Annotated in this window: 48 protein-coding genes, 3 tRNA genes and 1 pseudogene; 27 read left to right on the plus strand and 25 right to left on the minus strand. The window is 65.5% G+C overall.

The genetic code is table 11. The features are described 5' to 3' along the window. Positions 1–36 precede the first annotated feature (36 nt). Positions 37–113 (minus strand) — tRNA-Asp (locus tag RIN79_RS09710). Positions 114–314: 201 nt separating this feature from the next. Between RIN79_RS09710 and RIN79_RS09715 the strand changes: the two genes are divergently transcribed. Both RIN79_RS09715 and RIN79_RS09720 read left to right on the plus strand, forming a co-directional pair. Continuing rightward, positions 315–390, plus strand: a tRNA-Val gene (locus tag RIN79_RS09715). Between the two features lie 111 nt (positions 391–501). After that, entirely contained in the window at positions 502–960 is a 459-nt protein-coding gene (locus RIN79_RS09720; RefSeq protein WP_309084458.1) for a GNAT family N-acetyltransferase, read from the plus strand. A 19-nt stretch (positions 961–979) separates the two neighbouring features. On the opposite strand, the gene RIN79_RS09725 is transcribed toward RIN79_RS09720, so the two are convergent. From RIN79_RS09725 to RIN79_RS09735, 3 genes are all read right to left on the minus strand, one after another. After that, the gene (locus tag RIN79_RS09725; protein ID WP_309084459.1) at positions 980–1180 is read right to left on the minus strand and encodes a hypothetical protein; all 201 of its coding nucleotides are present in this window, start codon (positions 1178–1180) and stop codon (positions 980–982) included. Between the two features lie 10 nt (positions 1181–1190). Continuing rightward, positions 1191–1376, minus strand: a complete 186-nt coding sequence (locus RIN79_RS09730; RefSeq protein WP_309084460.1) for a hypothetical protein — start codon at positions 1374–1376, stop codon at positions 1191–1193. Positions 1377–1538: 162 nt separating this feature from the next. Further along, positions 1539–2282 carry an SDR family oxidoreductase gene (locus RIN79_RS09735; protein WP_309084461.1) on the minus strand — a complete coding sequence of 248 codons (744 nt, stop codon included), beginning with the start codon at positions 2280–2282 and terminating at the stop codon, positions 1539–1541. Positions 2283–2445: 163 nt separating this feature from the next. Between RIN79_RS09735 and RIN79_RS09740 the strand changes: the two genes are divergently transcribed. Both RIN79_RS09740 and RIN79_RS09745 read left to right on the plus strand, forming a co-directional pair. Further along, positions 2446–3663 (plus strand): histidine kinase dimerization/phosphoacceptor domain -containing protein, encoded by a 1218-nt coding sequence (locus tag RIN79_RS09740; RefSeq protein ID WP_309084462.1) that lies wholly within the window; start codon positions 2446–2448, stop codon positions 3661–3663. Positions 3664–3856: 193 nt separating this feature from the next. Continuing rightward, positions 3857–8374, plus strand: a complete 4518-nt coding sequence (locus RIN79_RS09745; protein ID WP_309084463.1) for an ATP-binding protein — start codon at positions 3857–3859, stop codon at positions 8372–8374. Positions 8375–8403: 29 nt separating this feature from the next. Here RIN79_RS09745 and RIN79_RS09750 read toward each other — a convergent pair whose 3' ends face one another. Both RIN79_RS09750 and RIN79_RS09755 read right to left on the minus strand, forming a co-directional pair. After that, positions 8404–9105: a hypothetical protein gene (locus RIN79_RS09750; protein WP_309084464.1), complete on the minus strand. Its 702-nt coding sequence runs from the start codon at positions 9103–9105 to the stop codon at positions 8404–8406. 150 nt (positions 9106–9255) lie between these two features. Continuing rightward, positions 9256–9570: a DUF1236 domain-containing protein gene (locus RIN79_RS09755; RefSeq protein WP_309084465.1), complete on the minus strand. Its 315-nt coding sequence runs from the start codon at positions 9568–9570 to the stop codon at positions 9256–9258. Between the two features lie 351 nt (positions 9571–9921). On the opposite strand from RIN79_RS09755, the gene dnaE reads away from it, so the two are divergent. Beyond that, the gene (gene dnaE, locus RIN79_RS09760) at positions 9922–13389 is read left to right on the plus strand and encodes a DNA polymerase III subunit alpha (RefSeq protein ID WP_309084573.1); all 3468 of its coding nucleotides are present in this window, start codon (positions 9922–9924) and stop codon (positions 13387–13389) included. On the opposite strand, the gene RIN79_RS09765 is transcribed toward dnaE, so the two are convergent. Further along, a complete protein-coding gene (locus RIN79_RS09765) occupies positions 13386–13841 on the minus strand; it encodes a helix-turn-helix domain-containing protein (RefSeq protein WP_309084466.1) in 456 nt (151 codons plus the stop codon). The genes dnaE and RIN79_RS09765 overlap by 4 nt on opposite strands. Before the next feature lie 66 nt (positions 13842–13907). On the opposite strand from RIN79_RS09765, the gene RIN79_RS09770 reads away from it, so the two are divergent. The 4 genes from RIN79_RS09770 to RIN79_RS09785 all read left to right on the plus strand — a co-directional run bounded on the left by RIN79_RS09770 (position 13908) and on the right by RIN79_RS09785 (position 18575). Continuing rightward, complete coding sequence (locus RIN79_RS09770; protein ID WP_309084467.1) at positions 13908–15134, plus strand: MFS transporter; 1227 nt, start codon at positions 13908–13910, stop codon at positions 15132–15134. 198 nt (positions 15135–15332) lie between these two features. Continuing rightward, positions 15333–15992 carry a dihydrofolate reductase family protein gene (locus tag RIN79_RS09775; protein WP_309084468.1) on the plus strand — a complete coding sequence of 220 codons (660 nt, stop codon included), beginning with the start codon at positions 15333–15335 and terminating at the stop codon, positions 15990–15992. 284 nt (positions 15993–16276) lie between these two features. Next, on the plus strand, positions 16277–18136 hold the full coding sequence (locus RIN79_RS09780; RefSeq protein WP_309084469.1) for an ABC transporter ATP-binding protein: 1860 nt from the start codon (positions 16277–16279) through the stop codon (positions 18134–18136). A 7-nt stretch (positions 18137–18143) separates the two neighbouring features. Next, positions 18144–18575, plus strand: coding sequence for a class I SAM-dependent methyltransferase (locus tag RIN79_RS09785; protein ID WP_309084470.1), 432 nt, complete (start codon positions 18144–18146; stop codon positions 18573–18575). A gap of 37 nt (positions 18576–18612) precedes the next feature. Here the strand turns inward: RIN79_RS09785 and RIN79_RS09790 are convergent, their stop codons facing one another. Then, positions 18613–19122, minus strand: coding sequence for an N-acetyltransferase (locus RIN79_RS09790; RefSeq protein WP_309084471.1), 510 nt, complete (start codon positions 19120–19122; stop codon positions 18613–18615). A gap of 126 nt (positions 19123–19248) precedes the next feature. On the opposite strand from RIN79_RS09790, the gene RIN79_RS09795 reads away from it, so the two are divergent. From RIN79_RS09795 to RIN79_RS09805, 3 genes are all read left to right on the plus strand, one after another. Next, complete coding sequence (locus RIN79_RS09795; protein ID WP_309084472.1) at positions 19249–20481, plus strand: putative DNA modification/repair radical SAM protein; 1233 nt, start codon at positions 19249–19251, stop codon at positions 20479–20481. A 1-nt stretch (position 20482) separates the two neighbouring features. Next, on the plus strand, positions 20483–21910 hold the full coding sequence (locus tag RIN79_RS09800; protein ID WP_309084473.1) for a UdgX family uracil-DNA binding protein: 1428 nt from the start codon (positions 20483–20485) through the stop codon (positions 21908–21910). Positions 21911–22016: 106 nt separating this feature from the next. Beyond that, complete coding sequence (locus tag RIN79_RS09805; RefSeq protein WP_309084474.1) at positions 22017–22403, plus strand: MerR family DNA-binding transcriptional regulator; 387 nt, start codon at positions 22017–22019, stop codon at positions 22401–22403. A gap of 9 nt (positions 22404–22412) precedes the next feature. On the opposite strand, the gene RIN79_RS09810 is transcribed toward RIN79_RS09805, so the two are convergent. Further along, positions 22413–22892 (minus strand): isoprenylcysteine carboxylmethyltransferase family protein, encoded by a 480-nt coding sequence (locus RIN79_RS09810; protein ID WP_309084475.1) that lies wholly within the window; start codon positions 22890–22892, stop codon positions 22413–22415. A gap of 48 nt (positions 22893–22940) precedes the next feature. Beyond that, positions 22941–23945 (minus strand): heparan-alpha-glucosaminide N-acetyltransferase, encoded by a 1005-nt coding sequence (locus tag RIN79_RS09815; RefSeq protein ID WP_309084476.1) that lies wholly within the window; start codon positions 23943–23945, stop codon positions 22941–22943. A 49-nt stretch (positions 23946–23994) separates the two neighbouring features. Here RIN79_RS09815 and RIN79_RS09820 point away from each other — a divergent pair, with 49 nt between their 5' ends. Beyond that, positions 23995–24825 (plus strand): aldo/keto reductase, encoded by an 831-nt coding sequence (locus RIN79_RS09820; protein WP_309084477.1) that lies wholly within the window; start codon positions 23995–23997, stop codon positions 24823–24825. A 169-nt stretch (positions 24826–24994) separates the two neighbouring features. Next, positions 24995–25657, plus strand: coding sequence for an OmpA family protein (locus tag RIN79_RS09825; protein WP_309084478.1), 663 nt, complete (start codon positions 24995–24997; stop codon positions 25655–25657). Positions 25658–25660: 3 nt separating this feature from the next. Here RIN79_RS09825 and RIN79_RS09830 read toward each other — a convergent pair whose 3' ends face one another. Together RIN79_RS09830 and RIN79_RS09835 are read right to left on the minus strand one after the other, a co-directional pair. Continuing rightward, positions 25661–26587 (minus strand): pseudouridine-5'-phosphate glycosidase, encoded by a 927-nt coding sequence (locus RIN79_RS09830; RefSeq protein ID WP_309084479.1) that lies wholly within the window; start codon positions 26585–26587, stop codon positions 25661–25663. 12 nt (positions 26588–26599) lie between these two features. Next, positions 26600–27538 (minus strand): carbohydrate kinase family protein, encoded by a 939-nt coding sequence (locus RIN79_RS09835; RefSeq protein WP_309084480.1) that lies wholly within the window; start codon positions 27536–27538, stop codon positions 26600–26602. 226 nt (positions 27539–27764) lie between these two features. Between RIN79_RS09835 and recA the strand changes: the two genes are divergently transcribed. Then, positions 27765–28850 carry a recombinase RecA gene (recA, locus tag RIN79_RS09840; RefSeq protein ID WP_309084481.1) on the plus strand — a complete coding sequence of 362 codons (1086 nt, stop codon included), beginning with the start codon at positions 27765–27767 and terminating at the stop codon, positions 28848–28850. A 1037-nt stretch (positions 28851–29887) separates the two neighbouring features. On the opposite strand, the gene RIN79_RS09845 is transcribed toward recA, so the two are convergent. From RIN79_RS09845 to RIN79_RS09855, 3 genes are read right to left on the minus strand one after another with little or no spacing between them, the layout of a single operon-like run. Further along, positions 29888–30514: an ATP-dependent Clp protease proteolytic subunit gene (locus RIN79_RS09845; RefSeq protein ID WP_309084482.1), complete on the minus strand. Its 627-nt coding sequence runs from the start codon at positions 30512–30514 to the stop codon at positions 29888–29890. A gap of 39 nt (positions 30515–30553) precedes the next feature. Further along, positions 30554–30925: an SRPBCC domain-containing protein gene (locus tag RIN79_RS09850; RefSeq protein ID WP_309084483.1), complete on the minus strand. Its 372-nt coding sequence runs from the start codon at positions 30923–30925 to the stop codon at positions 30554–30556. After that, positions 30922–31236, minus strand: coding sequence for a metalloregulator ArsR/SmtB family transcription factor (locus RIN79_RS09855; protein WP_309084484.1), 315 nt, complete (start codon positions 31234–31236; stop codon positions 30922–30924). The genes RIN79_RS09850 and RIN79_RS09855 overlap by 4 nt, the downstream gene beginning before the upstream one ends. A gap of 186 nt (positions 31237–31422) precedes the next feature. On the opposite strand from RIN79_RS09855, the gene RIN79_RS09860 reads away from it, so the two are divergent. Together RIN79_RS09860 and gltX are read left to right on the plus strand one after the other, a co-directional pair. Next, positions 31423–32667: an MFS transporter gene (locus RIN79_RS09860; protein ID WP_309084485.1), complete on the plus strand. Its 1245-nt coding sequence runs from the start codon at positions 31423–31425 to the stop codon at positions 32665–32667. Further along, on the plus strand, positions 32664–34034 hold the full coding sequence (gene gltX / locus RIN79_RS09865) for a glutamate--tRNA ligase (protein ID WP_309084486.1): 1371 nt from the start codon (positions 32664–32666) through the stop codon (positions 34032–34034). The genes RIN79_RS09860 and gltX overlap by 4 nt, the downstream gene beginning before the upstream one ends. A 29-nt stretch (positions 34035–34063) precedes the next feature. On the opposite strand, the gene RIN79_RS09870 is transcribed toward gltX, so the two are convergent. The 3 genes from RIN79_RS09870 to RIN79_RS09880 are packed head-to-tail and all read right to left on the minus strand — an operon-like array spanning position 34064 to position 38063. Then, positions 34064–36355 carry an NADP-dependent malic enzyme gene (locus RIN79_RS09870; protein WP_309084487.1) on the minus strand — a complete coding sequence of 764 codons (2292 nt, stop codon included), beginning with the start codon at positions 36353–36355 and terminating at the stop codon, positions 34064–34066. 37 nt (positions 36356–36392) lie between these two features. After that, on the minus strand, positions 36393–37238 hold the full coding sequence (locus tag RIN79_RS09875; protein ID WP_309084488.1) for a fumarylacetoacetate hydrolase family protein: 846 nt from the start codon (positions 37236–37238) through the stop codon (positions 36393–36395). Between the two features lie 45 nt (positions 37239–37283). Next, positions 37284–38063 carry an SDR family oxidoreductase gene (locus RIN79_RS09880; RefSeq protein WP_309084489.1) on the minus strand — a complete coding sequence of 260 codons (780 nt, stop codon included), beginning with the start codon at positions 38061–38063 and terminating at the stop codon, positions 37284–37286. A gap of 133 nt (positions 38064–38196) precedes the next feature. Between RIN79_RS09880 and RIN79_RS09885 the strand changes: the two genes are divergently transcribed. Then, a complete protein-coding gene (locus RIN79_RS09885; RefSeq protein ID WP_309084490.1) occupies positions 38197–39015 on the plus strand; it encodes a UDP-2,3-diacylglucosamine diphosphatase in 819 nt (272 codons plus the stop codon). Positions 39016–39018: 3 nt separating this feature from the next. Here RIN79_RS09885 and dgcA read toward each other — a convergent pair whose 3' ends face one another. Then, positions 39019–40002: an N-acetyl-D-Glu racemase DgcA gene (gene dgcA / locus RIN79_RS09890; RefSeq protein ID WP_309084491.1), complete on the minus strand. Its 984-nt coding sequence runs from the start codon at positions 40000–40002 to the stop codon at positions 39019–39021. 100 nt (positions 40003–40102) lie between these two features. On the opposite strand from dgcA, the gene RIN79_RS09895 reads away from it, so the two are divergent. The 4 genes from RIN79_RS09895 to RIN79_RS09910 are packed head-to-tail and all read left to right on the plus strand — an operon-like array spanning position 40103 to position 44162. Further along, positions 40103–41287, plus strand: a complete 1185-nt coding sequence (locus RIN79_RS09895) for an ABC transporter permease (protein WP_309084492.1) — start codon at positions 40103–40105, stop codon at positions 41285–41287. 29 nt (positions 41288–41316) lie between these two features. Then, positions 41317–42108 carry an ABC transporter ATP-binding protein gene (locus tag RIN79_RS09900; RefSeq protein WP_309084493.1) on the plus strand — a complete coding sequence of 264 codons (792 nt, stop codon included), beginning with the start codon at positions 41317–41319 and terminating at the stop codon, positions 42106–42108. 17 nt (positions 42109–42125) lie between these two features. After that, positions 42126–43502: an MlaD family protein gene (locus RIN79_RS09905; protein WP_309084494.1), complete on the plus strand. Its 1377-nt coding sequence runs from the start codon at positions 42126–42128 to the stop codon at positions 43500–43502. Positions 43503–43562: 60 nt separating this feature from the next. Beyond that, complete coding sequence (locus RIN79_RS09910; protein ID WP_309084495.1) at positions 43563–44162, plus strand: ABC-type transport auxiliary lipoprotein family protein; 600 nt, start codon at positions 43563–43565, stop codon at positions 44160–44162. 84 nt (positions 44163–44246) lie between these two features. Here RIN79_RS09910 and glnA read toward each other — a convergent pair whose 3' ends face one another. Both glnA and RIN79_RS09920 read right to left on the minus strand, forming a co-directional pair. After that, positions 44247–45656, minus strand: a complete 1410-nt coding sequence (gene glnA, locus RIN79_RS09915; RefSeq protein WP_309084496.1) for a type I glutamate--ammonia ligase — start codon at positions 45654–45656, stop codon at positions 44247–44249. 57 nt (positions 45657–45713) lie between these two features. After that, complete coding sequence (locus RIN79_RS09920) at positions 45714–46052, minus strand: P-II family nitrogen regulator (RefSeq protein WP_173931815.1); 339 nt, start codon at positions 46050–46052, stop codon at positions 45714–45716. 284 nt (positions 46053–46336) lie between these two features. Here RIN79_RS09920 and RIN79_RS09925 point away from each other — a divergent pair, with 284 nt between their 5' ends. Next, positions 46337–47839: an NAD(P)H-hydrate dehydratase gene (locus RIN79_RS09925; RefSeq protein WP_309084497.1), complete on the plus strand. Its 1503-nt coding sequence runs from the start codon at positions 46337–46339 to the stop codon at positions 47837–47839. On the opposite strand, the gene RIN79_RS09930 is transcribed toward RIN79_RS09925, so the two are convergent. Next, positions 47834–47909: transfer RNA gene (locus RIN79_RS09930), tRNA-Lys, on the minus strand. The genes RIN79_RS09925 and RIN79_RS09930 overlap by 6 nt on opposite strands. 177 nt (positions 47910–48086) lie before the next feature. Between RIN79_RS09930 and RIN79_RS09935 the strand changes: the two genes are divergently transcribed. Both RIN79_RS09935 and glmU read left to right on the plus strand, forming a co-directional pair. Further along, positions 48087–48824: a cytochrome c biogenesis CcdA family protein gene (locus RIN79_RS09935; protein ID WP_309084498.1), complete on the plus strand. Its 738-nt coding sequence runs from the start codon at positions 48087–48089 to the stop codon at positions 48822–48824. Between the two features lie 71 nt (positions 48825–48895). Further along, the gene (gene glmU, locus RIN79_RS09940; protein WP_309084499.1) at positions 48896–50254 is read left to right on the plus strand and encodes a bifunctional UDP-N-acetylglucosamine diphosphorylase/glucosamine-1-phosphate N-acetyltransferase GlmU; all 1359 of its coding nucleotides are present in this window, start codon (positions 48896–48898) and stop codon (positions 50252–50254) included. Positions 50255–50262: 8 nt separating this feature from the next. Here the strand turns inward: glmU and RIN79_RS09945 are convergent, their stop codons facing one another. Further along, positions 50263–51129 carry a flagellar biosynthetic protein FliO gene (locus RIN79_RS09945; protein WP_309084500.1) on the minus strand — a complete coding sequence of 289 codons (867 nt, stop codon included), beginning with the start codon at positions 51127–51129 and terminating at the stop codon, positions 50263–50265. Positions 51130–51310: 181 nt separating this feature from the next. Between RIN79_RS09945 and cckA the strand changes: the two genes are divergently transcribed. Further along, a complete protein-coding gene (gene cckA / locus RIN79_RS09950) occupies positions 51311–53911 on the plus strand; it encodes a cell cycle histidine kinase CckA (RefSeq protein WP_309084501.1) in 2601 nt (866 codons plus the stop codon). A gap of 44 nt (positions 53912–53955) precedes the next feature. Here the strand turns inward: cckA and pncB are convergent, their stop codons facing one another. Continuing rightward, positions 53956–55260, minus strand: coding sequence for a nicotinate phosphoribosyltransferase (gene pncB, locus RIN79_RS09955; protein WP_309084502.1), 1305 nt, complete (start codon positions 55258–55260; stop codon positions 53956–53958). 226 nt (positions 55261–55486) lie between these two features. Here pncB and RIN79_RS09960 point away from each other — a divergent pair, with 226 nt between their 5' ends. Then, entirely contained in the window at positions 55487–55822 is a 336-nt protein-coding gene (locus tag RIN79_RS09960) for a hypothetical protein (RefSeq protein ID WP_309084503.1), read from the plus strand. 138 nt (positions 55823–55960) lie between these two features. On the opposite strand, the pseudogene RIN79_RS09965 reads toward RIN79_RS09960, so the two are convergent. After that, positions 55961–56173 (minus strand): annotated as a pseudogene (locus RIN79_RS09965) (hypothetical protein); the annotation flags it as partial. Between the last annotated feature and the right edge of the window lie 259 nt (positions 56174–56432).

The following is a 56432-nucleotide window of genomic DNA, read 5'->3' on the forward strand; positions in this document are numbered from 1 at the left end:
GGCGCACCTGGACTGCTAAATCTGTCAAGGAGAAAATGGCGCGAGTGACGGGGCTCGAACCCGCGACCTCCGGCGTGACAGGCCGGCACTCTAACCAACTGAGCTACACCCGCGCATTACGACACGGCGGTAGCGCGTGTCGTGGCGGTCACTTAGGCGGTTCCGGCTAGCCTGTCAAGCGTAGGGGAGGCGCTTTGCCCGGATGAATACCCATATGCGCGGCAGTGCGGCGGCAACGGGTGATTTTCCCTTGCGATTGCTGGCCGAAGCGCCTAAACGGACGGGCTTGAAAGCGGCCTGACCGGCCCCTGGCCGGGCGATTAGCTCAGTTGGTAGAGCGCTTCGTTTACACCGAAGATGTCGGGAGTTCGAGTCTCTCATCGCCCACCACTCCGGCCCGTAGAGCGCGCATGCCTTGGCATCAAACTCTCTTCGGTCTTGCACCAATCCCATTGGCCTTCGCTCTCTTGGCGCACCGGACGCCGGCCCTAGATCGGGACCATGCTCATACGTACCGCGACCCAAGATGACGACGAGTATCTGGTCCGTCACCACCTGGCTCTATGGGAGAGCTACGGGATCGGGCCGGAAAAGCTCAAGCCCGAAGCGGCGCAGACCATTCGGGAGTTCATCCGCGAGGGCAGGGCACATTTTTCCCTGGCCGCCTTCCTTGCCATTGAGGAGGGGGCGGCGCTGGGCTCGGCGGCTTGCCAGATCCATCGGCTCCCCTATCCCGAGGTGACGCTCCCGAGCTTCCGCAAGTTCGGCTATATCTGGCACGTCTATGTCACTCCGGAGGCGCGGCGGCGAGGAATAGCGCGAGCGCTGGTGAAGCATGCGCTGGAGCATCTGAAGGCGATCGGGTGCACGCAGGCGGTGCTGCATTCGTCCGATGCCGGCGAGCGGCTCTATGAAAGCCTGGGCTTCCGTATTTCCAAGGAAATGCGGCTCGACCTCTAGGGCCCAGGGCGCGCCCGGCTCAGCCGGACCCGCCCTTCCTCGCCGGGTGATGGTCGTGATGGCTGTCCTTTTCGCCGCCGCCTCCAGAAACCTTGCTGCGGCTGCGGCGGTCGTCGTCGGGCGCCGGCTTCTTCGGATCACGGGGATCCTTGGCATTCTCGTGCGAGGCGCCGGGGCCGCCCTGGCGGATGGTGTTCGGCGTCTTCTTCGAGGTCGACATGCTCTCTCCCTCAGCGATCCTGCTGATATCCCTGGTGCGTCGTGTTCACCTTGGAATTGCCCTGATGGGCCTGGCGGTCCGGGTCGGGCGCTCCCTCGACTCCGTGCGATCTCGTGTCGGGATCGGGCCGCTTGGCGTCGCCGGTGCCTTTGTTGCTGCGGTTTGCGGGCGGGACGGGTGGCAGTTTGCTTGACATGTTCTTGGCTCCCTATCTTGCCTGCTCAACCGCAAGCGGGGCCACATTGTTCCGCGGCATTTTGGCCAGCTCTTAGGGCTGGATGCCCGCCCGGCGGCGGTTCCAGTCCTCCGCGGCATAGCCGGTCCACCCGTGCTGAGCCCGCAAGGTCGTCTTGCCGGCCTACCGTCCGCCCGACACGTCGAGCAACGCGCCGGTGACATAGGAAGACGCATCGCTGAGGAACCAGACGATGGCTTCGGCGACCTCCTCCGGCTGTCCGGGCCGTCCGAGGGGCGAAGTGGCCCCCAGGCGTTTTGCCCGGTCCGGCTGCCCGCCGCTGGCATGGATGTCCGTCTCGACGAGCCCTGGCCGCACTGCATTTACGCGCACGCCCTCGCCGCCCAGTTCCTTGGCAAGGCCGACGGTGAGCGTATCGACGGCAGCCTTGGCGCCGGCATAGTCGACATATTCGAAGGGCGCGCCGAGCCTGGCAGCCATGGACGAGACGAGGACGATGGAGCCACCCTGGCCGCCGCGGCTTTTGGCAAGCATGCGCGCCGCTTCGCGGGCGCAAAGATAGGCACCGATAGCATTTACCTCGAAGATGCGGCGCATGCGGTCGGCACCGATCTCGGTGAGCGGCAGCGACGGCGCCACGATGCCGGCATTCACCACCACCCCGCCCAGCGGTCCAAGCTCCCGCTGCGCAGCGGCATACATGCTGACAACGTCCTCTTCGACGGCGACGTCGCCCCTAAGTGCGAGGGCGCGTCCGCCTTTGCCCTCGATCTCGGCGACCACCTCCTCGGCCGCCGCGGCATTGCCGAGATAGTTGACGGCCACCGCCCAGCCCTTTGCCGCGCACAGAAGCGCCGTGGCGCGGCCAATGCCCCGACTGCCGCCCGTAATCAGGATCGAACGCATGAAACCTCCCCTTGCTGCTCGGTCGGCCAAAGATGCAGGCAAAGCGGCGGTGCAACAACGCGCAAACTTGCATCCTTGTCATGCGCGCAGCGCTGCCCTGCTCCTCACCAGGGGAACACCCCGCCGCCCTTGCGACTTTATCGAAATTCAGGAGGAGACGGCCTTGACGTTCGAGCAGGCACCGAGGGGAAGCATCGCGCCGGAGAAGGGGAGCGCTGCGGAGGAGCTCGAATACCGCCTCCGCCAGCAGCAGCTCGCGGCTGAATATGCGCTGTTCGCGCTCAGGACGCATGACGTGCAGAGCCTGCTACAGGAGGCCTCGCGCGTCTGCGCGCAAGCTTTGCAGAGCAGGATGTCCAAGGTCATGGAATACCTGCCCGAGGAGGACCGGTTCCTCGTGCGCGCGGGCGTCGGTTGGCAGTCAGGCATCGTCGGAGAGGCGAGGACCGGCGCCGACGAGAAAAGCCCCACAGGCTACGCTTTCAGAACCGGCTCCAGCGTCGTCTCCGACCATCTCACCGGGGAAAGTCGGTTCCGGACCCCAAGAATCCTGGCCGAGCACGGGGTAAAGCGCGCCATCAACGCCGTGATCCAATGCGGCGGCGAGCGTTTCGGCGTGCTCGAGGTCGACAGCCCCGTGGAGGGCAGGTTCACCGAGGCGGATCTGTTGTTCGTTACGGGCCTGGCAAATCTGCTTGGCGTCGCGCTGGAGCGTCAGCGCTTCGAGGAGGCGCTGAGGCGCAAGGAGGAACTGCTCGAGAAGGCGCTTGAACATCAGAAAGTGCTTGCCGACGAGATAGGCCACCGCGTCAAGAACAGCCTTGCGATCGTGGCGGGCCTCCTGAGCATGCAGGCCCGCGCCTCGCCTGACACCACTCTCAGGCAGGCGCTCGACGACGCCCAGGCCCGCGTCCAGGCAATCGCGCGGATTCACGACCGGCTGAGGCGAAAAGAGGATGTCGGCTCTGTCAACCTTGCCGAGTTCCTGGGCGATCTTTGCCGCGATTGTCATGCTTCCGCCCCTCGCCACGAGCTTGTGCAGGAAATAGCGCCCGTCACGCTCGCGACGGATCAGGCGATCTCCCTCGGCCTGATTTCAAACGAGCTGATCACCAATGCGTTGAAATATGCCTATCCCGAAGGCTCCGGCCGCGTCGTAATCAAGGTCGCGGAAGCGGGGGACGGCCTGCTGCGGTTCGAGGTCTGCGACGAAGGAGTTGGCATAGAGGCCACGGCCGGTTCCGCGGCGCCGAGGGACGGGCTCGGCCGGCGCGTGATCGCGACGCTGAGCCGGCACCTCGGCGGTACCCCCGAATGGCAGGATGCCGACCCTGGCACGCGGTTCGTCCTGACGTTCCGGCCGGAAGCGCCGGCCTACTGAACGCCGACCGGCCCACCGGGGCCGCGATTATGTCTTCCTCGAGATGAAACCGGAAGAAACGCTCGACCAAAGAATTTGTTCCAGTCATTCTTTGCCGGAAACGATATTTATTACGTAGCCGCTAGAAGCGCTTTACCAACTTTCATCGCCCTTGTAATCAGCACCGGTTTGGGCAACGGCGCAGGAGCTTTGGGTGGATTCAGAGGGGCTGGGGCGAGGCGACGATCTGTTCTACGGCGGCGGGCGAATGGGCGAGCTGATGCGCGCTCGCGACTGGGCCGCCACCCCTCTCGGCCCGCCGGAGACCTGGCCGCTTACGCTGCGCTCGATGGTGAGGATCCTGCTCACCTCGCGCTACCAGATGTGGATGGGCTGGGGGCCCGAACTCCTTTTCTTCTACAACGACGCCTATACGCCGACACTCGGCGTGAAGCATCCCTCCGCCCTTGCCCGTCCTGCCTCCGATGTGTGGCGCGAAATCTGGCCGGACATCGGACCGCTGGCCGATCACGTGATGCAGAAGGGGGAGGCGACCTATAGTGAGGCGATGCTCCTTCTTTTGGAGCGTAGCGGCTTTCCCGAGGAAACCTATCACACCTTCTCCTACAGCCCTCTCTTCGACGATGCCGGATCGGTCGCAGGCCTCTTTTGCGTTGTCGTGGAGGAGACCGAGCGGGTCATCAACGAGCGGCGGCTCGCGACCTTGCGGGCGCTTGCTTCCGCCGCCGCTTCGACCAAGGCCGAAGCGGAGCTGTTCGGCGCTGTCAATGCCGAGCTGCGGGCAAATCTGAGCGATCTTCCCTTCGCGCTCGCTTATATTTTCGACGGCGACGGTAACGCCCGCCTCGCGGCCTCCTCGGGCGTCGAAGCGGGCCACCCCCTGGCGGCGGAGTTCTTGGCCGCAGCCGACGGGACGTGGCCAATCGAAAAGCTGCTCGGCTTCGGCCCCGCTGTGGAGGTGGAGAACCTTTCCGAGCGCTTCGGCTCTTTGCCCACTGGAGACTGGGACCGGCCGCCGCGCGATGCGCTGCTCGTCCCCATTGCGCAGCAGGGCAATGAGCGCCCGGCGGGGTTCTTCATTGCCGGCATTAATCCGTACCGTCCGCTTGACCAGTCCTATCGCGGGTTCATCGATCTCGTCGCCGGGCAGATCGGCGCGGCACTCGCCAATGTCCGCGCCTATGAGGAAGAGCGCAGGCGCGCCGAGGCGCTGGCCGAGATCGACCGCGCCAAGACGATCTTCTTCACCAATATCAGCCATGAGTTCCGCACGCCGCTCACGCTGATGCTGAGCCCGCTCGAGGAGCTTTTGGCCACGCCGCCGCAGTCCTGGGGGGATCCGCGCCCGCAGGTTGAGGTCGCCCATCGCAATGCGATGCGACTGCTCCGCCTCGTCAACAGCCTCCTCGACTTCTCCCGCATCGAGGCGGGGCGCGTGCAGGCTTCCTATGAGCCGACCGACCTTGCCGCCTTTAGCGCGGAGATTGCCTCCAGCTTCCGCTCAGCAGTCGAGCGCGCGGGCCTGCAGCTCAATGTCTCCTCTCAGCCGCTGGGGCAACCGGTCTTTGTCGACCGGGATATGTGGGAGAAGATCCTGCTCAACCTCCTGTCCAACGCCTTCAAATTCACCTTCGAGGGCGGGATTTCCGTGTCCGTCCGACGATCGCCTGACTGCTCGGCGGCCGAGGTGCGGGTGGCCGACACCGGGATTGGCATCCCGGAGGACGAGCTGCCGCGGCTCTTCGAGCGTTTTCATCGCGTTGAGGGCGCGCAGGGCCGCAGTTTCGAGGGCAGCGGCATCGGCCTGGCGCTCGTGCAGGAGCTCGTAAAATTGCATGGCGGGCGCATAGACGCGGAAAGCGCTCCCGGGCGTGGAACGACCTTCCTCATCACTCTTCCCTTCGGCTCCTCCCATCTGCCGAAGGAGCGTGTGCGCGAGACGAGCTCCGGCCCCGCTTCGATCAAGGCGCAGCCTTTCGTAGAGGAGGCGCTCCGCTGGTTGCCCGACGCGGAGAGGATCGTTCTTCCGGCGGAGGGGCTCGCCTCCATCTCGACCGAGGCCATGGGCTCGGCCTTGGCGCCGCTTCCAGGCGCCGGTAAGCGTATTCTGCTTGCCGACGACAATGCGGATATGCGCGACTATGTCCGCAGGCTGCTGGCCGAGCAGGGATTCCTGGTGCAGGCGGTCGAGGATGGCGAGAAGGCGGTTGCGGCCGCGCGTGCTGCCGCGCCCGACCTGATCATCACCGACGTGATGATGCCGAAGCTTGACGGCTTCGGCGTGTTGCGCGCCGTTCGGGGCGAGCCTCGCCTTGCGGGGATACCCGTGGTCATGCTGTCCGCACGGGCGGGCGAAGAGGCCAAGGTGGAAGGGCTCAACGCCGGCGCCGATGACTACCTGGTAAAGCCCTTCGGCGCTCGCGAACTCCTGGCGCGGGTGGCGGCCAATATCCAACTCGCCGAAGTGCGTCGGGAGGCCGCCCGCGCGGTCATGCACAGCGAGCAGCGCTATCTGATGACCCAGGAGCGCCTGTCACGGGCGCTCTCGACCGGGCGGGTCGCGGTCTACGATTGGAACGTGAACAGCGACCGGCTGAGCATCCAGGGACCGCTCGCCGAGGTGTTCGGCGTCAGGCTGGAGGATGCCATCCAGGGCTTGCCCCTGCAGGCCTTCCTCGACGGCATCCATCCCGATGACAGGGACAAGGCGGCAGCCCTTGTTCAGCGGACGGTCGATACCGGTGAGCCCTTCGAGGCCGAGTACAGGACGCATGGCGGCGGCGAGATTCGCACCGTCCTGTCGCGCGGCCTGATCGAGACCACGCCGGAGGGGGAGCGCATGTTCTCCGGCGTCCTTATCGATCTTACGCACGAGAAAGAGACGGAAACCGCCCTGCGCGAGCAGGGCCGCACCCTGGCGATCCTGAACCGCGCGATGTCCGCCATCGCGGGCGACCTCGACCTGGAGCGCATCGTCCAGACCATCACCGATGCGGGCGTGGAGCTTTCCGGCGCGGAGTTCGGGGCTTTCTTCTACAATGTCGACGACGATGCCGGCGAGCGCTACATGCTCTATACGCTTTCCGGTGCCCCGCGTGAGGCCTTTTCCAAATTCCCCCTGCCGCGCAAGACGCAAGTCTTCGGCCCGACCTTCGATGGGACGGCGATCGTGCGCTCCGATGACATCACCATCGACCCGCGTTACGGCAAGAACCATCCGCGCAAGGGCATGCCCGAAGGGCACCTGCCGGTCAGGAGCTACCTGGCGGTCCCGGTCAGATCGCGGACGGGCGAGGTGCTGGGGGGCCTTTTCTTTGGCCACCCGAAGCCGGGCCGTTTCACCCATAGGGCGGAGGAGCTGATCGTCGCCCTTGCGGGGCCTGCGGCGGTGGCGATCGACAATGCCCGGCTGTTTCAGCAGGCCCGGCGGGAACTCGAGCAGCGCCGCCGCGCCGAGCGGGAGCTGGAAGCGCTGAACGCCACCCTCGAACAGCGTATCGCCGAGGAGGTCGCCGAGCGCGTGAAAGCGGAGGAGGCGCTCCGCCAGGCGCAGAAGATGGAGGCGGTGGGCCAGCTCACCGGCGGCGTGGCGCACGATTTCAACAATCTGCTGACCGTCATCATCGGCGGACTCGATACGATCCGCCGTTCGGGACTCGACGACGGGCGCGTGCAGCGCGCAACCGATATGGCGCTTCAAGGCGCGCAACGCGCCGCCAGCCTGACGAAGCGTCTGCTTGCCTTTTCGCGCCGGCAGCCGCTCGACCCCAAGCCGCTCGACCTCAACCTGATGGTGCGCGACATGACCGAGCTGCTGCACCGCACGCTCGGCGAGACGATCGAACTCGAGGGCGTTCTCGCGCCGCGTCTGTGGACCGTTGAGGTGGATCAGAACCAGCTCGAAAGCGCGATCATCAACCTGGCTGTCAATGCGCGCGATGCCATGCCCGAGGGCGGGAAGCTGACCATTGAGACCGCAAACACCGCCCTGGACGAAAGCTATTCGGCGACCGACGCGGAGGTGATCCCCGGCCAATATGTCATGGTCGCCGTGAGCGACACCGGTATCGGGATGTCGAAGGCGACGCTGGCGCGTGCCTTCGAGCCGTTCTTCACCAGCAAGGACGCGGGACGCGGGACGGGACTGGGCCTAAGCCAGGTCTACGGCTTCGTGAAGCAGTCCGGCGGGCACGTGACCATCTATAGCGAGGAAGGCCAGGGCACCACGGTAAAGATGTATTTCCCGCGCTACAGCGGCAACAGCCAAACCGTGCGCGCCAACATCGAAGTGGCTGCGCCGCGTGGCAGCCGCGATGAGGTCGTTCTTGTGGTCGAGGACAATGATGATGTCCGCAGCTACAGCGTGATGATCCTCTCCGAACTGGGCTACCGCGTGCTCGAGGCCGCGGATGCCGAGGAGGCGCTTAGGATCCTGGAAAACACCCCGCGCGTGGATCTGCTCTTCACCGATGTGGTGCTGCCCGGGATGACCGGACGCGTGCTCGCCGACCGGGCGCTGGCGCGCTGGCCGCATCTTCGCGTCCTCTACACGACCGGCTATTCGCGCAACGCGATCGTGCATCACGGAAGGCTGGACGCTGGCGTGAACCTCATCAGCAAGCCCTTCACCTTCGACGAACTGGCCGTACGGGTGCGCGACATTCTCGATCGGCTCGGGAAATCAGGTCCGGGGGAGGACGGCGGGACCTGACTGCTCGCGGCCCGGCGTAACGCCAGAGGCTAGGTTAGCGACGGCTCGCCTACGAGCTTGAGGCTGCGGCCGACCGATTGCCCCACATAGATGAGAAAGGCGCAGCCGATGGGGAAGACGACCTCGTTCAGCAGCGTTGCCGCGATCTGCGGCGGCCCGGGACTGACGCCGTTCGCCACCGCTGCCTGGTAGGTGAGCCAGCTGATCGCGAGGCCGAAGGTAGCGCCGATAGCCGTTCCCGCGCCAAGATATGGCATGGGCTTCGTCACGTCCTTCTGCGTAAGCTTGGCCAGGAGCCAGCCCAATATGCCGTACTCGATCGCCCGCAGGACGCTGATCGTCGCAAGGGGGAGGAGGGCCGGCTGGTCGGCCGCCCCCAGCACGGTCGCCATCACCTTCTGACTCGATTTGGCGATGGCCAGCGAAATGGGTGCGAAGAGCGCCGCAATGATCCCCGCGAGCAGGGCACGAGCCTTGAGTATGGAGGTGCCGATCCCCACGCCGAGGCAGACCAGGAAGGCCCAGGTGACGCCTTGTGCCAGATCGACCAGGAGCAGAACGCCGGGAAAAGCAGCGCCGCCGAGGAGCTTGGCGGTGAGGATGAGAGCCTGCATCAGGAAGCCGAAGGCGATGGCCAGCATGGCGATGAGGGCTACACGGCGGATCGCAAGATGTGCTTCCGTGGCCGCCTGCGACGGCGGAGTCCGCTGCGCCGGGAATGTCGATGCCATGCTGCAGGCCCCCGAGGAGGCCCGTATTCTAGGCTAAAGGTGCAGGATCAGCAATGCCCGCGCGGTCGGCCCCTGCGGCAGCGAAACTTCGCGCGGAGGGGGGAAGCCGCGACGGGACTGATCCCGCCGCGGCAGTGATCATATTACCGACTACTGAATGATATGGACGATCTTCCGGGTTTCCGGCTCGACCAGCACGGTTCGGCCCTCGACGACCACGTAACGATACTGGACGTCGACATCCGGCGCCTCGATGGCCTGGAGTTCCACCGTATCCGGCAGCGTCGCGCCGACCTCGATGGTCACATCGGCCGGCGGCGTGATCGGCTGTACCTGCCGCTCCACCACATATTCACGGATTACCGTTTCCTGCTCCGGCGAGATGACCACGGTCTGCGCGGCGGCAACGCCGGTCGCGGCGACCAGCAGGAAGGCGCTCAATGTCGTAGCAATTCTGGTTTTCATATGTGTCTCCAAAAGATTTTCTACGCCAGGGAAACCCCTGACGGGAAAACTCGTTCCACCGCTCGCTCGCTTAAGTAATGTGGCTAAAAATGGCAGAAGCGCTGTCCGGGAAGATGGATATACTACTGGAGCGGAGAATATATTCTTATTGGCGACGCTCTTTTTGCTGACGGAAGGTCGGACGCGGCACGAGGGGGCGGACCTGTGCATAGGCACGGCGCATTCCTTGCCCGAGAGCCTCCGCCGGAGCTACATGGGGTCGGTTCAGGAACTTCCCCGAGTCTGCGAGGAAAGCGAAACATGGCCAGCGACCGGCGATCGCGTGACCCGCTGCTTGCGGAAATTGCCCGCATGCAGGGGCGGCCGGAGCGCAATTTCATTCATTTGCGCGTGCACTCCGCCTATTCGCTGCTGGAGGGGGCGCTGCCGCTCGGCAAGATTATCGGCCACGCGATCAAGGACGAGGCGCCGGCAATCGCCATCGCCGATACGAACAACCTGTTCGGGGCGCTGGAATTCGCGCAAAAGGCGGTAAAGGAGGGGGTGCAGCCCATCATCGGCTGCCAGCTGGGCGTCGCCTTCGAGGACGCGTTTGCCGAGGCACGGCGGGGGAACGGGCGCAAGGGGCTCGGCGACTATGAACCCCTCGTGCTGATCGCCGCGACCGACGCGGGCTACAGGAACCTGGTGCGGCTGGTGAGCCGTGCCTATCTGGAGAACGAGGCGGGGGCGGCGACCCACGTGGCGACCCGGTGGCTCGAAGAACATGCCGAAGGCATCATCTGCCTCACCGGCGGGCCGCGCGGCCCCATCGGAACTGCGCTGAGGGGCGATCGGGCCGAGATCGCCGAGGCGCGGCTCCTCTTCCTGAAGAGGACCTTCGGCGACAGGCTTTATGTCGAGCTTGAGCGGCCGCAGGATTTCGACCGGCTCCTTGAGGCGGCGACCGTCAATCTCGCCTATGTTCACGACGTGCCGCTCGTCGCCACGAACGAGGCCTTTTTCCTCACCCGCGACGATTTCGAGGCGCATGACGCGCTGCTCGCCATAGCCGAGGGTTCCGTCGTCGCTTCGGACGACCGGCGCCGGCTTACCCCCGACCACTGCCTGAAGAGCCAGGCGGAGATGGCGGCGCTCTTCTCCGATTTACCCGAGGCGATAGACAACACGGTCGAGATCGCGCTGCGCTGCTCCTATTTCCCGCAGACCCGCGCGCCGATCCTGCCGCGCTTCACCGGCGGCGAGGCCGAAAATGAGGAGGCAGCGCTGAAGGCCGAGGCCGACGAGCTGCGCCGCCAGGCGCGCGCCGGCCTTGAGGAGCGGCTTGCAAGACAGGGGCTCGCCGGAGGCCACAGCCGCGAGGAATATGTCGAGCGGCTGGAATACGAACTCGAGATCATCGAGCGCATGAAGTTCCCCGGCTACTTCCTCATCGTGTCGGACTTCATCAAATGGGCCAAGGCGAAAGGCATCCCCGTCGGCCCCGGCCGCGGCTCGGGCGCGGGCTCGCTCGTCGCCTACGCGCTCACCATCACAGACATCGATCCGCTGCGCTTCTCGCTTCTGTTCGAGCGCTTCCTGAACCCCGACCGCGTGTCCATGCCCGACTTCGACATCGACTTCTGCCAGGACCGGCGCGACGAGGTCATCCGGTACGTGCAGGAGAAGTACGGCCGCGACCAGGTGGCGCAGATCATCACCTTCGGAACGCTGCAGGCCCGCGCCGTGCTGCGCGATGTTGGCCGCGTCCTGCAGATGCCCTACGGGCAGGTGGACCGGCTCTGCAAGATGGTGCCCTCCAACCCGGCCAACCCCACACCTCTCAAAAAGGCGATCGAGGACGAGCCGCGTTTTGCCGAGGAGGTGGAGAAGGAGCCCATCGTCGGCACGCTTCTGGAGATCGCGCAGAAGCTCGAAGGCCTCTACCGCCACGCCTCCACCCATGCCGCGGGCATCGTCATCGGCGACCGGGCGCTGTCCGAGCTCGTGCCGATGTATCGCGATCCGCGCTCCGATATGCCCGTCACCCAGTTCAACATGAAATGGGTGGAGCAGGCGGGGCTCGTGAAGTTCGACTTCCTCGGCCTGAAGACGCTCACAGTGCTCGAAAAGGCGGTGGACCTCATCCGCCGCCGCGGCATCGAGATCGACCTAGCAAAAATCCCCCTGGATGACCCGGAAACCTACGCCATGCTCTCGCGCGGCGAGACGGTCGGCATCTTCCAGGTGGAAAGCGCCGGGATGCGCAAGGCGCTGATCGGCATGAAGCCGGACCGCATCGAGGACATCATCGCGCTGGTCGCCCTCTACCGTCCCGGCCCGATGGAGAACATCCCCACCTACAACGCCCGAAAGCACGGCGAGGAGGAGATCGCCTCGATCCACCCCAAGATCGACCACCTGGTGAAGGAGACGCAGGGCGTCATCGTCTACCAGGAGCAGGTGATGCAGATTGCCCAGGAGCTTTCCGGCTACACGCTCGGCGAAGCCGACCTTCTGCGCCGCGCCATGGGCAAGAAGATCCGCGCGGAGATGGACAAGCAGCGCGAGCGCTTCGTCAAGGGCGCGGTGGAGCGGGGCCTTTCCAAGCCCCAGGCCGACTTCATTTTCGACCTGCTCGCAAAATTCGCCGACTACGGCTTCAACAAGTCGCACGCGGCCGCCTATGCCGTGGTGTCCTACCAGACCGCCTATCTGAAGGCGCACTACCCGGTGGAATTCCTGGCCGCGTCCATGACCTACGACATGGCCAACACCGAAAAGCTGAACGATTTCCGGCGCGATGCCATCCGGCTCGGCATCGAGGTCGTCTCGCCGTCCGTGATGACCAGCTATCGCGATTTCGAAGTGGGCGAGAACCGCATCTATTATTCCCTCGCCGCCATCAAGGGGGTCGGCGACGCGGCGGTCGAGCACATTGTCGCCAAGCGCCGCGAAAAGCCCTTTGCTAGCCTTGAGGATTTCTGCGCCCGCGTCGACCCCAAGATCGTCGGCAAGCGGGTGCTGGAGAGCCTCATCTGCGCGGGTGCCTTCGATTGCTTCGGGCACGACCGGGCGGCGCTTTTCGCCGGTGTCGATCGGCTGATGGGCATGGCGGCGCGCGCGTCGGAAGATGCGGCGATGGGGCAGGGCGACATCTTTGGCGCCGCCGCGCTCGAGCCGCAGAAGCTCTATCTCCCCGCCGTCGATCCGTGGCTCCCGGCGGAAAAGCTGCATCGCGAGTTCCAGGCCGTCGGGTGCTATCTGTCCGCCCATCCGCTCGACGACTACAAGGCGACGCTGGAGAAGATGCGTGTCCAGAGTTGGGCCGACTTCCAGGCGGCGGTGAAGCGCGGCGCCACGGCGGGAAGGCTCGCCGGCACCGTCACGGCGAGGCAGGAGCGCCGCACGCGCACCGGCAACAAGATGGGGATCGTCCAGTTCTCCGATTCCAGCGGCCAGTATGAGGCCGTGCTCTTTGCCGAGACGCTGCAGCAGTATCGCGATCTCCTGGAGCCGGGCAGTTCCGTCGTCATCATGGTCTCGGCCGAGGAGCGCCCGGAGGGCATCGGGCTGCGCATCCAGACGGTGCAGTCGCTCGAGGATCAGGCGAGCCGCGTGCAGAAGGCGCTGCGCGTCTATCTGCGCGACCCGGCGCCGCTCCCCGCCATTTCCGCCCAGCTCACCGCGCGCGGCGAGGGGCAGGTGAGTTTCATCGTCATCAAGGAAGGGGGGCTGGGCGAGATCGAGATCGGCCTGCCCGAGCGCTACCGCATCTCGCCCCAGGTGGCCGCCGCCATGCGCTCCGTGTCCGGCGTGGTGGACGTGGAACTGGTCTAGGCCCGCCTCGGGCTTGGGGCTCCGCTACGGCAAGGAACCCGTTCTATTTTCGCGCTTTCGCCGGTGCGCGACGCCGCCTTCAGGAGCTTTCGGAAAGACGGGCACTCCAGATGGCTCGGCGCGGGACAGTCGGCGACATGGCGAAGCGCGTCACGCAAGACGCGCAGGTCCACCATCTGCCGCTGCAGTTCATCCGCTTTGGCGCGCAGCTCCGCGCGCGGCAGGTCGAGCTGGCCATCCCGCCGGAACATTGCTGCGATCTCAACGAGCGAAAAGCCGGCTGTCTTTCCGAGCGCGATGAGAGAGAGCCTCAACAGCACATCCGGGTCGAACTGTCGCCGAAGCCCGTGCCGGCCAAAGGAGCGGATCAGGCCAATTTCCTCATAATACCGCAGCGTTGAAGGCGGTACGCCCGTGCGCTCGGCGACTTCGCCAATATCCAACATTTTCATGCTTGACCTCAAGTTGGCTTGAAGTCGTAGCATCGCCAAGTGTCGATTTCAACAAGAGGATTGGCGATGGTGAGCGTGGCGAATGTGGGTGCTATGCCGGTCTGGCGAGACAGCCGCGCAATTGCGCTGTTGCTGGCGGCGACACTGACGGTCATGGCGAATGCAGCAATCAGCCCGGCTTTGCCCGGCCTGCAGCGCTCGTTCGCCGGCGATCCCAACGCAGCGATGCTGACGCGCATGCTGGTGACGGCCCCGTCATTGAGCATTGCCCTGCTGGCTCCGCTGGCGGGCCTCGCAGTCGACCGGTTCGGGCGTCGCCGCCTGCTGCTCGCGGGCGTGATGCTTTTCGTGCTCGCTGGAAGTGCCGGGCTGTTCCTGCCTGATCTCCCGACGATTTTCGTGAGCCGCATTGTTCTTGGAGTCGCCGTTGCATTGATCATGACGGCGCAGACCGCCTTGATCGGCGACTATTTCACCGGAGAGGCCAGAAGCGCTCTGACCGGATTGCAAATCTCGGCGCGAAACCTTGGCGGCTTGCTGTTCATCCTGCTGGCCGGCTGGGTCGCGGCAATCTCCCCTCGTTTCGCTTTCGCCGTCTATGCGCTGCCGCTTCTGCTGCTGCCGCTGATGTGGAAGGTGATCGTCGAACCGGGCCGGGCTTTGGCCCGTCAGGAAGGCGCCCCGGCAAGAGGGGCCGGAGAGCTGCCGGCTTGGCATCTGCTGCTTGCAGGCCTGGTATTCCTCCAGGCGTTGACGAACATGTTCTTCTTCATCATGCCGACGCAGCTGCCGTTCTACCTCGACACCCAGGGCTATGACAGCGCTATAATGACGGGCGTGACCCTCAGCGTGCTGATGCTCACCGGCGGGTGCCTCGCGCTGCTCTACTCCCGGATTCAGCGCGCCATCGGCTATGCCGGTGTCTTTGCCTTGGGCTATGCCGCCATGGCTGCCGGCTTCCTGCTGCTGATCCTGCAACAGGATTCCGTTCTGGTCCTTGCCGGCGCCGCGTTCATCGGGGCTGGTTACGCGGTAGTCTCGCCCACTTTCGTCGGCCTAACGCTCAGCCTTGCGCCGCCGCAGCGCCGCGGCCTGGCAGGCGGCGTTCTGACGGCCTCGGTGTTCATCGGGCAGTTCTGCTCGCCCTTGCTCAGCACGCCAATGATCCTGGGCTTTGGATATGACGGGTTGTTCCTCGGCGTGGCCGTCCTTCTGGCCTCGATGGTCGCCGTCGCAATGATCGGCGGTGCCATGCGCCGGCGCCTCGCATCGCCCCTTCGGACTGGCGGTTGAATAGGTCATGCGCGGCGAAAGCGCGAAAAGCCGCGCCAGATGCCCGCCGGAGGTCGCAGCGGCCGTTCGCGTAACCACCGGCGGCCATCGGTCGGAGCTCTCCAGCGGTCGATAGTTTTTCTCCTCCGCTGTCGGTTCCGGCTGCCCTCGGGCGTCTTTCATGCGTCACACGAAGCCGCAACGCCGAAGGAGAGCGGAATGAGAAAGATCATTGTTGGTGCGTTCGTAAGTTTGGATGGCGTCATGCAGGCGCCGGGAGGCCCGGATGAGGATCCCACCGGCGGCTTCGGATTTGGCGGCTGGGTCGCCCCCCATTTCGATGAGACCCTGGGGGAGGCGGTGGGCGAGATGTTCGCCGCGCCTTTCGACCTCCTGCTCGGGCGCAAGACCTACGACATCTTTGCCGCGCATTGGCCCTATGTCGGCCCGGACGATCCGATCGGCCCGCTGTTCGACCGCATCAACAAATATGTGGCGAGCCGCAATCCGAACCTGAAGCTCACTTGGCAGAACAGCCATGCGCTGGGCCCCGACGCCGTCGCGGCGGTGAAGGAGCTGAAGCAGGGAGAGGGGCCAGACCTGCTCACCCAGGGGTCGACCGACTTCCTGAAGAGCCTGTTCGCGGCCGGACTCGTCGACGAGATCAACCTGTCGGTCTTCCCGGTCGTGCTCGGCAAGGGCAAGAGGCTGTTCGGAGATGGCTCCTTCCCGACCGCGCTGAGGCTGGTCAGCTCCAAAACCTCTAAGTCGGGAGTCACGATCAACAAGTATGTGCGCGCGGGCGAGATCGTCACCGGCTCCTTCGAGTTCGAGCAGCCGACGGAAGCCGAGCTGGAGCGGCGCCGAAACCTGACCTGATCGTCCGCCACATCTCCCAGAATAGGCGGGGGGCCTCCAGCCCCTCGCCGGGCGAGCCATCTGCGACCTCGCATTTGCCCCGCCGCCGGGGCCTCGCTTCCTTTGAGCGCAGCGTCGGGCGGCGGCGCCGGACGACGCGTCCCTGGGGGGCCCGCTTCGTCGGCAGGCGGCGTCCTGCGCCGACTCTGCGATTAGGTTTCCAGTTTCCCGGTCGGACCCGATCCGTGTTCTAATCGTCGCGATTCCACGCGCCACCCTCGTTCCGCTTTACCGGTCCAGCCGCCATGTCGTTTTCGGATTTCGTCTACCGCCCGTTCGAGACGCTCATTCGTCCGCTGGACATCCCGGTGACGCCGCTCCCGTCGAGTGGGCCTTTCGCGCTGCTCATGCATTTCGCCTGGATGTTCCGCGGCGTGCTGGCGGCCGTCACCGTTCTGATGATCGGCGTCGAGTGCATCAATCTTGCCACGATCTGGGGCATCTCCTTCATCGTCGACGGCGTCACCACGAAGGGCGCGGCCGCCTTTCTGCACGATCACTGGGTGACACTTGCCGTTCTCGCCCTGCTGGTCTTCCCCATGCAGCCGCTTTTGATCTTCCTCGGCAACACGCTGAACGCTCAGTCGGTGGCTGTCTGCATGCCGGCGGCGATGCAATGGCAGGGCCACAAGGCGGTCGAACGGCAGGACCTCGCCTTTTTCCATGATCTGTTCGCCGGCCAAGTGGCGGCGCGCATATCCCAGGTCGCTTCCGCCGTGCAGCAGCAGATCGTCGTCGCCTTTTACCAGATACCGCTTTTCCTGGTGCAGTTTGTCGGGTCGCTGGTCCTGCTCGGGGCGCTTTCCTGGCCGCTGGCGCTTCCGGTTTTCCTCTGGATTGTCGGCAACGTCGTCATCGCAGTGGCAGCCGTGCCGCATTTCTCCCAGCGTTCGCGCAAGACCGCCCGGGCGCGCAGCCTCATCGCCGGCGCGATGACCGACCTCTACAGCAACATCCAGATGGTCAAGCTGTTTGCGGCTGAGGACAGCGAGGCAGGGGCGATGCGCAGATTCATGGCCGAAGCCATCGAGGCCCAGCAACGCGAAAGGCGCATACACCTGACCACGGACACGGGCGTGGTTCTTCTCAACGTGCTCCTTGTGCTCACCAACATTGCCATGGGGCTGTGGGGGCTCGTCGCCGGCTTTGTCACGGTCGGCGAGTTCGTCGCCTCGATCGCGATCGTGCAGCGGCTTTCAGCCAACGCCCGGGTCTTCCTGGGGATGGGCCAGCAAATATTCCAGGCGGTGGGCACGATCCGTGATGCGATGCCGGTGGTCACCACGCCTCCCACCATAACCGATGCCCCGGATGCCAGACCGCTGACCGTCACTGCCGGCGAAGTCGTGTTCGATAGGGTGCGGTTCGAATACCGGGAGGGACAACGCGTCATCGAGGATCTGTCGCTCACCGTGCGCGCCGGAGAAAAGGTCGGGCTCGTGGGTCTGTCCGGTGCCGGCAAGTCGACCTTGGTGAACCTGCTCCTGCGCTTCTTCGAGCTGCAGAGCGGCGCGATCTATATCGATGGCCAGGATATCCGCACCGTAACTCAGGCGAGCCTTCGGGAGAGCATCGGCGTGGTGACCCAGGATGTTTCGCTGCTGCATCGGTCCGTCGGAGACAATATCCGCTATGGCCGGCCGGGCGCGACGCAGGAGGAGATGGAGCGCGCCGCGGTTCTTGCCGAGGCTGACGGCTTTATTGCCGATCTCAAGGACGGCGAGGGGCGCACCGGCTACGATGCCTTCGTGGGCGATCGCGGAGTGAAGCTCTCCGGTGGTCAGCGTCAGCGCGTGGCGATCGCGAGGGTGTTGCTCAAGGACGCGCCTATCCTCATTCTCGACGAGGCGACCTCGGCTCTCGACAGCGAAGCCGAGGCGGCCGTCCAGGAAAAACTGGCGCTGCTGATGGAGGGCAAGACGGTGATTGCCATCGCCCACCGCCTGTCGACCATTGCGAAGATGGACCGGATCGTCGTGCTCGACAAAGGTCGCATCGTCGAGGAGGGGACGCCATCAGAGCTGCTCGAGCGCGACGGGCTTTATGCGCGGCTGTGGAAGCGGCAGACCGGCGGCTACATTGCCGACGCCATCGAGGGAGCATAGCACCGAAATGGCGGCAGATCTGTCCCCGCGGCTTCTCGCCATTGTGAACGCCCTACCGCTGAGGGAGGGAATGCGTGTTCTGGAGATCGGGTGCGGACCGGGCGCCGCGGCCCGCGAGGTCGCGCGCCGGATCGGCAACGGCCACGTTCTGGCCATCGACCGCTCGGCGAAGGCGATCGCCCAGGCGCGAACCTTGTCTCAGGCCGAGATTACCTCCGGAAAGTTGAGCTTTCGCCAGGTTGCCGCCGAGGAGCTGGAACTGGCGCCGGGGGAGCCGCCCTACGATCTTGCATTTGCCGTGCGGGTCGGAGCCCTGGACGGCCGTCACCCGGAGGCTGAGCGTCAGGCAAAGCGCCGGATCGCGGCAGCGCTGACATCGTCGGGACGGCTGTTCATCGACGGCGGCGATCCGCTTCGCCAGATCGCCCTGGAGGATTGACCTTCGGTCCGAGCTCTCTGGGAAGCGTTCCCACAAGCTATCGGCGGTTGTCCTCCGTTTCGAATGCCGGAGCAAATCTCAGCTCGCCATGTGGCGCGGGACCGAAAGAGACGATCCTTTGCACGTAGCGCCTCTCCAGGTTTCGGTACGATAGCCGACCGTCGCTCTCGAAACCCAGGCGGCCATAGATATCAGGGTTGCCGATCAGCGCACAGCCATGGGCGCCGCGCTCCTTGAGCATCTCCAATCCCTCTTGGATCAGGGCCTTTCCTACGCCCTGCCGTTGTCGCTCTGGCTGGACCGAGACCGGCCCTAGGCCGAACCAGCCATTGTGGCGGCCATCGATCGTGACGGGTGAGAACGCGACATGCCCTATGATCGATCGATCCTCGTCGGCCACTAGCGATAACGTCAGGTCGCCCGATTCGCGCAGTGAGCGAATGATTTGCGCCTCCGATCCGTCGCTGAACGCCATGGGCGCGAACGCCGTTTGGGTCAGCCTATGGATCGCATCCTCATCGCCGGGGCATTCTTTCCGGATCAGCAACACCCTTCCTCCTTTGCACTTGGCCCGCTGTCGATCTGGTCAGCTACTCCCAAGGTTCTATGCGGCCTTGCCGGCCCTGCAGACAAGCCCTATAACAGAACAAAAGAAGAACAATGGAGCCGATCCATGCCGCTCAACCTGCTGCAGAAGCTGGAAATCCTCGCTGACGCCGCCAAATACGATGCCTCCTGCGTCTCGTCCGGCGGCGAAAAGCGCCGCGCAGGCGAGGGCATCGGCTCCGTTACGGAGCAGGGGATCTGCCACGCCTTCACCCCCGACGGGCGCTGTGTTTCGCTCCTGAAGATACTGCTCACCAATTTCTGCATGTATGACTGCGTCTACTGCGTGAGCCGGCGGTCGAGCAACGTGCCGCGCGCCCGCTTCAGCGTCGACGAGGTGGTGAAGCTCACGCTCGATCTCTACCGCCGCAACTGCATCGAGGGACTGTTCCTTTCCTCCGGCATCGCCCGTTCGGCGGACGAGACCATGGCCGATCTGGTGCGCGTCGCAAAGACGCTGCGGGAAGAGCATGCTTTCCGTGGCTACATTCACCTGAAGACCATCCCGGGCGCGAGCCCCGAACTCCTGAACGAGGCCGGACTTTATGCCGACCGGCTGTCGATGAATGTCGAATTGCCGGCAGAAGCTGCGCTCGAGCAACTCGCCCCGGAAAAGTCGGCCACGGAGATCAAGCGCGGCCTTGCCCGCACCCGGGCCCAGATCGAAGCGTCGGCGGAGCCCTCGCGCGCCGGAAGAGCCCGGCCGCCACGCTTTGCTCCGGCCGGGCAGAGCACGCAGATGGTGGTCGGCGCGGACTCGTCCTGCGACCGCGACATATTGCGCGCGAGCGCGGATCTTTATGCCTCGTATGCCCTGCAGCGGGTTTATTATTCCGCCTTCAGCCCCACCGGCCACCCTTCACCCAGCCTGCCGGACAAGGCGACGCCCCTGTTGCGCGAGCATCGGCTGTATCAGTGCGACTGGCTCCTTCGTTTCTACGGGTTCTCACTGCCGGAGGTGGAGGAAGCGATGCCGGGTGGCATGCTGGACCTCTCGGTGGATCCGAAGCTCGCCTGGGCGCTGACGCACCGCGAGGCCTTTCCAGTCGACGTCAACCGCGCCAGCCGCGAGATGCTGCTGCGGGTGCCCGGCCTTGGCACGCGAGCGGTGGACCGCATCATCGCGGCGCGCCCCCATGCGCCGCTACGCCTTCCGGAGCTTGCCCGCCTCACCGGCTCGCTGAAGCGCATACGGCCTTTCATCGTCACACCGGATTGGCGGCCGACGGCGCTGCTGGACGGCCAGCGGCTCAAGCAAAGGCTGGTGCCCAAGCCGCAACAGCTTTCCCTCGGGCTGTAAGATGCTGAGCGTTCCTCTTCCGGAGGATTGCAGCGCGGAAGATTTTCGCGAAGCGGCACGGCGCTGCCTTGCGGCGAATCTTTCGCCGCAACAGGTGATGTTCGCCTGCGGGGACCGCCCTTCGCTGTTCGAGGAGACAGGGCTGGAGGTCGAGCCGGCCAGGCTGAATGTGCCCCGCAGCTTCGTCACGCTCGTCTCGAAAGTCGTGTGCCACAGCGCTGAGGACCGGTTCGCGCTGCTCTACCGGCTGCTTTGGCGGCTGCGCGGCGGCGAGCGCGGGCTGCTCGAAAGTCCCGCCGATCCTGATGCCATGCGGGCCGCACTATATGCCAAGGCGGTCGACAAGGATGTCTACCGCATGCACGCCTATGTGCGTTTCGCCGAACGCGAGGTCGATGGGAAGAAACTGTTCGTCGCCTGGCACGAGCCGCAGCACCGCGTGCTCAGGCTCGCGGCGCCCTTCTTCGTCGATCGCTTCAGCAACATGGACTGGCTGATCGCCACGCCGGTCGGAACGGCGGCCTGGCGCGAGGGCGTCCTCAGCTTCGGGCCACCGGCGGCACGCCCCTTGCGGCAGGGGGACGAGGTGCTGGACGAGCTTTGGAAAGCCTACTACCGCACCACGTTCAACCCGGCGCGCCTGCGCGTGAAGGCGATGGTGGCGCAGATGCCGAAGCGGCATTGGGCTACCATGCCGGAAACCTCGCTCATTCCGGAAATGGTGCATGCGGCCGGTGGCCGCGTGGACGCTATGCAGGAGCGCCCGCCCGACACGCCGCCGCGCTTTGCCGCCGCCGTCGCCGCCCGCATCGCCGAACCGCCGCGGCAGCCGGAAGAGGCCGCACCGCTCGACGCCATCGCGCGGGAGGTGCAGGCCTGTCGGCTCTGCCCGCTCCATGGTCCCGCGACGCAGCCAGTGCTCGGCGAGGGGCCGCCCCATGCTTCCATCATGTTCGTCGGCGAGCAGCCGGGCGACCAGGAGGATTTGGCGGGGAAGCCCTTTGTCGGCCCGGCCGGCCAGGTCTTCGACCGGGCGCTGGCCGAGGCCGGCATTGCTCGGCAGAAGGCCTATGTCACCAACGCGGTCAAGCACTTCAAGTTCGAGCCGCGCGGCAAGCGCCGCGTGCACATGAAGCCGTCCGCAGGCGAAGTGACAAAATGCCGGTTCTGGCTCGAGCGCGAGATCGCCGCCGTCAGGCCGAAGCTGATCGTTGCGCTTGGCGCGACGGCCATGCTGGGGCTCACCGGTCGCACCGTGGCGGTGACGAAGGAGAGGGGGCGCGTTTTGCCCTTTCAGGGCTGCTCCATCCTTGTCACCGTGCACCCGTCCTATCTGCTGCGGCTGCCCGACGCCGATCTCGCCGCGCTGGAATATCGCCGCTTCGTCGAGGATCTGCGCGTCGCGCAGCCCTGGTGCGAAGCGGCATGAGATAGCGCCTGTCTCTGCCGCCCCGTGGTCTTCTAAACCGCGAATTGACTTTTACGTAAATCAGGTGACAGTGTCCCTCCCGTCAGATCGCAGCCGGCGAGGGGGCATGCGCGAATATTATACGATCACGGAACTCACGCGCGAATTCGGCATCTCCACGCGCACCCTGCGCTTTTACGAGGATGAGGGGCTCATCCATCCGGTGCGCCGCGGCCGCACGCGCCTCTACCGCCCCTCCGACCGCCACCTTGTCCGCCAGATCCTGCGCGGCCGGAGGCTGGGCTTTTCCATCAACGAGATCCGCGAGATCATCCAGGTCTACAAGACGCCGCCGGGAGAGGTGGCGCAGCTCCACCTTCTCATCCAGAAGATCGAGGAGAAGCGGCAGGACCTGCGCCAGAAGCGCCGCGACCTGGAGGACACGCTGCAGGAGCTCGACCGCGCCGAGGAGGCATGCGTCGAGCGCCTTGCCGAACTCGGCGTGAAGACCTGACCCCCGCGGCTAAACCCAGCGCCGCACCTTCTTCTGATAGTCGCGATAGCGCTTGCCGAAGCGCTGCGCCAGATGCCGTTCCTCCGGCTCGATGGCAAGCTTCTGCGTGGCGATCGCCGCGACGACGGCGAAGAGGAAGAACCAGGGATTGCCGGTGATCAGGCCGATGGCAACGGTGAGCGTGGTGTTCCCGAGATAGATGGGATTGCGCGTGAACGTATAGGGGCCCTCGGTCACGAGATGCGCCGAGCTCCTGTTCGGCATGACCGTCGTCCTGGCGCGCCGCAACGCCCGCAGGGCGGCGATGTCCATGATCAGGGCCCCCGCCAGGAGAAGCCAGCCGCCGGCGAAGAGGATGTCGACCAGCGGCCTGCCGAACCAGGGCAGGGGATAGACCTGCCCGAGCACCACGCTGGCGGCGATGGCGGCAAGATAAAGGACCGGCGGCCAGGGAAAGCGGCTCGGCGCCTGCTCGGTCGATTGGCTCATCGCGTCTCCTCCCGCCCGGCGGCGGACCGCGCCGCATCGGACCCCGATCTAGCCATTGTTCTCCACCGAGCACTGGATGGCAAGATTGTCTACCCAGCTCTGGGCGTCGCGGCTGCCGCCCGTTGCGAAGAGATCGCCGACCCGGCCCTGCGCCGTCGCCTCGTCCAGCACGCAGCCGCAATAGGCGCGGCAGAAGCCCTCGTCGCGATGCGGCATGCACTGCGCAATGCAGGCCTGCAGGAACCGGGCTCCCGGGTCCGGCGGCGGCGGCGGCACCACCTGTGCGAAGAGCCACAGGCCGGAGATCAGCACCGGCTGGTGCAGCAGGTAGAAGGCGAGGCTATGCCGGCCGGCCGCCCCCAGAAGCGGCAGCTTGTCGTCGAGCCGGATGCGGCGCAGACGGGCGAAGAGGCCGGCCCTGTCCGCTGCCTTGGCGGCGGCGATCCCCAGAAGCACCGCTCCGAACCAGGGGAAGATCGGGATGAAGTCGTTCGTGGAAGGCACGTTGCGCGAGAATCCGGTCCACCAGAAGACGGGATGGTCGAGGAATTGCGCTTGCACGAAGTGAGGGGCGGCGATCACCGCCGCCGCAAGCACCAGGAGCGCCGCAACCGGGAGCCGCAGCGCCGCCGCGCCGAGCACGGTCGCGACCGCGATATGGTGCAGGATGCCGAAGAAGATGAAGGAATCCGGGAAAAGGATATAGGTGACGAGCGTGATGGCCGCCGCCGCCCCGGCGATCATTGCCAGCCGGCGCAGGAAGGAGCGCCGGCGAAACCCGCCGCCATGGGCGAGATAGAGGCTCACGCCGACGAGGAACAGGAACGAGCTGGCGATGCATCTTGCGAAGATGCGCCAGCCGCCCGTCACCGACGTGCCGGGCTCGATATAGCCGAAGAAGTCGAGGTCCCAGGTGAAGTGGTATATGGCCATCGCGACAAGCGCCACGCCGCGGGCGATGTCGACGAGCTCGATGCGGGATCGTTCCGGCTGCACCATGTCTCCCTGCGCGAGCTTTCGCGCCCTCACACCATTGCGCAGAACGAAAGGCATATTATCTGCCCTGGATCAATGGTTTCGACGGCGGCACAGGGAGAAGGACATGAAGACGCTGACGGCGAACGGCGCGCAGATTCCGGTCATCGGCCTTGGCACCTGGACGCTCCGGGGCTCCGCCTGCACCGATCTTGTCGCCCATGCGCTGGAGCTCGGCTACCGCCATGTCGACACCGCGGCCGCCTATGACAATGAGCGCGAGGTGGGTGAAGGGATCAGGCGCTCCGGCATCCCGCGCGAAGACATCTTCGTCACCACCAAGGTCTGGTGGACCGATCTTGCGCCGGCCGATCTGGAGCGTTCGGCCGCGCAGAGTTTGGAGCGCCTCGGGCTCGACCATGTCGACCTGCTGCTCGTGCACTGGCCCAATCCGGCCATTCCGCTGCCCGACACCATGGCGGCGCTGAACCGCGTGCGCGACAAGGGCTGGACGCGGCATATCGGCGTCTCGAATTTCCCCACCCGTCTCATCGAGGAGGCCGTCCGGCTGTCGCCGGCGCCTCTCGCCGCCAACCAGGTCGAGTACCACCCCTATCTGAACCAGGACAAGGTGCTCGCCGCCTGCCAGGCCAATGGACTGGCCATGGTCGCCTATTCGCCGCTCTACCGGGGCGGCATCCTCCTGCAGCAGCCCGCCGTCGCGGCCGCCGCCGAAAGGCACGGCAAGACACCCGGGCAGATCGTGCTGCGCTGGCACCTGCAGCAGGAGGGCCTGGCGGTCATTCCGCGCACCAGCCGGCGCGAGCGGCTCGCCGAGAATATCGGCATCTTCGATTTTGCCCTCGACTCGGCTGAAATGGAGGCCATCAGCCGCTTGCGCAGCGCCGGACGGCGCCTCTGCGATTATGGCTTCTCGCCGGAGTGGGACGCGCCCTGAGCGCTGGCTGGACCAGCGCGGCTGCCCGATCGCCCGGCTGCAGAAACATCCTCTGAGACCTCCCGCTTTCCCGCCCGCCGGATTTTGCCGCATTTTATGCTAGAAGGCGCGGGGGACGACTGATTCCCGGCGCCACCGAGCCGGAATCGAGCCGATTGAGAGGATTCCTATGAAGAAAGCGATAGCCCTTGCCCTTGTCGGAGCCTTGGCGGCGGGATGCGTGACGACCGCTGATCCCTATACGGGCCAGCCGAAGCTTTCCAACACGGCGGGCGGAGCGGCGCTCGGGGCGCTTGCCGGCGCTGGCCTTGGCCTGCTTGCGGGCGGCGATGACCGGCGCAATGCGCTGATCGGCGCGGGCATCGGCGCGCTCGCCGGCGGCGGCATCGGCGCTTACATGGACCAGCAGGAAGCGCAGCTGCGGGGCCAGCTTCAGGGCACGGGCGTCGGGATTACCCGCCAGGGCGATTACATCATCCTCAACATGCCCTCCAACATCACCTTCGCAACCGACTCCGCGTCGATCCAGCCGGCTTTCTACCCGACGCTGAACTCGGTGGCGCTGGTGCTGAAGCGCTATAACCAGACCCTCGTCGACGTCTACGGCCACACCGATTCCACCGGCAGCTACGAGCACAACATGCAGCTGTCGCAGCGCCGCGCCGCCGCGGTCGCCGACTACCTCATGGCGCAGGGCACGGACAGCCGCCGCTTCGCCGTGATCGGCCAGGGTCCGTCGCAGCCGATCGCCTCCAATGCCACCGAGGAGGGCAGGGCGCAGAACCGCCGGGTGGAGATCCGCCTCGCCCCGCTCACCGCCGCCGGCTACTGAGGTTCAGACGGACCTCTCCGCCGCGAGGGCAACCGCAATGCGCGCCGCAAGGCGCGCATTGTTTTTGACCAGGGCGATATTCGTCGTGAGGCTCCTGCCACCGGTCAGCTCGAAGATGCGGGCGAGCAGGAAGGGCGTGACCGCCTTCCCGGCGATGCCCTCCGCCGCCGCGTCGGCCTGCGCCCGCGCGATGTGATCGGCCATTTCCTCCGCCGGGATCTCCGCCTCCTCGGGCACGGGATTTGCGACCAGCATGCCGCCGGAGATGCCGAGCGCGCCGCGCATCTTCTGAAAGGCGGCGATGTCGCCCGGCGAATCAAGGCGCAGTGGCGCTGGGCAGGAGGAAGTCCGCGACCAGAAGGCCGGCATGATATCGCTCCGGTACACCACCACCGGAACGCCGCGCGTCTCCAGCACCTCCAGCGTCTTTGCGATGTCGAGGATGGCCTTCGCCCCGGCCGAGACGACGATCACCGGCGTGCGCGCCAGTTCGTCGAGATCGGCCGAGATGTCGAAGCTCGTCTCGGCGCCGCGATGCACGCCGCCGATCCCGCCCGTGGCGAAGACGGCGATGCCGGCCAGATGCGCGCCGATCATGGTGGCGGCCACCGTCGTGCCGCCGGTGCGCCCTTGCGCCATGGCAAAGGCAAGATCGGCGCGGGAAAGTTTCAGCGCGTCGCGGCGCTGTGCCAGCGCCTCGCGCTCCGGCCCGGAAAGGCCGATCTTCAGCCGCCCGTCCATGACGGCGATCGTCGCCGGCACCGCCCCTTCCTCGGCGATGATCTCCTCCACCTCCGCGGCCATTTGGTTGTTCTGCGGCCAGGGCATTCCATGCGTGATGATGGTGCTTTCAAGCGCCACCACCGGCTCTCCCGCTGCCAGCGCCTCGGCCACTGGCGGATGAATATCTGTCGCCTGGGGAAGGGGCATGGAAACTCCTGTTCAGTCAAGCGCCCGGCCGGGCGGGACGAGCGCAAGCGCTGCGCCAAAACCGTCCTCGTCGAAATCGGGCGCGGCATTTTCGCTTTCGAGCGCCAGCTTTGCCGCCGCCATACCCTCGCGCGCCGCCTCGGCCAAGCCATATCCGCGCATCAGCGCGGCGATGGAGGCGCCGGCAAGGGCATCGCCCGCGCCGGTCACGTCGGCGATGCGGCTTTCGGGCGGTGCGACCTCGAACAGCCTGCCATTGTCGAGGCAAAGGGCAGGGTCGCCGCCCGCACTGATGATGCCCGCCCTCAGCCCCATATCCGCAAGTCTTTGTGCCGCCTGGCGCGGCCGGCTGTCCATGGGCAGCCCCGCCAGCGCGCATGCTTCGCGCCGGTTCATGAACAGGCAGGAGAGCGAACCGAGCACGGGCGCTAGGCGCAGCGCCTTGGCCGGCGAGATGGCGAGCGCAAAGAATGGCTTGCCGCGCGAAACCTCGGCCAGCAACTCGATGGCCTCCGCCGGCACATTGGCGTCGCAAAGCACCGCATCCGCCTCCGCCAGGCCATCGCGTATCTTGCGCCGGCGAAGCTGCCTTGCAAAGCCGATCTCATAAAGACCCATATCGGCAAGGCCGGTGATGAGATCGCCGCCTTCCGTGAGGATCGCCGTATAGCTCGGCGTCGCCCGGTCAAGGAAGATCGCCGAAAAATCCTCGATGCCCGCCTCCTCGATCGCCTCCGCTACCCTCTCGCCCGCCGCATCGCCGCCCCTCAGCGACATGAGCGAGACTGAAATTCCCCGCCGCACGGCGGTCCGTGCCGCATTGAAGGCGCCGCCGCCCACCTCCTCGCGCATGGTGCCGGGGTTGGATGCCTCCGGCACATGGGGCCCGCGCACCCGGCCGCGCCGGTCCATATGCGCGCCGCCCACCGCGAAGAGCCGCGCGCGCCTCACCCCCGCCTCCGATTCGCTGCAGCCTTGGCGCCGACGCGTTCATCGGCAATTCCCCGCCCGTCCGGCGAGATTTCCACGCCTGCGTGAAACGAAAAAAGAACATGGGTCGGATTAGGAAAGAAAAGCAGGAACTTATCTCCTCTTGCCAAATGAGAACAAAAGAGGTACATAGAAATATCGGGAAAGCGGACGGCGCGGCCTCCATTCGACCAAGGGGTGTTGTATCATGGCTCAGAATTCATTGCGGCTGGTAGAGGAAAACGGCGTGGACAAGTCGAAGGCATTGGATGCGGCGCTTTCGCAGATCGAGCGTGCCTTCGGCAAGGGCTCGATCATGCGGCTTGGCGCCAACGACAAGGTCGTCGAGATCGAGACGGTCCCCACCGGCTCCCTGGGCCTTGATATCGCGCTCGGCGTCGGCGGGCTGCCGCGCGGCCGCATCATCGAGATTTATGGGCCCGAAAGTTCCGGCAAGACCACGCTGGCGCTGCACACGGTCGCCGAGGCGCAGAAGAAGGGCGGCATCTGCGGCTTCATCGATGCGGAGCATGCGCTCGATCCCGTCTATGCGCGCAAGCTGGGCGTGGATCTCGAAAACCTTCTCATTTCCCAGCCCGATACGGGCGAGCAGGCGCTGGAGATCTGCGACACGCTTGTGCGTTCCGGTGCCATCGACGTGATCGTGGTCGATTCGGTCGCCGCGCTCACGCCGCGCGCGGAGATCGAGGGGGAGATGGGCGAATCCCTGCCGGGCATGCAGGCGCGGCTCATGAGCCAGGCGCTGCGCAAGCTCACCGCCTCCATCTCCCGCTCCAACACGATGGTGATCTTCATCAACCAGATCCGCATGAAGATCGGCGTCATGTTCGGCTCGCCGGAGACGACCACGGGCGGCAATGCGCTGAAATTCTACGCCTCGGTCCGGCTCGACATCCGCCGCATCGGTGCGGTCAAGGACCGCGAGGAGACGGTCGGTAACCAGACGCGCGTGAAGGTGGTGAAGAACAAGCTGGCCCCGCCCTTCAAGCAGGTCGAGTTCGACATCATGTATGGCGAGGGCGTCTCCAAGACCGGCGAGCTCGTCGATCTGGGCGTCAAGGCCGGCGTGGTGGAGAAGTCGGGCGCCTGGTTCTCCTACAATTCCCAGCGTCTCGGCCAGGGGCGGGAGAATGCGAAGCTGTTCCTGCGCGACAATCCGGAAGTGGCCCGCGAGATCGAGATGGCGCTGCGCCAGAATGCGGGCCTGATCGCCGAGCGGTTCCTGGACACCGACGACAAGGGCGACGGGCTGGACGACGCCGCCGAAGTTTGAGCCTTAGGTCTTCGGGCCGAGCCGGTTCGCGGGTCATCGCAATGGGCGCTGCCTATGGCAGCGCCTTTTTCTGTTTGACCAGGCACGGGGAAGCCATAGCCGCAGAGGCCGGCCATTTGCGGCTGGGGCAGAATCCCTCAATCCTCGTCATCCCGCCGGTGCCGCCGGCGCTTCTGCAAATCATCCAGGCTGGCGATTGGCGACGAGGCGGATGCCGGCGTTATCTCTCCCCTTGCGGGAGAGAAAGCGTTTTCCTGCAGTTGCCAGCGGTCTTGTCCCCGAGCAAGTGCTTGGAAAACGCGCTTCTGCAAGTCACCCGAGCTGGCGATCGGCGGAAAGGCCAATGCCGCCGATATCTCTCCCCTTGCGGGAGAGAAAGCGTTTTCCTGCGCTTGCGAGTGGGCTTGTCCCCGAGCAAGTGCTTGGAAAACGCAAGAGAGGGGTTCTTTCGAACCGATCCTTCACCCTCCGCCCGCCCGCCAAGCAGGGTGTGGATCAAATCGGCCCCGCCGCCTGGATGGGCAAAAATAATCTGCAGGAAAAACAATCGTCTGCATGATTTCTGCTTTTTTTCGCCTGGAAATTTATCCCCACCCCCTGCAGCCCTCTTACAATCCGTCCCATCGCTCTTGCGGGAACCGGATGCGCACCGGGTGTTCGGGAGAGCGGCGGCAACCTCCCCCTCCAGGGATCGGTACCTGGAGGCATGATGAGGGCCCGCGACAGGCCGGCGGTGCCGGGGTGCTGGGTGACAGACAGCACTTCGGAAAAACGGATGCTGGGTGAGAGACAGCATCGCGGAAACCGCGGAGAAGCCGCTAGGGTTTTTCCTTCGGCCCGGCAAAGACCACCCCCTCATCGGGTGCAGCCGGGACGGAGAAGAAGCCCGAGTGACCGGCCAATGTCGGGACAGCGGCCGGCGGGGCGCGTGAGACGCGCCACATTAACTAACAGAGAGGCACGGATCACGCGCCCCGCTTCCCACCTTCTTCAATGGCCAGACGGCGAATGCCGGGCGTGGCGGCGATAACGCACGCCTATTTCGGCGCGATCATCGGCGGCTCCATCGCTTCGCGCCGGGAATAGACATGGTCCACCAGCCCCCACTCCCGTGCATCCTCCGCGGTCATGAAGAAGTCGCGATCCAGCGTGCGTTCGACCTCTTCCTCGGTACGCCCGCAATGCTCGGCATAAAGCCGGATCATGCGCCGCTTCAGCCGGATCACATTTTGCGCGTGGCGCTCGATATCGGACGCCTGGCCCTGAAAGCCGCCCAGCGGCTGGTGCAGGATGATGCTGGCATTGGGAAGCGCGACGCGCAGGCCGCGCTCGCCGGCCATGAGCAGGAACGAGCCCATGGACGCCGCCGTGCCGAGGCAGAGCGTGGCGACCGGGCTCTTGATGAAGCGCATCGTGTCGTAGATGGCAAAGCCGCTGGACACCACGCCGCCCGGCGAGTTGATGTAGAAGGCGATCTCCTTCTTCGGATTCTCCGCTTCCAGATGCAGCATCTGGGCGCAGATCAGCGCCGCCGAGCCGTCATTCACCTCGCCGTTGAGGAAGATGATGCGCTCGCGCAGCAGCCTCGAAAATATGTCGAAGGCGCGTTCGCCGCGCGCCGATTGCTCGACCACCATGGGGACGAGATTCATCATGTCGCGCATGGCGCAACCTCCATCGGTTCGAAAAGGATATTGCTGTCTTCAGGCGGCCAGCATCAGCGGCCGCGTATTCGTGTTGGCGGGCGCCACGGCGCGCATGCGTGCCGAGGGCCCATGGGTCAGGCGGAACCGGGTGTGCCCGCCGGCGAGCCGCTCCAGCTCGATCGTGACCAGGGGCGGCGCGTCCGGGCTGTCGGGATCGTGCCAGGCATAGGAAAGCCGGCTATAGGGCTCCGCCTCGACGATGCGGTATGTGAGGCCCTGCGGATCGTCCCCGCCTTCCCCCGCCGGCCGGGCGCCGAGCCAGTCCGCAAGGAAGGCCTCCTCGGTCAGCGCCCGCCAGAGCTTTTCGGGGGAGGCCTCCATCTCGCATTCGACGACGATCTCGTCCGGGGCCGGGGGCGATTGCGTCATTGATCCATCTCCTTCAGCAGCGCCCTCAGTCTCTCCACTCGCGCTGGCCAGAAGGCGCGATAGCGGTGGAGCCAGTCGAAGACCGGCGCAAGCCCCTCGGGCGCCAGGCGGTAGCGCATCTCGCGGCCCTGCTTCTTCTCCGCGATCAGCCCGGCCCCGCGCAGGACGGCCACATGCTGCGAGACCGCTGGCTGGGAAATGCCAAGGCCTTCGCGCAGCTCGGTCGCGTTCTTCTCGCCCTCGATCAGGCGCTCCAGAACGGCCCGCCTGGTCGGATCGGCAAGGGCACGAAAGATATCCGACTCGTTCATGGGTACAGATAAGCACAGACTTATCTGTTGCACAAGTGGACTGCCGGCCGATTGCGCCAGTGCGCAAAAGCCGCAGTGACAGGCGGGGAAGCTGCTTGCCTGGCAGGAGCAACGCCCTACCATGTGTGCGTCTGCCCGAATCCGGCATGGGTGCCAGGCGTCCCGGCGCTCCTTTCAGAGAACCCGATGTCCTTTTTCCGCTTCCTGCGCGAGAATGCCCGCTGGCTTGCCGGCGGGTTCCTGCTCACCTTCTTCTCCTCCTTCGGCCAGACTTTCTTCATATCGGTCTCGGCCGGCAACATCCGCGAGGAATACGGCCTGTCGCACGGCGCCTTCGGCATGATTTACATGCTGGCGACGCTCGCCAGCGCCTTCACCCTGACGCGCTTCGGCCAGATCGTCGACCGCTATTCGCCGAAGACGGTCACGCTCATCATCGTGCCCATGCTGGCGCTTGCCTGCGTCTCCATGGCGCTGTCCCAATCGGTAATCCTGCTTTGCGTGACGATCTACCTCCTGCGCCTTTTCGGCCAGGGGATGATGACGCAGAACGCCTTCACGGCGATGGGCCGCTGGTTCTCCGCCCAGCGCGGGCGCGCCGTCTCCATCGTCACCCTCGGCCACAATGGCGGCGAGGCGGCGCTGCCGCTCATCTTCGTCGCCCTTGCGAGCCTCGTCGGTTGGCGTAATGGCTGGCTCATCTCGGCGGCATTCCTCTTGCTGGTCGCGCTGCCGGCGATCGCCTCCCTGATGGCCGTGGAGCGGAAAGCCCGGTCGACCGATCCTGCCGTCCGCATCACCACCGGCCGCGACTGGACGCGTGCCGAGGTGATCCGCGATCCGCTTTTCTACGTGCTGCTCCTGGGCGTGATGGCGCCGGGCTTCATCGGCACCACCATCGCCTTCCACCAAGTCTATCTGGTGGAACTGCGCGGCTGGACCCTGGAGGTCTTCGCCTCCGCCTTCACGGTCTCGGCGAGTATGACGGTGATTTTCGCGCTCATTTCCGGCCAGCTCATCGATCGCTTCTCGGCTGTCGCCATGCTGCCCGCCTTCCTGTTGCCGCTCGCCTTCGCCTGCTTCGTGCTCGCGGGCTTCGAGGGGCAGTGGAGCGTGTTCGTCTTCATGGGGCTGCTCGGCATGTCCAACGGATTCTCATCGACGCTTCTGGGCGCGCTCTGGCCGGAGATTTACGGCATCCGCCATCTCGGCGCCGTACGGGCGCTGATCGTGGCCATTCTCGTCTTCGCCACCGCCATGGGGCCGGGGCTCACCGGCTATCTCATCGATATCGGCATTTCCTATCCACTGCAGATCGCGGCCATGGGCCTCTACTGCGTGGGCGCAGCGTTCCTGATGCTCCTTGTCTCGCGCCGGCTCCATAGCCGCGCCTTGCAAACGCTGGGGGCGTCGGCTACCTCCGCGCCATGAGTGTCACCGTTCGCTTCGCGCCGTCCCCGACGGGACAGATCCACATCGGCAACGCGCGCACTGCGCTGTTCAATTGGCTTTTCGCGCTGAAGGCGGGCGGACGCTTCGTGCTGCGCTTCGACGACACCGATGTCGAGCGCTCGCGGCGGGACCATGCCGATCAGATCGAGGCCGATCTTGCCTGGCTCGGCATCACGCCGCAGGTCGTGGTACGTCAGTCGGAGCGGTCCGCCCTTTACGAGCGGGCTGTGGAGAGGCTGAAGGAAAAGGGCCTGCTTTATCCCTGCTACGAGACTGCTGAAGAGCTGGAGCTGCGCCGGAAAGTGCGGCTGTCGCGCCGCCTGCCGCCGGTCTATGGCCGCGAGGCGCTGAAACTTTCGGACGAGGAGAGGGCGGCGCTGGAAGCCGAGGGCAGGAAGCCGCATTGGCGCTTCTTGCTGCCCAATTTCAAAGCCGACCCGTTTTCTCCGACACGGACGGAGGTCCATTGGGACGATATCGTGCGGGGGCCGCAGACGGTCGATCTCTCCTCCATGTCCGACCCGGTGCTCGTGCGTGAGGACGGCAGCTTCCTCTACACGCTTCCCTCGGTGGTCGACGACATCGAGCTCGGCATCACCCATGTGATCCGCGGCGACGACCACGTGACGAATACGGGCGCGCAAATTGCGCTGTTCGAGGCATTGGGGGCGGAGGCGCCTGGCTTCGGTCATCACAATCTGCTCACCACGGCGACCGGCGAGGGGTTGTCAAAACGCACCGGGGCTTTGTCCATTGCGAGCCTCCGCGAAGCGGGCATTGAGCCGATGGCGATCGCTTCGCTCGCCGTGCTCATCGGCACGTCGGAATCGGTCGCCGCCTGCCGCAGCATGGATGAGCTCGCTGCCCGCTTCGATCCTGCCTCGAGCTCGAAATCCTCTGCAAAGTTCGACCCGGCGGAGCTTCAGGGGCTGAGCCGCAGCCTGCTGCACGAGATGCCATTCGAGAAGGCAAGGGAGCGGCTCGAAGAGCTCGGCGTTTCCGGGCCCAAGGCAGAGCCGTTCTGGAATGCCGTGCGCGGCAATCTGGACAAGATCGCTGATGCGGGTTTCTGGTGGCGCCTCGTCCATGAGGGGCCGGGAAAGGTGGACCTGCCCGAGGAAGACCGGGACTTTTTCGATGCGGCGCTGGAGCTGCTGCCGCCGAAGCCGTGGGACGGCGAGACCTGGCGCGTCTGGACGGATCGGGTGAAGGAAAAAACCGGGCGCAAGGGCAAGGCGCTCTTCAAGCCCTTGCGGCTGGCGCTCACCGGGAGGGAATCCGGCCCGGAACTGGCCGAGCTGTTGCCGCTCATCGAGCGCGAGAGCATCCTGGCCGGGCGGAGCTAGCGCCGCGCTACGCGGGCCGAGCGGAAGCGCTATTCGGCGGTCCGGTTCTGCAGCGCCTCTACCGCGGCCAGTGCCGTCATGTTGACCACGCCGCGCGAGGTGACCGACGGCGTGAGGATATGCGCGGGACGCGCGACGCCGAGGAGGATCGGCCCGACATGGAGCGCGTCGGTCATGGCCTTCACGGTGGTGAGAGTGATGTTGGCCGCGTCGAGATTGGGGAAGACGAGCAGGTTCGCCTCCCCCTTCAGCCCCGCATGGGGAAAGACGCGCTGGCGCAGCTCCTCGGACAGCGCGGCGTCGCCATGCATCTCGCCGTCCGCCACCAGATCGGGCGCGATGCGGTGCAGGATGCTGACGGCCTCGCGCATCTTCAGCGCGCTCGCCGAGTCGCGCGAGCCGAAATCAGAATGCGACAGCAGCGCCGCCTTGGGTTCGATGCCGAAGCGGCGGATCTCCTCCGCGGCCAGCAGCGTCATCTCGGCGATCTCTTCCGCCGAGGGGTCGAGCGTCACATAAGTGTCCGTGAAGAACATGACGCCCTGCTGCGTAATGAGAAGGGAAAGGGCTGACAGGTCGCGCACGCCCTCGCGCCGGCCGATGATGGCGTCGACATAGCGCAGGTGTCGCTCGAAGCGCCCCTCCAGGCCGCAGATCATGGCGTCCGCCTCGCCGCGCATCATGGAAAGCGCGGCGATTACCGTGGTGTTCGTCCGCACGAGCGTCCGGGCCACCTCGGTCGTTACGCCGCGACGGCCGGCGATGCGGATCAGGAGATCGACATAGTCGCGGTAGCGCGGGTCGTCCTCGGGATTGATGATCTCGAAATCCACGCCCGGCTTGATCTTCAGCCCGTAGCGCTTCAGCCGCACCTCCACCACATGCGGCCGGCCGATGAGGATGGGCTGCGCCAGCCCTTCCTCAAGCACCACCTGGGCGGCGCGCAGCACGCGCTCGTCCTCGCCGTCGGCATAGATGACGCGCTTTCGGCCCGCCTGCTTGGCTGCGGAAAAGACCGGCTTCATGACCAGGCCGGAGCGGAAGACGAAGCGGTTCAGCCGGTCGAGATAGGCGTCCATGTCCTCGATCGGCCGGGTGGCGGCGCCCGATTCCATCGCCGCTTTGGCGACGGCGGGGGCGATACGCAGGATGAGGCGCGGGTCGAAGGGCGAGGGGATCAGGAAGTCGGGACCGAAGACGGGCGTCTCCGCCGAATAGGCGCGCGCTGCCACATCCGAGGGCTCCTCGCGGGCGAGCGCTGCGATCGCCTGCACGGCGGCGCGCTTCATCTCCTCGTTGATCGCGGTGGCGCCGACATCGAGCGCCCCGCGGAAGATATAGGGGAAGCAGAGGACATTGTTGACCTGGTTCGGATAGTCCGAACGGCCGGTGCAGATCATGGCGTCGGGCCGCGCTTGGCGCGCCGCTTCCGGCATGATCTCGGGATTGGGATTGGCAAGCGCCAGGATGAGCGGGCGCTCTCCCATCTGCTTCAGCATCTCCGGCTTCAGCACGCCGCCGACGGAGAGGCCGAGGAAAATGTCGGCTCCGCCGATCACCTCAGACAGCTCGCGAGCATCCGTCTCCTTGAGGTAGGGCTCCTTCCAGCGGTCCATCTCCTCAACCCGGCCGCGAAAGGCGACGCCGTGGCGGTCCGTGATCCAGATGTTCTCCGTTCTGGCGCCGAGGGAGACGAGGAGGTTCAGACAGGCGAGCGCGGCCGCTCCCGCGCCTGACGTGACGATCTTTACTTCAGCTATATCCTTGCCGGCGAGTTCCAGCCCGTTGAGCACCGCGGCGGCGACGATGATCGCCGTGCCGTGCTGGTCGTCATGGAAGACGGGAATTTTCATGCGCGCCTTGAGGCGCTCTTCGACCTCGAAGCATTCCGGCGCCTTGATGTCCTCAAGATTGATGCCGCCGAAGGTGGGCTCCAGGGCGGCGACCGTTTCCACCATGCGCTCGACATCCGGCGCGTCGATCTCGATATCGAAGACATTGATGCCGGCGAACTTCTTGAAGAGGACGGCCTTGCCCTCCATCACCGGCTTGGAGGCGAGGGGGCCGATATTGCCGAGGCCGAGAACTGCCGAGCCGTTGGAGACCACGCCCACCAGATTGGCGCGCGAGGTGTAGTCGGCGGCGGTGGAGGGGTCCTCGTGGATGGCAAGACAGGGAGCGGCAACCCCGGGCGAATAGGCGAGGGCCAGGTCGCGCTGGTTGCCGAGCGGCTTTGTCGGCTGGATCTCCAGCTTTCCCGGCGTCGGATGGCGGTGGAAAAAGAGGGCGGCCTCGTCGATCTCGGAAAGGATTTTCTTCACGCAGTCACTCCCGCGATCTCGCCCTCCGCTCCCCGATTCACTGCCGCCCTACAAGGCGCTGGCGCTGCTCGCCGAGGCCGCTGATCCCCAGATGCATCTCGTCGCCAGCCTTGAGATAGACCGGCGGCTTCATGCCAAGCCCGACGCCCGGCGGCGTGCCGGTGGTGATCACGTCGCCGGGCTCCAGCACCATGAATTTCGACAGATAGGAGATGATGTGGGCGACGCTGAAGATCATGGTCTTGGTGCTGCCGGTTTGCCGGCGCTCGCCATTGACGTTCAGGAACATGTCGAGGTTCTGCGGATCCCGGATCTCGTCCGGCGTGACGATCCAGGGGCCGAGGGGACCGAAAGTCGGCGCGCTCTTGCCCTTGATCCACTGGCCGCCGCGCTCGGCCTGGTATTCGCGCTCGGAAACGTCGTTGCAGACGGCATAGCCGAAGACGCGCGAAAGAGCCTCGTCCTCCGAGACGTAGTCGCAGCGCTCGCCGATCACGACGGCAAGCTCCACCTCCCAGTCGGTCTTCTGCGAACCTTTTGGGATCATGACGTCGTCATTGGGACCGGAAAGGCAGCTCGGCGCCTTCGAGAAGACGACGGGCTCGCTCGGGATCGGCAGGTTCGATTCGGCCGCATGGTCGGCATAGTTGAGGCCGATGGCGATGAAATGGCCGGTGCGGGCGATCGGCGCGCCGATGCGCGCCACCTGCGGCACCACCGGCAGCGAGCCGAGATTCGCCGAGGCGAGAATGCGGATGAGCGCCGGCGAGATCGTCTCGGGCGTATAGTCGGGGACGAGCGAGGAGACGTCGCGGATGGTCCCGTCACTGTGGAGAATGGCGGGCTTTTCCGCCCCCTTGTTGCCAAACCGCAAGAGCTTCAAGATCTACCTCCTAGATGTGCTGTTTCCCCGCCGCCGGCGGGCATATCAAAAAGCGCTGGGAAAGAGGCCGCCATCGAGCAGCAGATTCTGGCCGGTGATGTAGCCCGCATGAGCCGAGCAGAGGAATGCGCAGGCGCGGCCGAACTCCTCGGGCGTGCCGAAGCGCCCGGCCGGGATTTCAGAGATTTGCCGTCTGGTCTCCTCCTCTTCCGAATGGCCGCCCCTCTCGGCGCCGTATCGGATGCCGGCGTGGAGCCGCTCGGTGTCCATCCTGCCGGGAAGCAGGTTGTTGATGGTCACGTTCCTGCCCGCCACCGTGCGCGCCACACCGGCCAGAAAGGCCGTGAGGCCGGCCCGTGCGCCGGAGGAGAGATCGAGGCCGGGAATCGGCATGCGGACGGAATAGGAGGTAATGTTGACGACACGGCCGAAGCCGCGCTCGGCCATGCCCGGCACGGTCGCCTGGATGAGCTCCAACGGCGTGATCATGTTCTGCGTCACGCCCTTGATCATGTCCTCGCGCGACAGTTCTCGGAAGTCGCGGCGCGGCGGGCCGGCATTGTTGTTGACCAGGATGTCCGGGGAAGGGCAGGCGTCAAGCAGCGCTTTCTGGCCTTCATGGGTGGACACGTCGGCGGCCACCTCGGTCACCGATACCCCGAAGCGGTCGCGGATCTCCTCGGCCGTCCGCCGTAGCGATTGCGGATCGCGGCCGTTCACGACCAGATTGCATCCCGCCTCCGCCAGGCCAATGGCACAGCCGCGGCCGAGCCCCCGGCTCGATGCGCAGACGATCGCGTTCCTGCCCCTGATGCCAAGATCCATGCCGACCCCCGGCTTCCATGACAAAGGATTCCGGCTGACCGTCTACTCCCGGGCTCCCCGCCTGGCAACCGTCACATGGCTGTGACATGAATCGGGGCATAGGGACCGCGACGCAAATGCCCGGACATCTTCCATGCTCGCGCCCGCACCCCGCCGTTTCCGCACGATCTTCCTTTCCGATATCCATCTCGGCTCCAAGCCGGCGAAAGCCGAGTTTCTGATCGACTTCCTGCGTCACCACGATGCCGATACGATCTATCTGGTGGGCGACATCGTCGACGGCTGGCGGCTGCGCCGCTCCTGGCACTGGCCGCAGGCGCACAACGACGTGGTGCAGAAGCTCCTGCGCAAGGCGCGCAAGGGCACCCGGATCTTCTACATCGCCGGAAACCACGACGAGTTTCTACGCCCGTTCCAGGGCGTTCATTTCGGCGGAATCGTCGTGAGTGACCGGGCCATCCACGAGGCGGCCGACGGCAGGCGCTTCCTCGTGCTCCACGGCGACCAGTTCGACGCCGTGGTCCACAATGCCCGCTGGCTCGCCTATTTCGGCGACAAGGCCTATGACGCGGCGATCGTCGTCAATCGCGTCGTGGCTGTCGTCCGCCGGCTCCTCGGCCGGCCCTATTGGTCGTTTTCGTCCTGGGCCAAGGTGAAGGTCAAGAAGGCCGTGAAATTCATCAGCTCATTCCAGAATGTGCTTGCCCAGGAAGCGCTGCGCTCGGGGGTCGATGGCGTAATCTGCGGCCATATCCACCATGCGGCCATGGAGGAAATCGACGGCATCCGCTACATGAACACGGGCGACTGGGTGGAGAGCTGCACCGCGCTCGTCGAGGATTTCGACGGAAATTTCGAGATCGTCACCTGGGCGAAGACCGCTCGCGTGACGGAGCCGGTCAAGCGGCCGCGGCTGCGCGCCGTGGAAGAAGAGATCGTCGAGGCGGCTTGAGGATCAGCCCCAGAGCTCCGGCTCCGGGGGCGAGACGAGCGAGCCGTCATAGGCAAGCGCCGGAATGCGGTCCCGGGCAAGCAGAAGCGGGCCATCGAGATCGACGAAATCAGCCTCCTGGGCGAGCAGGACCGCGGGCGCCATCGCCAGCGACGTGCCCACCATGCAGCCGACCATGATGGAAAAACCCAGTTCCCTGGCCCGGTCGCGCAGGATGAGCGCCTCGGTGAGCCCGCCGGTCTTGTCGAGCTTGATGTTCACGGCGTCGTAGAGACCGCGCAGCCGTTCGAGATCCGCCGAAGTGTGAAGGCTCTCGTCCGCGCAGACCGGCACCGGGCGGGAGGCCTCGGCAAGGATCGAATCCTTGCCGGCCGGCAGGGGCTGCTCCACCAGCATCACGCGGTTTTCCGCCGCCGCGCGGAGGTTCCGTTCCAGGTTCTCTTCCGTCCAGCCTTCATTGGCATCGACGATGAGCTTGCTGTTGGGCGCCGCCTCGGCGACCGCGCGCATGCGCGCGGCGTCGTCATCCCCGCCCACCTTGATCTTCAGCACCGGGCGCGGAGCGAATTCGCGTGCCTGGGCCGCCATCTCCTCCGGCGTTCCCAGCGAAATGGTCTGAGCCGTCACCAAGGGCCGCGGCGCCTCCCGGCAGATCATCCCGGCGACCCGCCTGCCTGCGCGCTTGGCTTCCAGATCCCACAGCGCGCAGTCGAGCGCATTGCGCGCAGCGCCCGCCGGCATGCTCAGCCGCAAGGTCTGGCGGTCCATCCCGTAGACGATGTCCTTCCGCATGGCCTCGATCGCTGCGGCGACGCTTGCGATCGACTCGCCGTACCGGCCGTAGGGCACGCATTCGCCGCGGCCGACTCCGGCGCCCTCCGAGATCGTGCATGTGACGACCTGAGCCTCGGTTTTGGCTCCGCGCGAAATGCGGAACACGCCGGCAATCGGAAAGCTCTCGATATCGACGGTCAGTCCGCGCGCCATGTTCACCTTCACCTGTGCGGCAGCGAGCTTGCCGAACTATGCATAGCTTTCGCCAGCAGGCCGTTTCCTTCCGGGCTTCTCCGCTTTAAGGATGTTCGCCATGGTGTTCAAGCTATCGACCCGGAGAGAGCCTGCAGCCGCGCCGCAAAGCGCGACGGCGCCGCGCGTCGAGGTGGAGGACAATGGCGGCGCGCTGACCTGCTACCTCGAGGGCGACTGGACCACCAGGACCGTGGCCCTGGTTGACGCTCCCATGCGCGATCTCCTCGGGCACACCGCTGAACGTATGACCATCGATCTTAGCCAGGTGCGGCAGCTCGACACGGCCGGAGCGTGGCTGGTGGCGCGCCTCGTCAGCGGCCAGAAGCGCCGCGGAACCGACGTCGAGGTGACCGGAAGGTCGGAAGCCGCCACCATCCTGCTCGCCGCCGTCGAGCCCATGGCCGAGGAGGGCGAGGTCCAGCCCCCACGGCGCAAGGGAAACTGGATCGCGAGCGTGCTGGCCGCCCTTGGCCGCGTGGTCTACGACATCCGCGACGACCTGCTCTACGGCCTGCACATACTCGGCGCCACGATCAGCGGCGCGCAGATGAAGCTCGGCCGCGGCTACTCGATAAACCCGGCGGCAATCGCGACCCAGATCGACCGGATGGGCGTGGGATCCATTCCCATCATCGTGCTGATGTCGGCCTTGGTCGGAGCCATCATCGCGCAGCAGGGCGCGTTCCAGCTGCGCTATTTCGGCGCCGAGCTCTATGTGGTCGACCTGGTCGGCATCCTGATCCTGCGCGAGCTCGGCGTGCTGATGACCGCGATCATGATCGCCGGCCGTTCGGGCAGCGCCATCACGGCCGAGATCGGCTCGATGAAGATGCGCGAGGAGGTGGACGCGCTCACCGTGATCGGCCTCAATCCGGTGGGCGTGCTGGTGTTCCCGCGGCTTGTCGCGCTCGTGATCGCCGTGCCCTGCCTGACGATCATCGCCAATTTCGCGGCGCTGGGCGGCGCGATGATGGTCGCCTGGCTTTATTCGGACATCTCGCCCTCGGCCTTCATCGTCCGGCTGCATGGTGCGATCGACCTCACCAGTATTTTCGCGGGGCTCATCAAGGCGCCGTTCATGGCCCTCATCGTCGGCATCATCGCGTCGGTAGAGGGCATGAAAGTGGGCGGCAGCGCCGAATCGCTCGGCATGCATGTCACCTCCTCGGTGGTGAAAGCGATCTTCATCGTCATCCTCATCGACGGTCTTTTCGCCATGTTCTACGCAGCAATAGATTTCTGATGACGACGGCCGGCGGAAACGGGGAGGGAATGGCAGTGGCTTCCGGGGGCGCCTCTCGCAATGGGGCGGAGGTCATCCTGGAGGCGCGCGATATCACTGTCCGCTTCGGTCCCACGACGGTGCTCCAGAATCTGTCGCTCGAGGTCTATCGCGGGGAAATCCTCGGCTTTGTCGGCGCGTCGGGAGCGGGGAAGTCCGTGCTGCTGAGGACGATCCTCGGCCTCGCCCCGAAACAGTCCGGCACGATCCGTATCTACGGCGAGGACCTTGCCGAACTGGGCGAGCGCGAGCGTATGGTGGTCGACATGCGGCAGGGTGTTCTTTTCCAGCACGGGGCGCTGTTCTCCGGCCTGACTGTGGCCGAAAACATCCAGGTCCCCATGCGCGAATATCTCGACCTGCCGAAAAAGCTGATGGACGAACTGGCACTCTTGAAGCTCGAACTGGTCGGCCTGGCGCGCGACGCCGCCACCAAGTATCCGTCCGAGCTTTCCGGCGGCATGATCAAGCGGGCGGCGCTCGCCCGCGCGCTTGCGCTCGACCCGGACATCGTCTTCCTCGACGAGCCCACCTCCGGCCTTGACCCCATCGGCGCAGCCGAATTTGACGAGCTCGTCGCAAAAATGCGCGATACGATGGGTCTGACGGTCTATATGGTGACACATGATCTCGACAGTCTGCTGACCGTCTGCGATCGCATCGCGGTTCTGGGCGATAAAAGGGTGCTCGTGGAAGGCACCGTGGAGGACATGATGCGCAGCGAGGAGCCCTGGGTGAAATCCTATTTCCGCGGAAAGCGGGCGCGCCAGGTCGTGCGCTGAAATAAGAAAAGAAGAAGATGGAAACCAAGGCAAACTACGTCGTCGTCGGCATCTTCACGATCCTCGCCATCCTGGCCGCATTCGGCTTCGTCTACTGGACGGCGGGCGTGGGGGAGCAGGGCAATATGGTGCCGATCCGGTTCCGCATCCCCGGCTCGGCGGCCGGGCTTACCACCGGCAGCGCGGTGCTGTTCAACGGCGTGCGCGTCGGCACCGTTGACCGGGTCTATCTCGACCAGGACAACCCGGCCGGCGCCATTGCCGAAGCGCGGCTGGAGCGCACCACGCCGGTGACCCAGTCCACCAAGGCGGATGTCGGCCTCGCCAGCCTGACCACCGGACAGGCCAATATCGAGCTCGCAGGCGGCAACCCGCAGGAGCCGAACCTGCTCGCCCTTGCGCAGCAGGAGGGGCGAATACCAGAGATAACCGCCAATCCGTCGGCAGTGACGAACCTGCTGCAGTCCGCCGAAAGCATCATGTCGCGTGCCGATTCCGTGATGGATCAGCTGGAGGGCTTCGCCACCGATGTGCGCGGTCCGCTGACCGAAACCGTGCGGAATATCGAGACCTTCTCGGCCGCGCTTGCGCGCAATTCGGAGGGGATCGATTCCTTCCTGGCCAATATCAGCGAGCTTTCAGATACCATTTCCAGCGTATCGGGCCGGCTTGATTCGACCCTGGCAGCCGCGGAGGAGCTGATCACAGCCGTCGACCGCCAGAAGATCGAGAACATTGTGGAGAATATCGATACGTTCACCGCGCGCGTGAGCGCCGCTACCGGCCAGCTGGATACGATCGTGGCCGGTGTCGACGAAGCGGTGAGTTCGATCAACAGTTTCTCGGACCAGGCGAGCAACACCTTGAGGAAGGTCGATGCATTGATGGCGGATGTCGATCCGACGGCGATCGGGAGCGCCATCCGCAATTTCGAGGAGGCGAGCACTGCCATCAACCAGGCTTCCGCCGATATCGCCCGCGTGGGCGACACGGTGGGAGACCGGACCGAGGACATCGACCAATTCATCACCGATGCGCAGGAGCTAGCCAGCCGCCTCAATGCCGCTTCCGTCCGAGTGGACGGCGTCCTCGCGAAGCTCGACGGCATGCTTGGCTCCGGGGAGGGGCAGAGCCTCTTCGCCGACGCTAGCAAGACGCTCGCCTCTTTCCGGCAGGTGGCCGACACGCTCAATGCGAGGCTGGGGCCGATCACCGAGGGCCTGGCGCGCTTCTCCGGCCAGGGCCTGCGCGACGTCGAGGCACTGGTGACCGACGCGCGGCGCGCGGTGACGCGGATCGAGAGCTCCATCAGCGATCTGGAACGCAACCCGCAGCGGATCATTACAGGTGGCGACGGGGCCGTCCGCCGCTATGACGGCCGGGCCCGCCGTTGACAAGCCGGAAAAGCGTCCGCAAAGGTCTGCGGGGCGAATCCGGCGTTTGGGAGCAATGGGTTGGGTTTTAGAGGCGCTCAATGCGGGCTGGTGGTCCTCGGCTTGGTGCTCGGCGGCTGCGCCGCCATTCCCGGATTCGGTCCGGCTCCGGTCGACGTTTATGATCTGAGCGCGCCGGCGCTCGCCACCTCGGGGCCCAGCCTTTCCCGCAGACAGATCCTCGTGCCGGAGCCCACGGCCCTGAAAGTGCTGGACGGAGAGGATGTCGCCGTCCGGACGTCAAGCGGCGCCATCCAGCTTCTCGAAGGGGTGCGCTGGTCCGACCGGCTGCCGCGGCTCGTGCAGGCCGGCCTTATCGAGGCCTACCAACGCACGGGGCGGCTGGGCGGCGTGGGCAGGCCCGGCGAGGGCCTTGCCATTGACTATCAGGTGATCGTCGATATCCGCGCCTTCGAGGTACGGGTGGGCAGCAACCAGGCCTATGTGGAGCTTTTCGTGCGGGTGCTTGATGACCGCACCGGCCTGGTGCGCGCCTCGCGCGACTTCGCGGCCGTCGCGCCACTGGCGGGCAGCGGCGACGAGACCTTCCTGGCCGCTCTCGATCAGGCCTTCCAATCCGCCGTGGCCGAGATCGTGACCTGGTCCGTCTCCGTCATGTGAACGGCTTCTCCGCCGAGCAGTCTGCTGCAGAGAAAGAAAAAAGGCCCCGGGAAAACCCGGAGCCTTCTCGTCATGCTGCTGTTACTACGCCGAATAGTACATGTCGAACTCGACCGGGTGCGGCGTCATCTCGAAGCGCAGCACTTCGGCCATCTTGAGCTCGATATAGGCATCGATCTGGTCGTCGTCGAACACGCCGCCGGCCTTCAGGAAGCCCCGGTCCTTGTCGAGGCTCATCAGCGCCTCGCGCAGGCTCCCGCATACGGTCGGCACCTTCTTCAGCTCCTTCGGCGGCAGGTCGTAAAGATCCTTGTCCATGGCCTGGCCGGGATGGATCTTGTTCTTGATGCCATCGATACCGGCCATGAGCAGGGCCGCGAAGGCGAGATAGGGGTTCGCCAGCGGATCGGGGAAGCGGACCTCGACGCGCTTCGACTTCGGCGAGGTGCCGAATGGAATGCGGCAGGACGCCGAGCGGTTGCGCGCGGAGTATGCCAGCAGCACCGGCGCCTCGAAGCCCGGCACCAGACGCTTGTAGGAGTTCGTGGTGGGGTTGGTGAAGGCGTTGACCGCCTTGGCGTGCTTGATGACACCGCCGATATAATAGAGGCAGGTCTCGGACAGGCCCGCATATTCGTTGCCGGCGAAGGTGGGCTTGCCTTCCTTCCAGATCGACTGGTGCACGTGCATGCCCGAGCCGTTATCGCCATAGATGGGCTTGGGCATGAAGGTGGCCGTCTTGCCATAGGCATTGGCGACCTGGTGCACGACATACTTGTAGATCTGCATCTTGTCGGCGTTGCGCACGAGCGTGTCGAACTTCAAGCCGAGTTCATGCTGGGCGGCAGCCACCTCGTGGTGGTGCTTTTCCACCGTCACGCCCATCTCGGTCAGCACCGAGAGCATCTCGGAACGCATGTCTTGCAGCGAATCGATCGGCGGCACCGGGAAGTAGCCGCCCTTGACGCGCGGGCGGTGGCCGAGATTGCCCGTCTCGTAGTCGGTGTCGTCGTTGGAGGGCAGCTCGCTGGAATCGAGCTTGAAGCCGGTGTTGTAGGGATCGGCCTTGTACTTCACGTCGTCGAAGACGAAGAATTCGGCTTCAGGTCCCACATAGACGGTGTCGCCGATGCCCTCGGCGCGCAGATAGGCTTCCGCCTTCTTGGCGATGCCGCGCGGATCGCGGTTATAAGCCTCGCCCGAGACCGGGTCGAGGATGTCGCAGAGGATCACCAGGGTGGACTGCGCGAAGAATGGATCGATATGCGCCGTTTCCGGCTCCGGCATCAGGACCATGTCCGACTCGTTGATGGCCTTCCAGCCGGCGATCGAGGAGCCGTCGAACATCACGCCGTCGGCGAACATGTCCTCGTTCACCTCGCCGATGTCCATGGTCACGTGCTGGAGCTTGCCCTTCGGGTCCGTAAACCGCAGATCGACGAACTTGATGTCCTTGTCCTTGATCTGCTGCAAAATGTCCTGTGCTGTCGTCATGTCTCTTCAACCCCTGTAAATGACAGTTCTTCCACAATCGGAATTGGTGTTTTTTGATCAGACCGCGTCCGGCCCCGTCTCGCCGGTGCGGATACGGATGACTTCCTCGACGTTGGTGACGAAGATCTTACCGTCGCCGATACGGCCGGTTTGCGCCGCCTTGCGGATGGCCTCAATGGCGGCATCGACCATGTCGTCGACCAGAACCACCTCGATTTTCACCTTCGGCAAGAAATCGACCACGTATTCGGCGCCCCTATAGAGCTCCGTATGTCCTTTCTGGCGGCCGAAACCTTTGGCTTCGGTGACGGTGATGCCCTGGAGCCCGACTTCCTGGAGCGCTTCCTTCACCTCGTCGAGCTTGAAAGGTTTGATGATCGCCTCGATCTTTTTCATGGTTCGGCGGCCTCCGATTGCGTGAAAAGCGGGGGCAGCCCCGCTTCGCCTATTCGTATGCAGGAAGCATGCCAAGCCGACGCCAGGTGGGTACCGGCGGCATTGTCGGCGTTTTCCCCTGCTGGAAGATGGAAACGGTGTCTGCGGATGCGGGCTCGGCCGCTTGTGGCCGATCCACCTGCCTAGGAAATAGGCAATGTGCTCAAATGCTGACCGGGCGGAGCATCGCATTTGCGGCCAGGCCGAATCGAAGCCATGATCGACAAGCAGTGAGTCGTGAGGCGATGCACGAGATTCTGACACCGGAGGAGATGGCCCGCGCTGACCGGCTTGCCGCCGAGGCCGGCCCTTTCGAGGGCATCGATCTCATGCGCAATGCCGGCGCGGCGGTAACGGCAGAGATCCTCGCCCGTCATGCGGATGCCGCCGGTTTCGACGTGCTATGCGGCCCGGGCAACAATGGCGGCGATGGCTATGTGGTGGCGCGCCTGCTCCACGAGCGCGGGCTGTCCGTGCGGGTCTGGCGCGATGCCGAGCCGAGGTCGGGAAGCGATGCGGCGCGCGCCGCGGCCGAGTGGCCGCTGCGGGCGGGGCCGCTCGGGGATTTCGGGCCTGAGCCGGGGTGGGTGGTGGTGGATGCCTTGTTCGGGGCGGGGCTGGACAGGCCGGTCGAGGGCGCCTATGCGGCCGTGCTGGAACGGGCAGCGGCCGCCAAAGCGCCCGCCATTGCCGTCGACCTACCGTCAGGCGTTTCCGGAGACAGCGGCATGGTCCTAGGCGCCGCGCTTCCCGCCAGGCTCACCGTGACCTTCTTCCGCAAGAAGCCGGGCCACCTGTTATATCCCGGCCGCTCCCTCTGCGGGGAAACCGTGGTGGCCGATATCGGGATCCGCGCCGAGCTTCTCGACGCGATCCGCCCCCGCTGCCGCGAGAACGCGCCGGCGCTTTGGGCCGGGCTCCTGCCGCGCCCGGAGGCGGATACACACAAATACCGGCGCGGCCATGTGGGCGTTTTCTCTGGCGGGCCGGCGGCAACCGGCGCGGCGAGGCTTTGCGCGCGCGGCGCGGCAAGGATCGGAGCGGGGGCGGTGACCCTGCTTTCCCCAACAGCGGCGCTCGCCGTCAACGCCATCCACCTCACCTCGATCATGCTTCGCCGGGTGGAGGAATTGGACGAGCTTGCCGCCTTCCGGCGCGGGCGGGAGGCGGCGGCCTATGTGCTCGGGCCGGGATTCGGCGTAGGCGACAAGGCGCGGATCTTCGCCACCAGCCTGCTCCGCGCCGAGACTGGGCATGCGCCGGCGCATCTCGTGCTCGACGCAGACGGTATATCGGCTTTTGCCGCCGAGCCCGCGCTGCTTTTCGCGGCTGCTGCCTCGAGCGAGGGGAGCCTGGTACTCACGCCCCACCTCGGCGAGTTCGCCCGCCTCTTCCCGGATCTTGCCGCCGACGCACAACTCTCCAAGCTGGGCAAGGCTCGCGCCGCCGCCGCACGCAGCGGCGCGGTGGTTCTCCTCAAGGGGCCGGATACGGTCGTCGCTACGCCCAAGGGGCAGGCCCTCATCAATGCCAACGCGACGCCCTATCTTGCCACCGCCGGCTCCGGCGACGTGCTTGCCGGGATGATCGCGGGCCTGCTGGCGCAGGGTATGCCTGCTTTCGAAGCGGCGGCCGCCGCGGTCTATCTTCACGCCGAGGCGGGAAGGGCGGTCGGGCCCGGGCTGATCGCGGAGGATCTGCCGGAAGCGCTGCCGCAAGTGTTGAGAGGGTTCATCGAGGCGTGGTGAGCGCGCAGGGATTCGAACCCTGGACCTACTGATTAAAAGTCAGTTGCTCTACCGGCTGAGCTACGCGCTCGCACGAGGCAAAATGCCGCCTGCGAATTGCGGCGGAACATAGTGGGGCGGCACCACCGGGTCAACCGCAAATGCCGGGTGCGGCAGGGCGGGCGGGGCGATGCGGCGCTTTGCCCACGCGATGGTGATTGGAGCTTTCGCCGCCACGCCTTTATATCCGAGCGCAAAGAGGCATCGAATGGCGATCGATATCGGCTATACCAGCGCGCTTGCGGCGGGGGCGCTTTCGTTCCTGTCGCCCTGCGTGCTGCCGCTCGTGCCGCCCTATCTCTGCTACATGGCCGGTGTGTCGGTGGAGGATTTCCGGCGGCCCGAGGGTGCGGCCAGCGCCAGGCTCCCGCTCCTGCAGGCGGTGCTCGCCTTCGTGCTCGGCTTCTCAACGGTCTTTGTCGCGCTCGGCGCCGGAGCCTCGACCATCGGCGGGCTGCTGCGCGCCTGGCAGCAGGAACTGGCCATCATGGCCGGGCTCATCATTATCCTGATGGGGCTCAATTTCCTGGGCCTCGTGCGCATCCCGCTCTTTTCGCGCGAGGCGCGCATCCAGGCGGGCGGCCGGCCGGCGAGCATCGGCGCGGCCTATCTGATGGGCCTTGCCTTCGCCTTCGGCTGGACGCCATGCATCGGCCCGGTCCTGGGGCCGATCCTGACGCTGGCCGGCGGGCGCGAGACCGTCGGTGAGGGCGCGCTGATGCTCGCGGTCTATTCGGCCGGGCTCGGCATTCCCTTCCTTATCGCCGCGCTCTTTTCCGACGCCTTCATGCGCTTCCTGCAGCGCTTCCGCATGCATCTGGGCCGCGTGGAGAAGGCGATCGGCGGCTTGCTGGTCGTCGCAGGCCTCCTGTTCCTGACCGGCGGGATGCAGAACATGGCCTTCTGGCTGCTCGAAACCTTCCCCGTTCTCGGGCGGCTCGGCTGAGCCGGTATTTTGCGCTCGCCGCGCGCAGTGCTACAGATCGGCCGATTCCGCAGCAATAACGGACTTTCTCCATGACCAACCGCACCTGCCTCGCCATCATCCTCGCCGCGGGCGAAGGCACCCGCATGAAGAGCGGGCTGCCAAAAGTGCTGCACAAGATCGGCGGGCTCGAAATGGTCGGCCATGTGATCGCCGCCGCCAAGGCGGCCGGCGCCGACGCGCTGGCGCTTGTCGTCGGCAATGGGGCCGATCAGGTGCGCGAAGCGGTGACGAGCGGAGCGGCCGGCGAGGTCGAGATATTCGTGCAGGAGCAGCGGCTCGGCACTGCCCATGCGGCGCTGGCGGCGCGGGAGGCTATCGCGCGCTGCTATGACGACGTGCTGGTCGTGTTCGGGGATCATCCGCTTCTCGAGCCCGAAGTGCTCACGGACGCGCGGGCAAAGCTGGCGGAGGGTGCTGCTGTCGCAGTTATGGGCTTCCGCCCGCCGGATCCGTCGGGCTACGGCCGTCTGATTGAGAAAGACGGCCGGCTGGTCGCAATACGCGAGGAGAAGGACTGCTCGCCGGAAGAGAAGAAAATCACATTCTGCAACAGCGGCGTGATGGCCGTCGCCGGCGCCCATGCGTGCGCGCTTCTGGACGCCGTGGGCAATGACAACGCTAAGGGCGAGTTTTATCTGACGGACATCGTCGGCATCGCCAACCACAGGGGACTCCTGGTTCTCGCCAGCGAGGCCGGGCTCGAAAGCGCCCTCGGCATCAACCACCGCGCCGAGCTCGCCGAAGCCGAGGCAATCTGGCAAAGGCGCAAGCGGCGCGAACTGATGCTATCCGGCGTCACCATGATTGCGCCGGAAACCGTCTTCCTCTCCCACGACACGGAAATCGGCCCGGAGACGGTCATCGAGCCCAATGTCTGGTTCGGTCCCGGCGTGCGGATCGGCGCCGGCGCACGCATCCACGCCTTTTCGCATATCGAAGGCGCGGTGGTGGAAAGCGGGGCGGCGGTCGGCCCATTCGCCAGGCTGCGCCCTGGTGCGGCGATCATGGAGAAGGCCAAGATCGGCAATTTCTGCGAGATCAAGAACACGCGCGTCGAGCCGGGCGCCAAGGTGCCGCATCTGTCCTATATCGGCGATGCCACGGTTGGTGCGGGCGCCAATATCGGTGCCGGGACCATCACCTGCAACTATGACGGCTTCGGCAAGCACCGCACGGAGATCGGCGCCGGCGCCTTCATCGGCACCAACTCGGCGCTGGTGGCGCCGATTGCGATCGGCGCCGGGGCCTATGTGGCCTCGGGCAGCGTGCTTACCGAGGACGTGCCGGCCGACTCGCTCGCCTTCGGCCGCGCGCGCCAGACGACCTATGAGGGCCGCGGAAAGATCCTGCGCGACAAACTGGCTGCGGCGAAGAGTGCGAAAGGCTAGGCGCTCGCCTAGCCCTTCCTGTTTTCGTCCTCTACGAGGTCGTCGAGCAGGCGGCTCATTTCCTCTTCGATGGAAGGCTCGTGCCGCTGTGGGGCCGGTGCGGCCGCAGCGGGCCGGGGGGCCTCGGCGGCCGGCCGAATCTCGTCGAGCGAGGGGGGTTCGATGTGGTCGCGCGGCGGGGCAACGTCCTGCCGCTGCGGCTCGGTCGGCCAGGCATCCGACGGCGCGGCGACCACGCGCGGCGCCTCTTGGCGCATCGAGGGAGCCTCCGGCGCCGGCCGCGGTCTTGCCTCCACAGGGGGAGCGGCGGGGGGCGGAGGTGGCGGCGCAATCGGCGCGTCGCGCTGGGGCGCTCTGTCCTGGATCGGCCGCTCCGGCCGCTCCGGCGGCGCCGGCCGGTCAACGCGTGGGGCAAGGAAGGGCTCGGCGCGCGGGGCAGGCGCGGCATGCGGCGCCGGACGCGGGCGCGGCGCGGCGCTTTCCGCCGGGCGTGGCGGGACCGGAGAGGTCGCGGGAGGAGGCGGCGGAGGGGCGGCCGGCTCCCGCCGCTGCATCGGTGCTGGCGCGGCCTGCTGTTGCTGCTGCCTGATCTGCTGCTCGATGACGATGTCGGTCGGCCCGCCGATCAGGATGAGGTGTTCGACCTCATCCCGGCGCACCAGTACCAGTCGGCGCTTCTCGTCCACGGCCGCCGCATCCACAACCGCCAGGCGCGGCCCGCGGTGACGGCCATCACTCAAGAACGTGCCGGAACGGGAATTGCGGATGACGCGCAGCAGGGCGAAGATGATCGCCAGCACGAGGAGGGCGGCCACGATCCAGATCAGCGCCGTGACAAAGCCGCCGCCTCCCAAATTGCCAAGCCATTCGCTCATCGACTTCTCCAGGCTACATCTTCTTCTTCAAAGACTTAACACTAAGCGCTGAGGCGTAGTGCGGCAAGCGGGAATCCCGGTCGGCCATTCCGGCGGGCCGCCTGCGCGATCTTGCGCCGCCGTGCCGCCTTGATATATGCGATTGAAGGCGTGGGGCCGTGCAGTCGGCGCGAGGGGACGAATGGCCAAGCGAAGTGGCGGCGAGACAGAAGCGGCACCCATCGTCGACCAGGGGATGAGGCCCGGCGTCATCACGCGGTTGATCATCTTCATTCTCGTCCTGACCGGCTCGGCGCTTGCCATCGCTCTTTTTCAGGAACGGCTCGGGGAAGACTTCCTGCTCGGTGTCCTCGGTGTTCTGGCAATGGTCGGGGTTGGCTATCTCTTCGCCAGTGCCATCGGCTTCGTCCAGATCGCGCCGCGGTCCACGGGCGACGAGCTTTCCCGCTCCTTCGTCGATTCCATGGCCGAGGGACTGATCGTCACCGATGCAAAGGGGCATATTCTTTACGCCAACCGCGCCTATGCCGAACTGACCGGGGCCATTTCGGCGGCGGACGTGAAGACGGTCGAGGCCCTCCTGTCCGACAATCCGGAAGCCGCTCCCGTGATCGAGCGGCTCGCCGCGGGCTTGCGCGACGGCAAGGCGGGCGACGGCGAGTTCCGCCTCTCGCGGTCCATTCGGGCGGGGGGCGAGCCCGGAGCGCGCTGGTATCGTGTTTGGGCGCGCGTCTTCAAGGTGCCGGGTCATCGCAAGCCGCTCTCGGCCTGGCTCGTCACCGACATCTCCGACGAGCGCGCCGAGCAGGAGCGCTTCTTCCTCGACCTGCAGAAGGCGATTGACCATCTGGACCATGCCCCGGCCGGGTTCTTCGCTGCCGATGCCGATGGCCGGATCACCTACCTCAATGCGACCCTTGCCGAATGGCTGGGCGTCGATCTTGCCAATTTCGTTCCCGGCGCCCTGACCCTGTCCGACATCATCGCCGGCGACGGGATGGCGCTGATCCAGGCCGTGAAGGCCGAGCACGGCACGACGCGCAACGCCGTCATCGACCTCGACCTTTCTACGATGCGCGGCGAGGCGCTGCCCGTGCGCTTCATGCATCGCGTAACCGCCATGCGTGACGGATCGCCGGGACCGACCCGCACCATCGTGCTCAACCGGACGCTGGGCGAGGACGCTTCGGCCGACCTGCGCGCCTCCGAAGTGCGCTTTACGCGCTTCTTCAACTCGACCCCGATGGCTATCGCCAGCCTCGATCATGAAGGGCGCATCCTGCGCACCAACGCGCCCTTCCTCTCTCTGTTCTCGAGCGTGGTTGACCGCGACGCGGTGGACCGGCGGATCCGCCTCGACACGGTGATGCATGAGCGGGACCGCGAAGCATTCGCGCAGGCGCTGGAAAAGGCAAAGCAGCGCCAGGCCGATATCGCGCCGATCGACACGGTTCTGCCCGACAACGAAGAGCGGCACATGCGCTTCTACGTCAATGCCGTTGCCGATCCGGGCGGCGGCGAGGGCGCGGAGGAAGCCGCCATCGTCTACGCCGTAGAGACCACCGAGCAGAAGGCGCTCGAGGCGCAGATGGCGCAGAGCCAGAAGATGCAGGCGGTGGGCCAGCTCGCGGGCGGCATAGCGCACGACTTCAACAATGTGCTCACGGCCATCATCATGGCCTCGGACCTGCTTCTGACGAATCACCGGCCGTCGGACCCGTCCTTCCCCGACATCATGAACATCAAGCAGAACGCCAACCGGGCCGCCTCGCTGGTGCGGCAGCTGCTTGCCTTCTCGCGCCGGCAGACACTGCGGCCGGAGGTGCTGAACCTCACCGACGTGCTCGCCGATGTGCGCATGCTGCTCTCGCGGCTGGTCGGCAACGACATCACGCTGACCATCGAGCATGGGCGCGACCTGTGGCCGGTGAAGGTCGACATCGGCCAGTTCGAGCAGGTGATCGTCAATCTCGCTGTCAATGCGCGGGACGCCATGCCGGACGGAGGGCGGCTCTCCGTGCGCACCAGGAACGTGACCGCCGCCGAATGCGCCGAGTACACCTATCGCGAGCTGCAGCCGGCGGACTATGTGGTCGTCGAGGTGGAAGATACCGGCACGGGCATTCCGCCCGAGGTGCAGAAGAAGATCTTCGAGCCCTTCTTCACCACCAAGGAGGTGGGGAAGGGCACGGGCCTCGGCCTGTCGATGGTCTACGGCATCGTGAAGCAGACGGGCGGCTTTATCTACTGCGATTCGGAAGTCGGCAAGGGCACGGTCTTCCGCATCTTCCTGCCGCGGCACGTCCCATCGGCGGCGGAAGCGGCGCAGGCGGAAGCCGCGGCGGCCGCGGCGGCAAACGGCGCCGGAGAGCAGAAGCAGCGGGAAGCCAATCGCGACCTTTCCGGCTCGGCGCGTGTGCTGCTGGTGGAAGACGAGGACGCGGTGCGCATGGGCAGCGTGCGCGCGCTCACCTCGCGCGGCTATGAGGTGCACGAGGCAAGCTCGGGCACCGAGGCGCTGGAGATCTTCCATGCGCTCGAGGGCAAGGTGGACATCGTCGTCTCGGACGTGGTGATGCCGGAAATGGACGGACCGACGCTCCTGCGCGAATTGCGCAAGGAGCAGCCGAACATAAAATTCATCTTCGTATCGGGCTACGCCGAGGACGCCTTCGCCAAGAACCTACCTTCCGACGCAATTTTTGGATTCCTGCCAAAGCCGTTCTCGCTCAGGCAGTTGGCCACGACGGTTAAGGAGATGCTGGAGGACGAGAGGGGATAGAGGCGCCTGCCTCCGCCCGGCAGCAAAAGACCTGAGCCAGCGCTTCACACCGCCACGGGCTGACGCACGCGGTTGCTGCTTCCAAACACTTTCAGATAGCGCTCGATCTCGGCCGGATCGCCGGTGGCCTTCTCCGGATTGTCCGACAGCTTCACGGCCGGCCGGCCGTTAGCCTCGCTCACCTTGCAGACCAGCGAAATGGCCTTGAGGCTGTCGATCTCGTCCGGCGCGCAGTCTTCGAAATCATTGGTGAGATTCGTACCCCAGCCGAAGGCCATACGCACCCGCCCCTTGAAATGGCGGTAGGTGCCCTCGATCGTATCCACATCCAGCGCGTCGGAAAAGATCAGCAGCTTTTCGCGCGGGTCGCGTCCATGCTTCTCCCACCAGGTGAGGATGCGCTCGCCGCCCTCGATCGGCGGGGCGCTGTCCGGCCGGAATCCGGTCCAGTCCGCCACCCAGTCGGGCGCGTCCTTGAGAAAAGCGTCGGTGCCGAACGTGTCAGGCAGGACGATAAGCAGATTGCCGCCATAGTAGCGCTGCCAGTCTTCGAGCACCCGGTAGGGCGATGTCTTCAGCTCTGCCTCCGTTCGCGTCAGCGCGGCCAGCACCATGGGAAGCTCATGCGCATTGGTGCCGAGCGCTTCCAGATCCGTGTCCATGGCGAGCTTAACGTTGGATGTGCCGGTGAAGGAATCGCCGATTCCTTCCTTCAGCGCCTCGACGCACCATCTCTGCCAGAGAAAGGAATGGCGGCGGCGCGTGCCGAAATCGGAGATGCGGATGTCGGGGTTCTTCTTCAATCGCTCGACCTTGGACCAGACTTTCGCTTTGGCCCGGGCATAGAGCACGTCGAGTGCGAAGGGGCCGAGCGATTTCATCGCCGCCCGCGAGCGCAATTCATTGATGATGGCGAGCGCCGGGATCTCCCACATGGTGGTCTCCATCCAGCGCCCGGGGAAATGCAGCTCGAACTGGCCGCCCCGGCGGCTGAGCTCGTATTCCGGCAGCCGGAACTCGGCGAGCCAGGCGAGGAATTCCGGGCTGAATATCTGCTTGCGGCCGTAAAAAGTGTTGCCGGCAAGCCAGATCATCTCCTTTTTGCTGAAGCGGATGGTGCGGGCGTGATCGAGCTGCTCGCGCAGTTCTCCTTCGTCGATCTCGTCGGCAAGCCGCACCGTCCTGTTGCGGTTAGTCAGCGTGAAGGTCGCGTCCACATGCGGATAAAGGCCCCAGATCATCTGCAGCATCAGGAGCTTGTAGAAGTCCGTGTCGAGCAGACTGCGGCAGATCGGGTCGAGCTTCCAAGTGTGGTTGTAAACCCGGCGTGCTATGTCGGTGGTGGTCATCGGCGCCTGTCCCGCTTGGCCGGAAATGCGCGGAGGCATCCCGTTTCCGACGCAAACCACACCCCTATGGGCAAAAAGTCAATCTGTGCGCCGGAAGGTCCGGCTGGAACGAACCGCGAGCGCCGGCGTTCTGCCCGACGCGCTTCAATGCGACATCGGGCTCGGTTAGCGAGGTTAACCATGACCGGTTGAAAATCATCACGGGGGGCAACCATGAGGGATAGCCATGGAATGCTCCAACCCAGTCCTCCTCGCCCGCGGCTTCGCCGCCGCCCTGTTCCTGCCCCTGGTCGGGGTACCCAATCTCGCTGATGCACATGAAGCCAAGTCCGGCTGGAGCTATCCTTATGCCTGTTGCTCCAACAACGATTGCCGCGAAGTATCGGCCGATCTCGTTTCGGAGCGGCCCGAGGGATATGTCATCCGGACGACAGGAGAAGTCGTGGCCTACTCGGACAAGCGGGTGAGGGACTCGCCGGACGGCGTTTACCACTGGTGCTCGATCGCCGGAGCGGACACATCGCGGACAATCTGCCTCTTCGTTCCGCCCAAATCCTTCTGAACGGCAATCGACAGCGATGAGCGTTCACCCGCCCTCATGCGAATCGTTTGAGCCATTGGAGGAACGGTTCGAGCCTCCATTGGATGAGGGTTTCCCCTGGGGCGAGCCGCTCGATCCACGGCGGCTAGCATCTCCGGCGTCCGCAGTCTTGTCGATCACGCCGAAATCCTGAGACCTGGCCCCACTGCCGGCCTTTAGGAATCCGCCCGAGGCCAGCCCGCGCCGCATGAGTTCGCGCACGGCGGCCGCCCGGCTCGGCATGCGGTTCTCGAATCGGAAATCCTCCAGCGCCTGCAACTCTTCCGCGCTCAACATGATCTGCAGGCGTTCCGGCCTCTCAAGCGCCGCCACGTCGACCTCCATTCACAGCATCGTCAGGCAAAATCCAAGATTCGCCAATCATTTCAAGATAGATGGTGCAGGCTTGAAACCAGTCAATGGCGCCAAATGAGTAACTGGCGTCACTGACGCGAGATCCCCCGCTTCTGCATTGGGAGACTTGTACTAACTAATTGAAAAATAAAGAAAATAGGTTGCTTGTGAAGCGCCTCAGGGGTATCTTTCGCCTCCTCGCAGCTGAGTTCGACCTGCGAGGGAGCCTGGAGACCCA

This window comes from Chelativorans sp. (assembly GCF_031180965.1).
In the GTDB taxonomy this organism is placed as follows: Bacteria; Pseudomonadota; Alphaproteobacteria; order Rhizobiales; family Rhizobiaceae; genus Chelativorans.

Coding starts and splice junctions, on each gene's coding strand:
- RIN79_RS09820 (WP_309084477.1), top strand. CDS start 23,995: ATGAAGACGCTGACGGCGAACGGCGCGCAGATTCCGGTCATCGGCCTT.
- RIN79_RS09730 (WP_309084460.1), bottom strand. CDS start 1,376: ATGTCAAGCAAACTGCCACCCGTCCCGCCCGCAAACCGCAGCAACAAA.
- RIN79_RS09725 (WP_309084459.1), bottom strand. CDS start 1,180: ATGTCGACCTCGAAGAAGACGCCGAACACCATCCGCCAGGGCGGCCCC.
- RIN79_RS09860 (WP_309084485.1), top strand. CDS start 31,423: ATGTCCTTTTTCCGCTTCCTGCGCGAGAATGCCCGCTGGCTTGCCGGC.
- RIN79_RS09855 (WP_309084484.1), bottom strand. CDS start 31,236: ATGAACGAGTCGGATATCTTTCGTGCCCTTGCCGATCCGACCAGGCGG.
- RIN79_RS09780 (WP_309084469.1), top strand. CDS start 16,277: ATGTCGTTTTCGGATTTCGTCTACCGCCCGTTCGAGACGCTCATTCGT.
- RIN79_RS09825 (WP_309084478.1), top strand. CDS start 24,995: ATGAAGAAAGCGATAGCCCTTGCCCTTGTCGGAGCCTTGGCGGCGGGA.
- RIN79_RS09885 (WP_309084490.1), top strand. CDS start 38,197: ATGCTCGCGCCCGCACCCCGCCGTTTCCGCACGATCTTCCTTTCCGAT.
- cckA (WP_309084501.1), top strand. CDS start 51,311: ATGGCCAAGCGAAGTGGCGGCGAGACAGAAGCGGCACCCATCGTCGAC.
- RIN79_RS09945 (WP_309084500.1), bottom strand. CDS start 51,129: ATGAGCGAATGGCTTGGCAATTTGGGAGGCGGCGGCTTTGTCACGGCG.
- glmU (WP_309084499.1), top strand. CDS start 48,896: ATGACCAACCGCACCTGCCTCGCCATCATCCTCGCCGCGGGCGAAGGC.
- RIN79_RS09960 (WP_309084503.1), top strand. CDS start 55,487: ATGGAATGCTCCAACCCAGTCCTCCTCGCCCGCGGCTTCGCCGCCGCC.
- RIN79_RS09775 (WP_309084468.1), top strand. CDS start 15,333: ATGAGAAAGATCATTGTTGGTGCGTTCGTAAGTTTGGATGGCGTCATG.
- RIN79_RS09935 (WP_309084498.1), top strand. CDS start 48,087: ATGGCGATCGATATCGGCTATACCAGCGCGCTTGCGGCGGGGGCGCTT.
- RIN79_RS09805 (WP_309084474.1), top strand. CDS start 22,017: ATGCGCGAATATTATACGATCACGGAACTCACGCGCGAATTCGGCATC.
- RIN79_RS09830 (WP_309084479.1), bottom strand. CDS start 26,587: ATGCCCCTTCCCCAGGCGACAGATATTCATCCGCCAGTGGCCGAGGCG.
- RIN79_RS09735 (WP_309084461.1), bottom strand. CDS start 2,282: ATGCGTTCGATCCTGATTACGGGCGGCAGTCGGGGCATTGGCCGCGCC.
- RIN79_RS09800 (WP_309084473.1), top strand. CDS start 20,483: ATGCTGAGCGTTCCTCTTCCGGAGGATTGCAGCGCGGAAGATTTTCGC.
- RIN79_RS09880 (WP_309084489.1), bottom strand. CDS start 38,063: ATGGATCTTGGCATCAGGGGCAGGAACGCGATCGTCTGCGCATCGAGC.
- RIN79_RS09765 (WP_309084466.1), bottom strand. CDS start 13,841: ATGAAAATGTTGGATATTGGCGAAGTCGCCGAGCGCACGGGCGTACCG.
- RIN79_RS09810 (WP_309084475.1), bottom strand. CDS start 22,892: ATGAGCCAATCGACCGAGCAGGCGCCGAGCCGCTTTCCCTGGCCGCCG.
- RIN79_RS09905 (WP_309084494.1), top strand. CDS start 42,126: ATGGAAACCAAGGCAAACTACGTCGTCGTCGGCATCTTCACGATCCTC.
- recA (WP_309084481.1), top strand. CDS start 27,765: ATGGCTCAGAATTCATTGCGGCTGGTAGAGGAAAACGGCGTGGACAAG.
- RIN79_RS09720 (WP_309084458.1), top strand. CDS start 502: ATGCTCATACGTACCGCGACCCAAGATGACGACGAGTATCTGGTCCGT.
- RIN79_RS09895 (WP_309084492.1), top strand. CDS start 40,103: ATGGTGTTCAAGCTATCGACCCGGAGAGAGCCTGCAGCCGCGCCGCAA.
- glnA (WP_309084496.1), bottom strand. CDS start 45,656: ATGACGACAGCACAGGACATTTTGCAGCAGATCAAGGACAAGGACATC.
- dgcA (WP_309084491.1), bottom strand. CDS start 40,002: ATGGCGCGCGGACTGACCGTCGATATCGAGAGCTTTCCGATTGCCGGC.
- RIN79_RS09925 (WP_309084497.1), top strand. CDS start 46,337: ATGCACGAGATTCTGACACCGGAGGAGATGGCCCGCGCTGACCGGCTT.
- RIN79_RS09845 (WP_309084482.1), bottom strand. CDS start 30,514: ATGCGCGACATGATGAATCTCGTCCCCATGGTGGTCGAGCAATCGGCG.
- dnaE (WP_309084573.1), top strand. CDS start 9,922: ATGCAGGGGCGGCCGGAGCGCAATTTCATTCATTTGCGCGTGCACTCC.
- RIN79_RS09850 (WP_309084483.1), bottom strand. CDS start 30,925: ATGACGCAATCGCCCCCGGCCCCGGACGAGATCGTCGTCGAATGCGAG.
- RIN79_RS09900 (WP_309084493.1), top strand. CDS start 41,317: ATGGCAGTGGCTTCCGGGGGCGCCTCTCGCAATGGGGCGGAGGTCATC.
- pncB (WP_309084502.1), bottom strand. CDS start 55,260: ATGACCACCACCGACATAGCACGCCGGGTTTACAACCACACTTGGAAG.
- RIN79_RS09755 (WP_309084465.1), bottom strand. CDS start 9,570: ATGAAAACCAGAATTGCTACGACATTGAGCGCCTTCCTGCTGGTCGCC.
- RIN79_RS09795 (WP_309084472.1), top strand. CDS start 19,249: ATGCCGCTCAACCTGCTGCAGAAGCTGGAAATCCTCGCTGACGCCGCC.
- RIN79_RS09785 (WP_309084470.1), top strand. CDS start 18,144: ATGGCGGCAGATCTGTCCCCGCGGCTTCTCGCCATTGTGAACGCCCTA.
- RIN79_RS09770 (WP_309084467.1), top strand. CDS start 13,908: ATGGTGAGCGTGGCGAATGTGGGTGCTATGCCGGTCTGGCGAGACAGC.
- gltX (WP_309084486.1), top strand. CDS start 32,664: ATGAGTGTCACCGTTCGCTTCGCGCCGTCCCCGACGGGACAGATCCAC.
- RIN79_RS09750 (WP_309084464.1), bottom strand. CDS start 9,105: ATGGCATCGACATTCCCGGCGCAGCGGACTCCGCCGTCGCAGGCGGCC.
- RIN79_RS09815 (WP_309084476.1), bottom strand. CDS start 23,945: ATGCCTTTCGTTCTGCGCAATGGTGTGAGGGCGCGAAAGCTCGCGCAG.
- RIN79_RS09920 (WP_173931815.1), bottom strand. CDS start 46,052: ATGAAAAAGATCGAGGCGATCATCAAACCTTTCAAGCTCGACGAGGTG.